Genomic DNA, 56,381 nt, shown 5'->3' on the forward strand with positions numbered 1-56,381 from the left:
TGCGCCACCGCTTCACGGGAACCTTCGCCAGCGTCATAAGCCACAAGTATCCGCTCCCGCAAATCCAACGAAATCGTCTTCACCTCTTCCTCTTACCTTCCACCCTCAGAAAAGGCTACAGTTTTATTTAAAACGCTCTAACGGAAACAAACTCGCTCCACCTCCTCTCCCCACCATTGACCGCCTCCCTCCATTTGCTTCACACTCCTTCGTATGAACTCCCCGTCCTCCGGCATCTCCCGCCGCACCTTCGCCAAGACCACGCTTGCTGCCGCCACCTCCGCCCTCATCGCCGCGCCAGCCTTCGTCCGCGGACAGAATCTCAACAGCAAACTGAACATCGCCATCATCGGCGCGGGTGGACGCGGTCGCGCCAGCATCGCGGGCTGTGCGGGTGAAAACATCGTAGCCTTGTGCGATGTGAACGAGGTGAACTTGGACTCCGCTGCTAAGCAATATCCCAACGCCCGCAAGATCGATGACTTCCGCAAGCTCTTCGATCACGCCAAAGAATTCGATGCCGTGACCGTCGCGACGTGTGAGCACACGCACGCTCTCGCCACGATGATGACATTGAAGGCTGGCAAACATGTCTATTGCGAGAAACCGCTCACGCACAACATCTGGGAAGCACGCTTGGTCCGCGAAACCGCTGCCAAAGCAGGCGTGGCCACGCAGATGGGCAATCAGATGCATTCCTCACCGAATATGCGTCGCGTGGTAGAGCTGATCCATGCGGGCGCCATCGGGCCGGTTACAGAATCGCATACGTGGGTCTCGCGCGCGTGGGGTTTGCAGAGCAAAGAGGCGTCCGAGAAAAATCAGGATCGCGTGTATGTGACCGATCGTCCACGTGAGACGATGGATCTGCCGAAAGGATTGAACTGGGAACTCTGGCTCGGCCCTGCCCAAGATCGCCCTTATCACGAAGTCTATTTCCCGGGGCCGAAGTGGTATCGCTGGTGGGATTTCGGCAATGGCACCATGAGCGATCTCGGCTCGCACTGGAACGACTTCGCCTTCTGGGCGCTGAAACTCCAAGCCCCTCTCACTGTCGAAGCATTCCACCCGGAGACCGCGCATCCCGAGATCGCTCCCGCCTCGCTCACCGTGGCCTATGAATACGGTGCCCGTGGTGGTATGCCACCTGTGAAATGCATGTGGTATCAAGGCGAGGACAAGCCCGCGATCTGGAAGGAGAACAAGATTCCGCAATGGCAGAACGGCGTGCTGTTCATCGGCAGCAAGGGCATGCTGCTGGCGGATTACAGCAAACATGTGCTGTTGCCTGAAAAGGATTTCGAAGGCTTCCAACGTCCGCCGCAAGTGTTCCCCAGTCCCGCCACCCATCACGCCGAGTGGCTCGATGCCTGCAAAGGTGGCCCGAAAGCATTGTCGAATTTCGATTACGCGGGTTGGCTCACCGAGGCGAACCATCTCGGCAATGTCGCCTATCGCGTCGGTCGCAAACTCCACTGGGACGCCGCCGCCATGCGCGACTGGTCCGTGCCCGAAGCCGACAAATTCATCACCCGCGAATACCGCAAAGGCTGGCGCTTGGTTTAACGGTAAGCGCTGGTAAATGTTCGGTGGAGCGCGGCTTTTAAGCCGCCTAAGCATCCTCCAACCCGGGTGCATGAAAACGTTTGTGACTATAGAGATAAGAAACTGTTTTCTATTTCTCAAAAGTATCCATTGCCATGTGATAACTTTCACATTTAGGCGGCTTGAAAGCCGCACTCCACCAGCGTCACCCCATTGACCAAACTCTTCACTCCCGGCACTCTCCGTTCCAACATCCACCGAGCAAACCCATGAGCGAAGTATCCGATCCTTTTCGCGAAGCCCGTCAGAAGGACGGCGTTTTGAAATGCCCCTTCCAAGGCGAGAACCTGCCCATGATCCTGCGCCATGCCGATGTCCGCAGCGCCGCGAAAGACTGGAAGACCTTCAGCTCAGATGCCCCCTTCCGCGTGCCGATCCCATCCGAGGAAGCCGTTCGCAAAGTACGTCAGCTCCCGCTGGAAGTGAACCCGCCGGAACACTCCGATTACCGCGCCATCGCCGAACCATTCTTCCAACGTCCTAAAGACCCCGCCTTCATCGCCCGTGTGGAAGCGATGATGAGCGAGTTGCTCACGCAAGCGCTGCAGAAAGATTCCTTCGAAGTCATCAAAGACTTCGCGCTCCCGCTCCAATCTCGCGCACTCACCTATCTCTTGAACGTGCCCGAATCCGAAGCGGATAAATGGATCGGCTGGGGCGTCCACGTATTCCGCGTGGCCGGTGGTGGCTTGACCAATGAAACCGGTTTGGACAAATACCTGCGCGAACAATTCGAACGCGCCACCGCGAATCCCGGCGACGATTTCTTCAGCGCCTTGACCAAAGCCACCTTCCAAGGCCGCCCGCTCACGCGCGAAGAAATGCTCGGCTTCGCAAACATCGCCTTCGCCGGTGGTCGCGATACCATCATCCACACCATCTCCTGTGCTCTTGGTTATCTTGCCGCCCATCCCGAAGCCCTCGCATACCTGCGCGCCGATCCCAGCCGCGTGACCCACGCGAGCGAGGAGTTCTTCCGTGTCTACATGCCCCTCACACACATCGGCCGCGTTTGCCCTGAGGAAACGAATGTGAAAGGCGTCACCGTGCCTCCGAATGGCCGCGTCGCTCTTTGTTGGGCTTCGGCAAACTTCGATGAAGCCGCCTTTGATAAACCGCATGAGATCCGCTTGGATCGTAAGCCCAACCCACACCTGACCTTCGGCTTCGGTGAACACCTCTGCCTCGGCGCACCGCACGCCCGCTTGATCCTGCGCACACTCCTTCGTCTCTGCGCGCAAAAACTGGACCGCATCACCATCCTCTGCGCCAAAGAACGCGTAGAACACGAACCCGCCTACGACCGCACACTCGGCTACGACTCACTAACCGTAAAATTAACACCGAGAGCAGATGTGTGAAGTTTGAGGCACATGCGAGCCCAGCGTGTTCTTCTCCCTCTCCTCTCAATGAGGAGAGGGCCGGGGTGAGGAGTGAGTCGTATCACGAAACTTTCGAACCATCTTTGGTTCAATAATGCATCATCACCTTCACGCCCGCTTCAAAATCTCCTTCACCACGCGGCACGGCTTGTTATCAGTGATCTTCTGCTCCTGCCCATTGCTGTGGAAGATCATCTTCTGATGATCCAATCCGAAAAGATGGAGCAGGGTGGCGTGATAATCCTGCGGGCTGACCTTATCCACGACCGCCTTGTGCCCAAACTCATCCGTGGCTCCGTAAACAGTACCACCTTTGATGCCACCGCCCGCCAGCCACGTAGAGAATCCTTGGCCGTTGTGATCGCGCCCCGCCTTATCTGCCGCACCGTGATTCTCAGTCACCGGCAGACGCCCGATCTCACCACCCCAATGCACAATGGTCGTGTCGAGCAACCCACGCGCCTTCAAATCCTTCACCAGCGCCACCGATGGCTGGTCCGTCTTCTGGCAGCACGAGACGAGATTCTTCTGGATGCTCTCGTGATTATCCCAGATCTGTCCCGCGATGAAGAGCTGCACAAAACGCACGCCACGTTCGATCAATCGCCGTGCCAGCAAACACCGCGTGCCATACTCCCGCGTCACAGGGTTATCCAGGCCATAAAGCTTTTTGGTTGCCGCACTTTCGCCTGAAAAATCGAGTGCTTCCTTAGCCGCTGTCTGCATCCGCGCCGCCAGTTCATAACTCGCGATACGTGCTTCCAGATCCGCTTCACCCGGATGCTTCTTCAGATGCAACCGGTTGAGGTTCTCGAGGAATGCCAGATTCTGATCCTGCAACGAACCCTTCAACTCCGCTGGTGGATCTAAATTCAAGATGCGCGGCTCCGTCGGACGCACCACCGTGCCTTGATAGATCGGTGGCATCCAGCCATTGGACCAGTTGCGCACGCCATCCACCGGCAAGCCACCCGGATCAGTCAGCACCAGATACGCAGGCAAATCTTGGCTCACCGAGCCCAAACCATACGTGAGCCACGAACCCAACGCCGGCCGCCCCGGCTGCGCACGACCCGTATTCATCGACCAGATGGAAGGCTCGTGCCCATTGATGTCCGTGTGCATGGACCGGATCACGCACGCATCATCCACGATCTCCGAAAAATGCGGCAGCAACTCCGAAACCTCCGTGCCGCTTTGCCCGCATTTCTTGAACTGCCACGGACTGCCCAGCAATTTCTTGCTCGCGCGATTCACGAAGCTGAACGTCACCTCACCCGAATAATCTTCACCGCTGCGCTTCGTCAGTTCCGGCTTCGGATCGAGCAAGTCCATGTGACTTGGCCCTCCATGCATGAACAGCGAGATCATCGCCTTCGCCTGCGGCGGAAAATCTGGCTGACGCGGTTTCAGGTCGAAGCTCGCACGATTGCCGATGACCTTTTCCGGCGCGCCGAGCAGACGTTCCTGCTGCATCATCCACGCCAGCGCGACCCCACCGATGCCCATGGCGTTCCGGGCCAGAAAACGACGGCGGCTGTATTGCTCAAATGGGTTCATGACTTTAGTCGATATACAGGAATTCATTCGCGCTCAGCAACGCCTGGCAAAGACTCGTTAAAGCGCGCCGCTCTGCCTGTGCCGGTTGAAATGGTCCGGCGAAATCCGCCTGCGCTGACCACTCCCGTGCCGCTTTATTTGGATTCAAAAGTTCAATCGTAGGCGCCCAGTTGAACGAATCGGAATTTTCATCCCGCTGACAATCCACACCAAAGTCCAAGACGTCGCCGCGTTTCACCTCGATGCGCGCCACCGTTGTCTCCGTATGACGGTTATGCGCGATCCATTCACCTTGCGGCCCCAGGCGACTGTGCAAGACCCACGCCCGCACACCATCGCCTGCTGCTGAACTATGTCCCAAACCGCCGCTGACCATGATAGTTCCATCCACTGGCGAAACCCACCGCCGCACCGGCGAGAACACAGCCGTCCCCGGATGACCGCCACCTGAGTTCAGAAACGCCCAGCCGATCTTTTCATCCGGCAATTTCTTCCCGCCTTGCCACGCATTTCCAGTCCATTGCGTGAAAGGTGTGAAATTCTTTAACACGCGGTTCGTCGCATCATAAGCACCATACCCATACTGCCACGGATGATCCTCCACATTGCGCCGCTCCACTTCCGCCGCCTGGCCCGTGAGCAAGCCGCTCGCCATCTGCTTCTCCTCCGCCGAGGGACTGCGCCCAAATGCGATCCGCCACGCTTGCTCGATCTGCTTCACCGGATCATTCCCCGCTTCCCGCTTAAGCCGATCGACGAACAAACCCGCCTGCTTGAGAATGAAGTCGCTGTTCATCAGCATCAGCGATTGCGGTGCCACCGTGGAAGAATTACGCCGCTCGCAGTTTACCACCATCACTGGCGCATCGAACACATTCAGCATCGCCAACGGGCGGCTCCGTCGCACCTGGATATACACACTGCGCCGATATTCCTCATCGCCGATGGCGATATCCTTGCCCGGCGTATTCGATTCCGCCTTGCTATCGATACCTACCACGATTTGCCCCACCGCATCTTCTTTCACCGGCACCGGTGCGCCGAACATCTTGGGGTTCAAGACACCGCTCGCAGCCAGCACGCTGTCTCGCAATGCTTCCGCATCCAATCGCATCACCGGCTTGCGCCAATACAGCCGGTTATCCGGATCGATCACCGCCTTCTTCGCATCACGCGCTGAAGATTGCCGATACGCCGTGGAAGTCATGATCGTCCGGTGCAACCACTTCACGCTCCAATTCTGTTTGCGGAACTCCGCCGCCAGCCAATCAAGCAGTTCCGGATGCGATGGCTTCTCGCCTGTGAACCCAAAGTCCGCCGGTGTGTTCACCAGTCCGCGACCGAAGTGATGCAGCCAGACACGATTCACGAATACGCGCGCAACGAGTGGGTGCTGATCACTGGTCAGCCATTGCGCATAAGCGAGCCTTCGGCCTGTCGTCGGTAACGCCGCATTCTTCTCGGGAATTTCCGTGTAGCCAGTTGCAGGACGAAGGATGCCCAGCTCCCCGGGCTTGATCGCCTGCTTCGGCTGCGCGTGTTCTCCGCGATGGAACAGATACGTCACCGGAATCTTTCCCGGCACTTCCGTCATCGGCTGGATGAAATCCTCCACCGGCTTCTTCGCGCGAATCGCTGCGATCTTCGGCTCGTACGCTTTGATCTCATCCGCCGCCTTCTGGTTGTATTGATAGAGTACACCCGGCGAGATATTCACGCTGGGATTGCTCTTGAGCAGTTGCTTCTGCTCCTCCGTGCGCTTGGCCGCAGGCGTATCGATTGCGGCACGCAACTCTTTCCGTTTCTCTTCCGGGAATTTCTCCAACTCTTTTACCAACGCCTCTTCGATATAAGTCTTCTGCTTCGCATCGCGCTCCGTCACAAGTGCCTGCGCCTCTTTCTCCACCTCCGCCGCCTTTGCCTTGTCTTCAGCAGTGTAGAGAGACACGAGACGCTGGTTCGGATTGCGCCACTGCTTCCAATCGTAACCCGGCTCGAAGATTGCCCGCATCCGGTAGTAATCCTCCTGCGTCACCGGATCATAGCGATGATCGTGGCATTGCGCGCATCCCACTGAGAGACCGAGTACAGACGTAGACACAATTTTGATCGTATCCGTGATCACCTGATTCCGTGCCAAGTCCTGATCAATGCCACCTGTCGCCGTGCCGTCCGCACCCATGCGTAGAAAACCAGTAGCGATGAGCTTGTCCAATTTGTCCGGCGCGAAATTCGGATAAGGCGTCCCGGCCAGTTCATCACCTGCCAGTTGCTCCATCAGGAATTGACTGAACGGCTTGTCCTCGTTGAAAGAACGGATGACATAGTCACGATACTTGTAAGCATACGGCCGCACCGTATCCACATCCGTGTAACCATCGGAATCCGCATACCCCGCGATATCCAGCCAGTGCCGTCCCCAACGCTCCCCGTAATGCTTCGATTCAAGCAAGCTCTCGATTAACTTTTCATAAGCATCCGGTGCCGTATCATTCACGAACTTCTCCACCTCTTCCGGCGATGGCGGCAAACCAGTGAGATCCAGATAAGCGCGACGTATCAGCGAAAGCTTGCTGGCATCCGGCGAGAAACTCAGCTTTCGCTCCTTTTGTGCAGCTACCAGAAACGCATCTACCGGCGTCCGAGCACGATCACGCGTTTTGGTTTCAGGTACCGGTGCCTGTTGAATCGGTTTGAAGGACCAGTGTGCACGTTCCCGGTCGGTGATTTCCATCGTGCCAACGGGCAGGGAAGCAGGCTCCTCACGCTCCACCTTGGCACCACTCGCGATCCATTGCTCGATGATCGCGATCTCGGCCGGGGTGAGCTTTTTATCCCGCGGCGGCATCTCACCCGCACGGATCAACTCCACCAGATGACTTTTCGCCGGTTGATTGAGGACGATACCCGGACCCGATTCACCACCTTGCAGTAATGTGCGACGCAAACGCAGATCGATACCACCCTTCAGTTTCTCCCCCTCACCATGACACTCGAAACATTGAGCCTTCAGAATAGGCCGCACGTCCTTCTCAAATGTCAGCGCGCCCTTTGCCGGCTTCTGCGCAGTCGCCGCAGACACATCTGGCACCGCCAAAGCCCATAAAAAGGCGCTGGCAGCCGAGACGCTCAATGCGCGACGCAACAAGACAGGGGACATGGCTGGTAATTTAGCCTTACGTTGCGAGCGTTGGAAAGCGTCAATCATGCTGATTTCGGTCAATTTGGACGAACGCAGTTTCTGCTCTATTCGCCTTCATTGCCGCTTTCCTTTTTCTCTGAATGACGGCACAAAGATTGAAATCCTGTCGCATGAAAAAACTGTTTCTCGCATTGGCGCTATTCTCCTTGGCCTTCCACACTGAGGCTGCGGATAAGAAAATCATCTTCATCGCGGGTAAGATCAGCCACGGTCCGCTCGCTCATGAACATCGCGCTGGCTCCTTGCTCCTGCAAAAATGCCTGGCAAACACGCCCGGCATCACCACCGTGGTTTACAGCAATGGCTGGCCTTCAAAAGTGGAAGGGGACAGGACCGTAGACGACCACTCCGCACTCGAAGGCGCCTCGGGCATCGTGATTTACAGCGATGGCGGTGGTGGTCATCCCGTGATGCCCGGCGACCGCCTGCAAGTCCTCGGCAAACTCATGGATAAGGGCGCGGGGCTAGCCTGCATTCATTACGCCGTGGAACCTACATTGCAGAAAGGTCAAAAGGAATTCCTCGAATGGATCGGTGGCGCGTTCGAGGTCAACTGGTCCGTGAACCCGCACTGGGATGGCGATTTCAAAACCTTTCCAAAGCATTCGATTGCCAACGGTGTGAACCCCTTCAAAACGAATGACGAATGGTATTTTCACATGCGCTTCACGGAAGGCATGAAAGGCGTCACGCCCATCCTCTCCGCCATCCCGCCGGAAAGCACTATGAGCCGTCCCGATGGTCATCACAGCGGTAATCCAGACGTGCGTAAAGCCGTGGCAAACAAAGAACCGCAACACGTCGCTTGGGCTTATGAACGTCCGAATGGTGGACGCGGCTTCGGCTTCACCGGCGGCCACAACCACCTCGGCTGGAAAAACGATGACCAACGCAAGCTCGTGTTGAATGCGATCCTGTGGGTATCCAAAGTGAGCGTGCCGAAAGACGGCGTGGAATCCAAAGTGACAGATGAAGAGCTGATGCAAAACCTCGATCCGAAAACGCCGAAGAAACCTGCTGCGGCACCAGTTGAGAAGAAGTAATTTTTACGCTACAAAACAAAAAGCCCGTTGCTCTCACAAGCAACGGGCTTTTTCGTGGATACTTAAAAACTTACTTCGCCGCCGGAGCCGCCGGTTTCACTAAACCGATCGCACCTTGGCTGATACGCGCACCGGCATTGCCTACCGGCTGGCCGCCATCATCTTCCTTCGCGTGGATGATCACCGCACGCCCCACGATTGGATTCTTCAGACCCGCGATAGAGATGTTGTCCACTTCGAGTTCCAGCGTGGCATTGCCCTTGGCATCCGCCTGCAAGTTACCCAAGTCACCCGCGTGACGTTGTGCTGCGTGCGGATGCGCATGAGGATGACCTTCCGGATTGTAGTGACCGCCCGTTGCCATGCCGTCCTTGGAGCTCACATCCCCCGCTTCATGGATGTGGATGGCGTGCTTTTGATTCGGGTTCAATCCTTCGATCGTCGCCACGATCTTCACCTTGTTGCCCGTCTGGGTAAATTTCACGGTGCCCTTGGCCTTGTTGCCATCGGTCGGATTCATCGTCGCCACCGCTTGCGTGATATTCGCGAAGGCATTGGCATGAGCCGCAGCAGCGCCATGGCCATGATCATCCGTGGTGGAGCAGCCAGTCACAAACGCAGCCAAGGGCAGCGCCAAAAGAGAAACAGCAATTTTCGGAACTTTCATAATTCAGGTATGCGTAAATGGATAACACGCTTTTTGCACGAAGCAAACCCTTTGCCCGAAACAAAATGCGAGTGCGTGCAAACTGCTTCTATTTCTTCTCGCCCATCTTTTTTTCCCACTTCTTCTGCTTCATGCCCGCTTCACGCAGGAAGGGGGCAAGGGAGGCCATGTTCAAGATGCCTTCCAGCATTTTGTTCCACGGCGATTTCAGCGGGCGCGCGAAGTCCACGAAGAGCACCACGCGATAACCATCCGTGTCATTCCACACCTCGTGGTTATACGTGTCGTCAAAGATCAGCGTCTTGCCCTCCGTCCAGTTATAGATGTCATTGCCGATGCGGATACGCACCTGCTCGCGCGGTTCCGGCACTAGCAGGGCGAGGTGCAGGCGCAACACACCATTAAACGCACCACGATGTGCCGGGATATGTTTCTTCGGTGATAGGATGGAGAAGAACGCCGTCTTCACGCCGGGAATCTTCTGCAGCACCTTCATCGTCTCCGGACAACGCTTCGCGTTCTCCGAGCAATCCATGCCGATGCCCATGAGGAAAAACGTCTTCCACTGGTCATCTGTTTGGATGAGCGAGACTTCCTTGAGAATGTCTTGAAAACTCGGCATCTGGTCGCGGAACTTCATCACCTGATCGAGTTCGGCGCGCACCAGTTTCCAATCCGCTTCCACCTCCGCCGCCCACGGGAACGTCTTGCTGTCATAGACATGCAGATCGGGATGGACGGACACACCGGCGACCCGCCGTTCCAACCAGTCAAACACCTTGCGCCCCACCTTGCTGGTCCAATTCTTCGGTGGGTTAAGCCGGATGGTGCGGTCATGAAAATTCATCGCCGTTTTGGCGACAGGTGTGCTGGCAGTCAAAGTCTGGTCCATAGTAGTCGTTCTGTCCCTGTCCAACCCTTTCTTGGGGTGCAAAAGAATACACACCGCACTTGGGCTGCTTTGGCAATCCCAAAGTCATCCGATTGTAACACAGGTTTTCGGTCTTGCCGAAGATTTTTGCTTTTTGCCGACGGATAGGCAGATCAATCAGACCTTGTAAACGGCCCGCGCATTGCCGCCCATGACAGCGGTGAGAGCTTTTTGGCCCTTGGTAATAAAATAATCGTGGACGATTTGTTGCACGGTTGCCAACGAGGCAAACCTCTCGCTCACTGGCCAATTGCTTCCATAGATCAACTTGTCGCTGCCAAACGCCTGCCACATCGCATCAAGTTGCGGCTTGTAAAAGGCGGCATCCGCGGGTGCTTTGCCATCCTTCATGCCGGTGCCTTCCACCAAACCGGAAATCTTTGCATGGATATGCTTCACCTTGCCGCAAGCTTCCATGTTCTTCTGCCATGTCGCATCCACAGTCTTGCCATCGATACGGATGTTCGAGAGGTGATTGATGACGATGCGCAGCGTAGGCAGCTTGCGCGCGATCTCAGCGATCGCTGGCAACGTATCAGGCGGACCATTCACATCCATTTCCAGATCGGCATCCGCCAGTCGTTTCAGATCGGCGATGAAAGCGTCGTTTTGTAGGTTCTCAGCCAAGACGCGTCCGTTCACACGGATGCCGCGAAACTTTTTATCCGCAACAAAACGTTTCAGGTTCTTTGCGAAATCGGGATCAGTGGGTTTCAGATTGCCTGAAAGACCGATGATGAATTTGTCGTCCTTGGCTAAATCCAAAATGAACTGGTTGTCCTCGGCCCAGGCGCTGGCTTCTACCACGACTGTGGCCGTGACAGGCTGCGCGACTTTCTGTGCGCGGTAATCCGCTGGCATCACTTTGCGATATAGCAAGGCATCGTTCTTCGGCGGCCATGGAACGCCTTGCGGGCGTGTGGGGTCATAGAAATGCGTATGGGTATCGATGATCTCCAGCGGCTTATCCGCAGCGAACAGTGGGGAAGCTGTGTTCAGTGCGACAGCGGCAACGGCTGTGCTGGCCAGAAACTCGCGACGATTCATCTGCATGGCATCTAGTGAATAGGGTTTGCTGCGAAGTGTTGTGCCAGTTCACTGGACCGACGGCAACGCCCAATCTATCTGCCTGAATGCGCTGGAGCTAATTTTCTCCGCGAGCCTTTTTCATCATCATAGCGCACGCGCGAGCGATACCACTTCATGAGCGAGGTGACAGAGATGCCATGTACGACGACGGAGGTGGCGATACACCACAACGTCACTGAAAGCAGATTGCTGGCGATCTCTGCCGGGACTTCTTTGCGAATGATGAAGAACAGATAAAACAGCGAACCGATGCCGCGTATGCCGAACCAGGAAAGCATGAGCCGTTGTTCTCTTTCTACACGACAGCCCAATAAGCCCAACCAAACAGACAGCGGACGCACAACGAGCAGCAGAAAGGGAACGAAGAGCAGATGATTCAGATCAAGGAATGCTGGTGCGAGCATCAGACCTACGATGAGTACAAGGGCGACTTCGAGTATGCGCTCGATCTGTTCATTGAATCCCAACACGGCCTCAGCGAGGTAAGCGGCACTTTTCTTTGGATGAGTGGCGATTTCTTCCTTCTTCCCCAGCGCAGCGATAGCGACGACATCTGGCGGCTCATCACCTGTGTGCTTGCGCTCTACGTGACGCAGGGCCAAGCCAGCCGCGAACACAGCAAGGAATCCATACGTATGCGCTAACAACGCCAATCCATAGGAAAGCCCGATCAAGCCCAACGTGAGAAATTCATCCAACCCAAAACTCTCGCGATGCTTTTGGCGGAAATACAGAACAAGCTGGCCAACGCCTGCTCCTAAAATTGCTCCAATGCCCAGCCCCCCGATCACCGACCAAAGCACATCGACGGCTATCCACTTCCAGCCGCCATCGCCGAGTTCATGCAGGCCGAGCAATCCAAGACCAAGCATGACAAAGGGAAACGCAGTGCCGTCATTCAAGCTTGCTTCGCCCGTCAGGCTGAAGCGAAGGCGGTCACGATCGGCGGCGCTCTCCAATTGAACTTCCGAGGCGAGCACAGGATCAGTCGGAGCCAGGATGGCACCGAGCAAGACGGCAGCGCCCAAAGGCAAACCCAACCACCACACGCCCGCCATGGTGACCATGCCTACAGTCAGCACCATGGAGAGGAAGGCGAGGCGGAGAGGGACGCTCCATTCTTTGAAGCGCAATGGCACGCGCAGCTTCAATCCCGCAGTGAAGAGAGAAACAAGGACACCAAACTCGGCCACGCGCTCCAGCCAGCCAACGTCCTCAAAAGGATCGACCTTCGCCACGCCAGCCACCATCGGGCCAAGTAAGATACCCACACCCAGATAGAGCATGGTGGTGGTGAGCGGCAGACGCTTCACCACGGAACTGACCAGAGCGATCGCCACCAGCAGTGCACCCATCACCAGATACCATAGCTCGAATTTCATGCCGCCGGGTCCGGTATGGAACCCGCCATGCTAGGGTAATCCCGGTTTGCTACAGGAGCCAATGGAGTAGAATACTACGCGCCCGTCTGTTTCCGCATGATGAGCAGTTCAGGGCAAGCGCTCCAGCCGAGGTGTTTCCAGAAACTTTGCCCGGCAACATTGTTCGCATAGACGAAGATGCTGCAACGTTTGATGCCCTGTGCCTTTAATGCTTTCAGACAAGTTTCCACCAATTGGCGCCCCAGTCCTTGACCCCGGTAATCTTTCGCCACGGCCAGATGATGCAGGTAACCGCGCCGTCCATCCGTGCCTCCCAGCATCGCACCGATGATATTTCCTGATTCATCGAGGACAACAAAACTCAGACCGTCATTCCGGACAAGAAAGCGTGAAATATTCTCCCGTGAATCCATCTCATTCAACCCCACGCCCTCGGTGCTCTGCCAGAGAGCCAGCACGGCGTCGAAGTCGTCCATGGTCATGACGCGGATGGTGGGTTTCATAAGGGCGGTTATAATTTCAGGCGCGCTTTCCACTAGTGAACATTTCTGTTTCCCAGTAGTCCAATAGTTCGCCAAAACGAAAAAGAGATTAAAGATTTATGAACGCGATGCACGAAATCGATTATCGGATTTACGGAGATGACATGCAGTTTGTGGAGGTGGAGCTGGACCCGCAGGAAGCCGTGGTGGCTGAAGCGGGCGGCATGATGTACATGGAGGACGGCATCGCCATGGAAACCATCTTCGGTGATGGCTCGCAGCAGAATAAAGGGTTCCTGGGCTCCTTGCTGGGCGCAGGCAAGCGTCTGCTCACGGGCGAATCGCTCTTCATGACGGTTTTCCAGAATCAAGGGCAGGGGAAGAAGAAGATGGCCTTCGGTGCGCCTTATCCCGGCAAGATCATGCCGGTGAAGCTGAGCGAAGTGGGTGGTGAACTCATCAGCCAGAAGGATTCCTTTCTCTGTGCGGCGAAGGGCGTGAGCGTGGGCATCGCTTTCAACAAGAAGATCGGCACCGGCCTGTTCGGTGGTGAAGGCTTCATCATGCAGCGCTTGCAGGGTGATGGCTGGGCCTTCATCCATGCGGGTGGCACGCTCTATCAACGTGATCTGAAGCCGGGCGAAACCTTGCGCGTGGACACCGGTTGTGTCGTGGCCTTCCAGCCGACGGTAGATTTCGACATCCAGTTCGTTGGCGGCGTGAAAACGGCGTTCTTCGGCGGGGAAGGGCTGTTCTTTGCCACACTGCAGGGGCCAGGCCGTGTGTGGTTGCAATCGTTGCCGTTCAGCCGCTTGGCGGACCGCATCATCGCCTCGGCACCGCGTGCGGGTGGACGTGGCGTGGGCGAGGGGTCCGTGCTCGGTGGTCTGGGTGGGTTGCTGGATGGGGATAACTAGGTCAATTCAGGAAAGCAAAACGGCCGGTGCGTTTTTCAGCGCACAGGCCGTCTGCTTTTTTAAAAAGCGATGATTGTTACTTCCCTTTCAACTGCGCCGCCTGCCAGCCTTTCTTCCATTGTTCGGTGAGTTCGCCGACGAGTTTGGCGTTCTTCGGTTCGTTGGCGATGTTCACGGTGGCGAGCGGGTCAGTCTGGAGGTCGTAAAGTTCCACGGCATCGAGCTTGGAGTGGTCCTGGCGGCCTACCCAGCGGGTGAAGCGGTAACGGTCCGTGCGCATGGAGTAACCCATGAGCTGCTGGCCGGATACCGCGCGCGGATACTGGCTGAAGGCGGCGGGTTTCCATTTTTGGTTCGGGTCTTTGATGAGCGGGGCGAAGCTGGTGCCTTCGAGATGTTTGGGCAAGGGCAGGCCACACAGCTCGGCGAGCGAGGGATAGATGTCCACGAATTCCACGAGTGCCTTGGTCCTCTGGCCGGCGGATTTCTGGCCGGGGACGGAGATGAGGAGCGGGGCGTTCGTGTCCAGTTCCACGTTGGAGTGTTTGCACCAGGCATCGTATTCGCCCAGTTTCCAGCCGTGATCACCCCAGAGGACGATGATGGTGTCATCACGCAGGCCAAGGCGTTCGAGTTCTGCAATGACTTTGCCCACCTGGGCGTCCATGTAACTGATGGAAGCGTAGTATCCGTGCTTCAACTGGCGGGCGAGGTCATCGGGCACGTGGCCGTTCGGGATGCCGTCGTAAGCGCGCATCTCGCCGCCGGGTTGCACGGCGTAGTCGGGTGCGCCCTTGGGCCTGGTGGTCACCTTGGCCAGCTCGATCTGCTTGGGGTCATACAGGTCCCAATACTTCTTGGGGGCGACGAAGGGGAGGTGCGGACGGATGAAGCCGACGCCGAGCCAGAAGGGTTCTTTCTTGTCCTTCAATTCGCGCAAAGCGGCCACGGCCATGTCGGCGAGCGCGCCATCGTGGAAGGTGTTGTCCGGGACATCGGCGGCTTCAAAGGCCGGACCGCGCGCGGAGCGGCTGGCGGCTTTGCCTTTCTTGCCCGCCTTTTTGGCCTCGGCGGCTTTACGCGCGACCATGTCTATGTTTTCCTGCAAGCCGTAACCTTTGGCTTTTGGGTTCGTCCAGGGTGTGGACCATGAAGGGGCGTCATCGAAGCCCCCGTGGTAGAGCTTGCCCATGCCTTGCACGAAGTAGCCGTTGTTCTTGAAGTGTTGCGGCAGGGTGATGGTATCGGGGATGGCTTTGCGGAAATGGGTCTCGAGGTCCCAGACCTTGGTGGTGTCCGGGCGCGTGCCAGTGAGGAGGCTGGAGCGGGACGGTGAGCAAACGGCTTGCTGGCAGTAGGCGCGTTGGAAGGTAATTCCCTTGGCGGCGAGGGCATCGAGGTTCGGGCTCTTCACGATCTTGCTGTCATACGCGCCGAACTCCGGGCGCAGATCATCGACGGCGAAGAAGAGGACATTGTATTTTTTGGCTTCAGCCCCATGCGTCTGGAGGGAAAAGCTGAAGGCGCAAACGACGGCGATGCCGAGTGCCAGGAGGGATTTCATGCCGGGAGAGTAGCGGAATGGCCGGGCAAGGGGAAGAGTACAGTATGAGGGAGGAGCAAGGAGCGATTTGTGATGTGAACGAGCGGGCCTGGTCCTATTTTCCGAACTCATTGATTATTTGAGGGTTAGTTCCGGTGGGGGAATGGCTGGTTTTTCTTTAAAATTTTCCTGCGCTGGACGTCACGCGTGGGGGTGTTACACTGTTTCCTGATATGTCGACGCAAGCTCCAGCAGCTCCCGCGAAAATAAACCTGCGACGCCCCGATGTGATGGAGGCCGTTCAAGCGCAGGTCATCACGCATTACCGTAGTGAATTGGTGGACCGCATCCGCGCCAATGGCGGCGTGCTGTCCGCTCCCGGCAAGCTGACCATCAAGCTGGCGAAGGAGTTCGGCTTTTGTTACGGCGTGGAGCGCGCGATCGATCTGGCCTATGCGGCGCGCAAGGTTTTCCCGGAGCCGAAGAACATCTATTTGCTGGGCGAGATCATCCATAACCCGGAGGTGAACGACCAGATCCGGAACATGGGCATCAAGTCCATCTCGCCGCATCCGACGGATGAGGATCTGGCCTTACTCTCAGCGGAAGATGTGGTGATCATCCCGGCGTTCGGCACGGAAGTGGTGACACGGAACAAGATCATCGCGAAGGGCTGCCAGATCGTGGACACGACCTGCGGTGACGTGATGAGCGTGTGGAAGCGCGTGCGGCAGTATTCGAAGGAAGCCGTGACGAGCATCATCCATGGCAAGGCGAAGCACGAGGAGACGAAGGCGACGACCTCCCAGGCGACGGCTTACGGCACGGGGCATTACCTAGTGGTGTTCACGCTGGAGGAGACGGATTACGTCTGCAACTACATCCTCAATGGCGGCAGCAAGGAAGAGTTTCTGGAGAAGTTCAAGGGCGCGTATTCACCGGGGTTCAATCCGGAAGAGCATTTGAAGACGGTGGGTGTGGCGAACCAGACGACGATGCTCCGTGGTGAGACGGAAGAGGTGCAGCGTCGCATCCGCGCGGCCATCGAGAAGAAGTATGGCACGAACAATCTCGGCCAGCATTTCCGGTTCTTCGATACCATTTGTGGTGCTACGCAGGATCGCCAAGATGCGTTGCAGCGCATGTTGAAGGAGCAGATGAATTTGCTCATCGTGGTGGGCGGTTACAATTCCTCGAACACGTCGCATCTGGCAGAGATGGGTGAGAAGGTGTTGCCGACGTATTTCATCAAGAATGCGGCGAAGATGGAATCGACTGCGCTCATCAGCCATTGGGACCAGCACATCAACAAGGAAGTGGAGACGAAGAACTGGCTGCCGGATGGCGAGATCACGGTGGGCATCACGGCCGGTGCTTCGTGCCCGAACAACTTGATCGAGGACACGATCCGCCGTCTGTGCGAGTTCAAGGGGGTGTCCGTGCAGCAGTTGTTGGCGCCTTAGGATTCGTTCTGAATTGTCATGAGTATGACTTCAGCAGTTTTCTCCCTCGCCCCTCGCAGGGGAGAGGGCCGGAGTGAGGGGTGCCTGCTTGGTGATGCATTTACTCTCTCGAAGCTGGCACCCCTCATCCTCAATCCTTCTCCCCTCCGAGGGGAGAAGGAGGATTGCGCTTCGGCGGTTTGTGAGCGATGGGTTTTTCAACCGCAGAATAGCATTTAGGGGATATTATGGCTTGCAGCCTTCAGGATCTGGAAAAGCGCGAGAAACTGGTGCTGGCACCTTACGCGCAATTCTCTGCTGACAGCCGCGGGCGCAAGTATAAGGAATCTCCGCCGGAGTATCGCACACAGTATCAGCGGGATCGCGATCGTGTGATCCATTCGCGCGCGTTTCGTCGTCTCGAATACAAGACGCAGGTTTTTCTGAATGGGCAGGGGGATCATTATCGTACGCGGCTGACGCATACGATGGAAGTGGCGGCGATCAGCCGGAACATCGCGCGGGCGTTGCGCATCAATGAAGACCTCGCGGAGACCATCGCGCTGGCGCATGACCTGGGGCATTCACCGTTCGGGCATAAGGGTGAGGATGCGCTGAACCGCTTGATGAAAGATCACGGCGGGTTTGAGCATAATCGGCACAGTTTGCGCATCGTGGAGGAGCTGGAGCAGAAGTATCCGGGTTTTCCAGGGCTGAATCTTTCGTGGGAGGTGCGGGAGGGATTGGTGAAGCACTACACGAGCTACGATCATCCGAGCAAACGCAAGGGGTTCGACGCGAAGTCGTCCTCACTGGAGGCGCAGGTGGCGAATCTGGCGGATGAGATCACGTATTACAGCCATGACCTGGATGACGGGCTGGAGGCGTGTCTGCTGGATGACAAGAAGCTGAAGAAGGAAGTGCGCATCTGGGCGCAAGCCGCGAAGGAAGTGCACAAGCTTTACGGCGATCTGGATGATGAACGGCAGCGCTATTTCACAATCCGTTGCATCATCGATGGGCAGGTGCGGGATGTGGTGACGACGACGGAGAAACTGATCGCGGAAGCGGGTGTGAAGTCAGCGGATGAGGTGCGATTGCAGGAGCACGCGCTGGTGAGTTACAGCGACAAGCGACGGGCGCTGAACATCGAGTTGCGCGAGTATCTTTACGAGAATCTTTATTACAATCCGGTGGTGCATGGACCGAACCTGCGGGCGGTGAAGATGTTGGAGGACATGTTCCATCATTACTTGAAGAACCACGACCAGATCGGTGCGCAGGCGCGCAAGCGGGCACGGAAATTGGGGTGGCACCGGACGGTGTGTGACTACCTGGCGGGGATGACGGATAGGTATGTGCAGATCGAGCACGCGCGGGTGTTTGGATCGCAGGGGGTGTTTGGGGCGATCAAAGGGTGAGTGTGGAAAAAGGGAAATGGCCGCAAAAAAGCGCAAAAGGCGCAAAAAGGGGAGTTTTCAGCCGAATGGGGTCAAACGAATGAAAGAAGGTTTTTGAACAGGGAACAGAGGAAAGCGTCCAGTGTCCGATTATCTCACAGCAGGTAAGATGAACGTCTCGGCGAAAATCCAGATGGAGAGCAGCGAGAGCAGGGCGCAGGTCTGGCTGAACGGATGTCCGGTCTTCACTCCGCTGGTGGCCAGCAGCAGGCCGATACCCAACCAACCGACGAAGTAGAGCAGGAAAATCAGTAGAATAGGGATTTCAAGGAAGTTCACTTTCAGCCGTGCAAGCAAAGTAAGGACGCCGAAGATGCTGTAAAGCCATATGAGGGAGATGAGTCCGTGCCAGGGCTGGTATCTTTTAAGGTGGTTCATGGTTGGCGGATCAGTCACAGATCAACGACTTAGGTTAGCGGATGATGCGTGCGATAGTCGGTGAGGGCAAGTTGCAGCGCTGTGGAAAGATCATCAGTGTCCTGACGCCGTGCATAGTTCGTGCGATGATGAGTGATCAGAACGGTGCATCTCTTGCTCGTGCGTTCACCATCCCATTTGATTATGACCACGGCGCCTTCGGCTGAGATTGCTTCGATAGAGGGAATATGTAGGTCAATCATGGTGTTTGTTTATCTGCGATTCACTCAATGCTTGGGAAAATTGGAGAATGAGCCGCCCCTACAGGGCTTGCTCTTTGAGGGGCAATTACCTGGGGCTGCGCCCGCTGGGGGCGGGCTTACCCCAGGCTGTAATCGGGCGGGCCTTTGGCCCTGAAAATGGATGACAATGGTGTTTTCCAGGTGGCTGCGTTAGATTCAGGTGGTTCTTTCGTTGCTATACCAGTAAACCTGTTTATGACCTTTTGATTCAAAGTCTGCGACTAGTGCTCTAGCCCGGTCTTCGGTGAGGTTGGCTTCGATCAAATATTTGACGCCGGAGTCGTCTTGTCGCCAGACGGCCCAACTTGGAAAGTCATGGCCGCAGACCACTGCCCACCAGCCGAATTCATCGTGGCCCCAACGCACGCCCATTCGGGAAGCGATAGTTCGCAATAATTCCATCTCGGATGCTTCTGGGCCGGCATCAAGCAGTTCGGCGGTAACCAGCTCACCGTGACTGTTCTTGATGGTGATGGGCAAGATTCCCACCGGGCAACTTGGTCCGCCGGGTTCTCCTTTTCGGTGATAGGTCTTTGCGGGGTTCATGGGAGAGGTTGTTAATCGTTACGGTTTAAAAATAGAAGCCAATGTGTTTTGAGTTTCTATCGTCCCTGACGGGACTTGGGCGGTGTTCTTGTTTTTCCCAGCGATGAATCGCTGGGCTATTTTCTTTTGCCCTACGGGCTGGGAGCGAGGGGCTAGTCATAGGGTTGGCGTCCTTCGATGTGGACTTTGTAGTTCTGGGTGGAAGGGGTGGCGCGGAGGTGGAGTATCCACGGGTGTTTTGGGTTGAGAGCTGAATCTGCTTTTACGGAGGTGCCGTTGGTGGAGAGGATGGTTTGCGGGGTGGTGCCGAGAGCGGTGGCGAATTGGTGGAGTTGTGACTCGGTCTGGATAAGTTCGGCAGTGAAGTGATCGCCTTGGATGGCATCGGCGGGTTGAGTGAAGGAGGTCAGGCTTTGGTATTCTGGGATGCCGGTGGAGAGGTCGGTGAACCGGGAGCGGAAGCGGGATTCGGGAGTGGTGGAGCGGAGCAGAGTGAAGGCGATGAAGACGAGCAGTAGCAGCGGAAGGGCGATGAGTGCGGTTTTTTTCACTCGGGTCATGGTTTTGGAAAAAGTCTGCGAATGGGGTGCCTCTACAGGGCTTGGTGTTGAATGTAGGTTTGATGTGTGCGGAAGGATTTCCATGTCACTGCTGCTGATTGGCGAAGGCGCTTAGGTTTAGTTTGGGACGACGTGGAAGTCATCCTTACCATACTGTGTGCGATTATGTTGTATCATAAGGTTCTGCTTTGAAGTGTTTGCTCAGGCAGGGTGATTGTGCTGCGAGGTGTTATCAGGCTGAGGATCAAGGCGTGCTTTACGGTTGAGAAAATTGTCCCGGATAAAGGAGGCGGCAAAGATGCAGGCGAAGGCAATACCAACGGCGAGCAGGCTGCCTACTCGCTTCTCGGGCGGTATGAAGGCGGGTGCCAAAAGAATGCCGATGCCAACGCCGCCCAGCATGCCTGTGTAATATTCTGGAGTCCAAACCAGCTTTCCAATTTCTCGCGAAGCTTTGGGCTGAGAGAAATACGCCAGCACCAAGGCTAAGATTACGGCGATAATGGGAATGAGCAGGCTCCATTCGATATTTTTCATAGGCAGCTCAGATATGGGCGGTAGTTTGGCCGGTGGCTTCGAGGCGGATGAGGCCGTAGCAGAGCCATTGGCGGACGTGGAAGTTGATGCGGGTGGTGCCGTGATAGGTGCGTGGTCCGCAGAGTTGCCAAGGAAAGGCGATGCCTTCGCGTTGGGTGATGAGCTTGCCGGTATCAGCCTCAACGATCTTTTTTGTTTCCCAGCGGAAGAAGGCGCCGAGGATGAGCAGGGTGAGCGTGAGGGCGATGACTTTGCTGCGACGGGAAAGGCGTTTCATGGATGGGTGAATTTTCTCTGGGTGGAAAATAAGGGGTGTGCTTGCTCTTGTGGAAATGAGTGTATTGGAAGGATATGGCAGGTTCAAGCAGGTTGCACCTACAGGCTTATTTTGGAAAACAGAAATAGGCCTTATGGAGTAAACCGGGCTTATTTGTTTACTTAGTAAATTTTTGATGGTGTCGGTGATTTGGTTTTTGGGTGAAAACGGGGAAATCTTCGATTGGATTTTCCTTTCATTGAATGGGTTGGGAGAAATGTCGCTGTGGGATAACAGATTTCGGTGGTTTGAGTGCTGCGTGTGATAGATAGTGGGATGGCTGACAACTCGTTGTCGGTAAAGGAAGGGCCGAAGGCCAAGTTTCTGGTTCCTAGTTTCGAGTTTCGGGTTAGGGACACGGAAGGCTGAAATCCCCGCTGAGTGATTCGTTGGGATCGTTTGGCAATTCCTTATGGGGTCATCATCAGATGATGGGTGCGGGTGAGAACCTTCGGGTGAGCCTTGACGAAAAGAGTTTGGGCTCGAGAGGACTCTCGCCCTACCGGTCTCTGGCAGGATCTGTGGGTGTATCGGGCGTGTGGATTGGGGCTCGTAAGCTGGAGGGGGAAAGGGACGCCGGTCGAGAATGGGGCCGGGGAATCCTGAGGGTCGAAGTTCGACTTCCAAGTTGAAGTTTGATCCATCGTACTCACTGCGGAACCAGCCGGGTTTCAGACGCATGCTTAATTTGAACTCTCAATCGTAGAGGGGGAGAAATCGATAGCTCACAGGGGTCGGGTGGTTTCATTGCTCTTTGACATAGTTCCTAGCCATCCGAAGGATGGAGTTGGAAAGTTTTCAGTGTTCAGTTTTCAGTCTGAATGAAAACGGGGCGCGGAAGCTATTTGCCTCTCCTTTTCTTTGGATATCGTGGGCGTTTTGGCCGTCAGAATCCTGATTTTAAAGAATCGAGGACGACGACGAGGACGAAGGACGAGCACGATTATTGGCGTTGGAGTGGCTGGCGAGGGTTGGGTTTGGGAGGTTGAGGCCGGAGGCTAGAGTGCCGTAGCACAGGATGCCTTGATCGGGTTGCCGGGCGGAGCAAACCAAGCAGAAAGCTACTTCGGGGAATGTATGAATTATGAAGTATGAGTTATGAAGAGGGCGTTTAGCGGAAGCGCTTGGGTTTCCATGTTTGTGCTATTGGCGGGTCTGAGCCTCAAGTTTGGTTAGCGTGGTCTTACGACCACGGCTAGGAGGAAGGATGTTCGGCCTCCCAATCACGCCGGGGTAAAACGCGCCGCGTTACCTTGGAGAGTTAGCGCCGACTAATGTCGGCGGCTATAGGGTGGGGGCGTTTCGGCGTTGCAAGTTGGAGCGGGGTGCGGTTGGCTGGGGGTGGATATCCAATGGGTTATGGCATTCATCTTTGAGACAGCGTTTGTAGGGTTGGGTGGCGCTCTGTTCTTCATCTTTTGGCTGGTGATGATGGTGGATGCCGTTGAGCGGAAGGAGTGGATGTGGGTGGTGTTTCTTTTCCTTTTTCCGCCGATCAATACGGTCCTCTACTTCTTCATGGTGTATCGGGATGGGAACAGCAGCTTGAGCAAGGGCTTTGAGTTTCCGGGGGCTTACAATCGGAAGCATATCAAGGAACTGCAGGCGAAGATCCATCATCTGGATAACGCATCGCATCACTCGCAACTGGGTGACATCTATTTCCAGCAAGGCAAACTGGACAAGGCCGAGGCGTGTTACAAGGCGGCGATGGAGCGGGATGCGACGGATGTGGATACGCGGGCGCATTATGGGCAGTGTTTGTTGCGATTGAAACGTCCTGCAGAGGCGTTGCCGCTGTTAGAGGGGGTTTGTCGAGAGGTGCCGAAGCATGACTTCTCGCATACGCGGATGGCGCTGGCGGAGACGTATGTGGGGCTTGGTCGAGTGACGGAGGCGGTAAGGGAGTTCGAGCAGGTGTTGCAGCAGAATGGCTACGCACGGGCGAAGGTGCAGCTCGCGGAGCTCTACATCCAAACGAACCGGGCGACGGATGCGCGGAATCTGCTGCGCGAGGCGCTGGATGAGGATGTGCATGCGCCGAGTTTCCAAAGGAAGCGTGACAAGGTGTGGATGCGGCAGGCGAAGAAACTGCTGGCGAAGGTTTGAATCTTCCACGAATCGCGGGCACATTGCAGCGAATCCATTACGCATGAGGACAATGAACTTGCTCAAGGTCGCCTGTCTCACGGGGTTGTTGGCGGTGCTGTCATCGGTGAGCGCCAGTGCGCAGACGGTGATCGAATCCGCGCCGGGGCGTTACTTCATATCGCCCACGGGGAATGATCAGTGGAGCGGGAAATTGCTGGGGCCGAATCCCACAAGGACGGATGGGCCATTTGCCACGATCGGTCGTGCGCTGGAGGAGATGCGCAAGCAGCCGCTGAAGTGCACGACGTATGTGCGCGGCGCGGTGTATCTGCTGCCGCAGCCGATCGAGATCAAGCCGGAGGATTCGGGTCACGCGCTGGTGGCGTATCCGGGCGAGAAACCGATCCTGAGCGGTGCGATGGCGGTGAAGGGATGGAACAAGGCGACGAACGAGATCTGGGTGGCGAAGATCCCGGAGGTGCAGACGAAGCGACTGTTCTTTGGGCAAGTCTGGTTAAACACAGAACTCCAGACGCGCGCGCGGTATCCGAACATCGATCCTGCGAAGCCTTACACGAGCGGTTGGAACTTCACGGTGAGTGACGGACCGGGCATCGGTGCGACGGGGGCCTTCATCTCGCGGATCAATAATGCGGGGGATTGGGTGGAGTGGGCGGTGGAGGCGCCGGTGGCGGGTAATTATCGCATCGCGTTTCTTTATGCGGCGCAGAATGCGCAGGCAGGGTTCAACAACATGGCGGGACGTTGCTCGATACAGGTGGGCTCCGAACCGCCGGTGATGGTGCAGAATCTGCCGGACAGTGCGGTGGCGCGCTGGAGTGTGGTGGCGACATTACCACTGGCGCAAGGGCCGCAGATCATCCGCTGGAACAACGTGCAGGGCGGTATACTGAATCTGGATGCAATCGCGCTGAGCGATGATCCCGCATGGAATGCCGCGATGAGTGCCACGGGCCCGGCACTGCAAAGACCGGTGGCAGGACGGCAATTGCTGGTGGTGCAAGCGGAGGCTATGGCGGGCGCAAATGCGAAGGACATGGTGAAGCCGGCCTTGGCGACGGGATCGACACGGGGGAAATTCCAATTCCGCGCCGGTGATCTGAAGGAGTATGTGAAGTCCCCGGAGACAGAGATCCACATGTTCCCCGGAGCAGGACAGGCGAACACGATCATGCAGGTGCGCCTCTATGATCACGACAAGCGCACGGTGATATTGCAGCCGAACAGCAACTCGGGCTTCGACATCCTGCCGGGCAATCGTTACTTCGTGGCGAATGCGTTCGAGGAACTGGATGCGCCGGGCGAGTGGTATCTGGATCGCACGTCAGGGAATCTGTATTACTGGCCGCCGCGTCCGACCTTCCAAGATCAGACATTGTATGCGCCGGTGCTGGACCGCTTGATCGAGTTCAAGGGCGATCCGGCGAAGGGCAAGTGGGTGGAGGGTTTCACCATGAAGGGCTTCGAGTTCCGTCACACGACTTATTCGCGCCTGACGCAAGTCACAGCCCCAAATGATGCAGCGATCTGGCTCAGCGGTGCCAAGCAATGTGTGATCGAGAGCAATCGCTTCCTGAACCTTGGCGGATATGCGGTGCGTCTGGAGAACAAGTCCACGGCGAATGAGATCGTGGGCAATGAGATGATGAACTTGGGGCAGGGCGGCGTCCTGTTCTTCGGCCCCGCGACATCACAGGCCACGAGTAATCTGGTGGCAGGAAATTGGATCCATCACATCGGTGAAGTCTACAAACATGTGGCAGGTGTGTTTGCTCAATCGGGTGGCGGCAATCGCATCGCGAACAACTTGTTCGAGCATCTGCCTCGTGCGGCGATTTCCCTAAAGAGTGTGGATGCGACGACTTACTCGCATACGAACATCGTGGAGTATAATGACATCCAATTCACGAATCTGGAAACGGCGGACAGTGGAGCGATCGATGTCACGGGGCGGCATCGCAAAGACACGGGCAACGTGATCCAATACAATCGCATCCGTGATACAGGCGGCCTGAACACGGACACGGAAGGCAAGTTTCGTACGCCTTATTTCACATGGGGTATCCAACTGGATGAATACGCCAGCGGCACGACGGTGAAAGGAAACGTGGTCATCCGCAGCGCATTCGGCGGTGTAGGTGTGCTGGGTGGAAAAAATAACCTGATCGATAATAACATCTTCGTGGATGGCAGCGAGCATCAGGTCTTTTTTCAGGCGGCGGATGCTTCCAGCGTGAGCAACCGTTTCACGCGAAACATCGTCTCCTACAAGGAAGGCCAGGCGAACCTCATCCAGCACGCAGGTAATTGGTCGAACACGATGCTGGGGCAATCTGATCGCAACCTTTACTGGCAGGTGCAAGGGCCCAATGCTTTTGTCGGGAACAAGACGACGCCACGCGGTCCTTTGAAGACATGGCAGGCGGCGGGCTTTGACAAGAATTCCATGGTGGCCGATCCGCAGTTCATGAATCCGACGCAAGATGTTTACCAGCCGGCAAATGCTTCACCGGCCAGGCAGCTTGGCTTCGAGAGCATTCCGTTGGAGAAGATCGGCTTGCAGGGTTATTCGCGTTCATGGAAAAAGAAGTGAGCATGAAGCGACTTCTTCATCCTTGGCGATGCCTTCTCTTGTTTGTTTGTGTGTCCGCGCAAATGGTCTGTTCAGGCGCTGAATACAAGGTGGCGAATGTGGTTGAGTTTCCTAAGATCCAGAAAGCGCTGAAACCGGGGGACACGCTGGTGTTGCAGAATGGAACTTGGGCGGATGCCAACTTGCTCTTCGATGCGCAAGGCACAGCGGAGAAACCGATCACGCTGAAAGCGGAGACGCCGGGACAGGTGATGCTCACGGGCAAGTCGCGATTGCGAGTTGGTGGACAACATCTGGTGGTGGAGGGGCTGTGGTTCAAGGATGCGGGTGATCGCAAGGATGATGTGATCGAGTTCCGGGCGAATTCGAATAAGCCGGCAGTGAACTGCCGTGTCACGGCTTGCGCCATCACGGACTACAACCCGCCGAACAAAAAGCAGGATTACAAATGGGTCTCCATGTATGGCACAAGCAATCGGGTGGATCACTGCTACTTCTCCGGCAAGCTGCATGCGGGCACTACGCTGGTGGTGTGGGTGGGAGAGCAACCGAATTATCACCGTATCGACCATAACCATTTCGGGCCGCGTCCGCGACTGGGGCAGAATGGTGGCGAGACGATCCGCGTCGGCACCAGCGATGTCTCCATGAACAACTCGCGCACAGTGGTGGAGTTCAACCTGTTCCAGGAATGTAACGGCGAGGTGGAGATCGTCTCGAACAAATCGTGTGAGAACATCTATCGGCACAACACGTTTCTGCATTGCGAGGGGGCGATGACCTTGCGCCATGGCAACCGCTGCGTGGTGGAGGCGAATTACTTTCTCGGTGGAAATCGCAAGAACACGGGTGGCGTGCGGATCATTGGGGAAGATCATCGCGTGGTGAATAACCTGTTCTCGGAGTTGGGTGGTGAGGAGGCGAGGTCGGCACTGACGTTGATGAACGGACTGAAGGATTCGCCGCTGCACGGATATTTCCAGGTGAAGCGGGCTGTGATCGCGTTCAATACGTTCACGAATTGCAAATCGTCGGTGCTGATCGGGTATGTGAGCGATAATCCGAAGGGGGCGGATCTGCCGCCGGTGGATTGTGTGTTTGCGGGTAATCTGATGGAGGCGACACAAGCTGCTTTGATTAAGGCTGACACTGCGCCGCTTAATTGGAAATGGGAGGAGAATGTGGCGGTCGGTAAGTTAGGTGTTCCAGCGGTCGAGGGCATCAGCGAGACGAAAGGCAAAACAGTCTCTGGTTTTCCGGAGATCACAGAAGACATCGAAGGTCAGCGGCGTGGGGGAAAGAAAGATGTAGGTTGCGATCAGAAGTCCGATGCGGCAGTGAAGTATAAGATTTTGACGAAGGAGACGACGGGGCCGGGGTGGATGGGGGAGAGGTGAGCTTCGTTAAAACGTTTGCTTGTGTTTTTGCGTGTTAGACGTTAATGTCTAACAGTATGAAAAGCGTAACTACGCGCGAGTTTTATCATAATGCTGGCTTGGTGGACGGGCTCCTTGCAGGGGAGCAATTGGTGGTTACATCCAATGGGAAACCAAAATTTTCGGTTACCCGCATAGCTGACCAGCGTCCCCGTATGACGACGAAGAAGGCGAGAGAATCAGCTTTCGGCAATCCGGCTGCGTCAAAGTTTGACGGAGTTGGGTTTCTAAAAACGCTTAAGAAATGAAGGTGTACGCTGACACATCGTGGTGGCTGGCATATAAGTGCCGGTTGGATGCGCATCACGAACTGGCCACCTCAATTTTTGATTCATATCAAGATGCGGAAATCGTATGGACACCCTGGCAGCGGGTGGAGGTGTTTAACAGTTTCCGTCAAGCTGAACGGTTTGGTCTGCTTGGGAAAGGCGACTCGCAACCGTTGATAAGTGCCCTGCAACAAGAGGTAAAGCTGGGCTATTGGCCGCATGTTGAATTCGATTGGACTAATGCCATCCGGTTGGCAGGGGAAATCAGCGCCAAGCATTCAGCTTCGATGGTCATCCGGGGTATGGACCTGTTTCATGTGGCGATAGCCCGCGAGCTTTCGGTAGATGCGTTCCTTTCATTTGATGAGGAGCAGATTGCTTTGGCCAAGGCCAGTGGTTTGAAATTGCTTAAGCTTACTAAAACAAAACGCTGAAGCGCGGCTCTCCTTTGACAATCCGCCCGGCCTTGTTAGGTTGCTCGGCATGGAAGCGTTGCACGCACCTTGGCGGATTGAATACATCCTGGGCCCGAAAGGCCCGAAGGATGGACGCTCCATTTTCACACAGATCGGTGAGTCCAGCGATGATGTGGGGAACTACGTCATCGCCCGCGGCAAGACGTGCTACGCGGTGCTGAACCGTTATCCGTATAACGGCGGACACATCATGACGGTGCCTTACAAGCAAGTGCCGGATTTTAATGATCTCACGGATGCGGAGATGCTGGAATTAATGCAGCTCACGCGGCGTTGCCAGGCGGCGCTCACGCAAGTGATGAAACCGCATGGATTCAATATCGGCGTGAATCTTGGGCAGGTCGCAGGTGCGGGTATCGTCGAACACTTGCACATCCACATCGTGCCGCGCTGGAACGGAGATGTGAACTTCATGCCGGTCACGGGCAGCACATCTATCATTCCGGAAGCGCTGGCAGATACCGCTGCGAAACTTCGCGCAGCATTGTTGAACCTCTGATATCTTTCTTTGTTTATGGCAGAAGAAACCATTCATTTTGAGAACCCTCGTCTTGTGCAGCAGTTGTTCGGGAACGACACGCAGAATCTGAAATCGCTCGAAGAGCAATTGAAGGTTAAGGCGACGACACGCGACGGCTGGGTGAAGCTGGAGGGCGAGGCGGAAAGCATCGAGAAGGCAAAGGAGATGTTCGCCATTCTCGATGAATCGATGAAGGCAGGCTCGCAAGTGCGCAGCCGTGAGTTCAATGCCGCGCTCGGTGTCGTGAAGGCAGAAGGCGTCGCCGCTCTGCGCAGCCTGATGAATGAACGCATCCACACGTCTCCGGCGAAAGGCTCGATCACGCCGAAGACCGTGGGACAAAAGATGTATGTGGAAGCCATCCGCAATCACGACGTGACATTCGGCGTTGGGCCCGCAGGCACAGGCAAGACTTACCTTGCGATGGCCATGGCTACGTCTGCTCTGCGTGCTGGCAAGGTGAGCCGCATCATTCTGACGCGTCCTGCAGTGGAAGCCGGTGAGGCGCTTGGCTTCCTCCCTGGTGATCTGCACGAGAAGCTCACACCGTATCTGCGGCCGCTTTACGATGCGTTGCATGATATGCTGCCGCCGGAGGAATTGGAGAAGCATCGGGAGCGCGGTGTCATCGAGATCGCGCCGCTGGCCTACATGCGTGGTCGCACGTTGAACCACGCATTCATCGTGTTGGATGAGGCACAGAACGCGACTGCGGAGCAGATGTTCATGTTCCTCACACGCTTGGGGCATAATTCCAAGGCTGTCATCACGGGTGATCCGACGCAGATCGATTTGCCAAACCAGAAGAAGTCCGGACTGGTGGAGGCTGTGCATGCGCTGAAGAAGGTGCCGGGCATCGGCTTTCAAGAATTTACGAAGCAGGACGTGGTGCGGCATCCGCTGGTGCAACGCATCATCGCGGCTTACGAGAAACATCGCGGCAGTGCGCGCAACGAATGAGCAACGAGCTGCAACTCCGCAATCGCCAGAAGACCAAAGCAATCGACGCCAAGTTGCTGAAGATGGTGACGCGTGCATTGCTGGTGGAGGAACTGGCGCTGAAGACATATCAACTCGGCATCCATCTAGTGGAGCCAGAAGAGATGGCTCAAGTGAATTGGGATTATCTCCAGCACGAAGGCTCCACCGATGTCATCACCTTCGATTACCGCGATGAAGTTCCGCCGGGCGAAGTCGCACCAGAACTGTATGGTGAACTCTACATCTGCGTGGACGATGCACTGAAACAGGCGAAGGAATTCAAACAGCACTGGACGGAAGAACTCGCACGCTACGTGGTGCATGGAGTGTTGCATCTGCGCGGTTACGACGATCTGGAGCCCGCAAAGCGCAAGGTGATGAAAAAAGAAGAGAACCGGCTGGTGAAAGCGCTGGCGGAAAAGTTCGCGCTGAAGAAGCTGGCTAAGAAATGAGCGCTACGATTCATCGCCATGGATGAGCGAGCATCAGGCATCATCTTGCGCACACGCCCGCTCACAGAGACGAGCCTCATCGTGCATTGGCTGACGCATGGACATGGTCGTGTGGCGACGGTGGCGAAAGGCGCACGCCGTCCGAAGTCCGCTTTCCGCGGCAAGCTCGATATCTTTTACCAGGCGGACTTTTCTTTCCAACGCAGCCGCCGTTCCGAGCTGCATAATCTTCATGAAGTGAGCCTGCGTGAAACGCATGCCGCGTTACGCTCAGATATCGGACGCGTGCAACAGGCCGCCTATGCCGTGGCACTGATCGAGCAAACGACTGAGACGGAGACGCCGCTTGATGAAGTCTATGATCTCATGCTTGGCTTTGTGCAGCATCTGGCGATGAATGGTGCCAAACCGGCGAATGTGTTGGCCTTTGAATTGAAACTGCTGGAATTGCTTGGGCAAAGTCCGCAGCCGGAAGAGATCAAAATGGGTAGGAGCGCTCAGGCTTTGATGGCTGCCTTGCAAGATTGTGAATGGGCGCAACTAGCAGAGGCGGAACTAACTGTGCAACACATCTCCGAATTGCGGCAGTTTCTCCACGGATTCCTGATCTATCACCTGGACCGGATTCCTCGGGGGCGCAATGCGGCGATCGAGGCCTAAGTAGGAAGGTGCACGCCTTACTTGTTGGCCGGCGAAGCGATCGAATTGGACGTTGAAGTCACTTCCTGCTGCAACGCATAGCGCAAGGCGGATAATTGGCTAAGCTCGGCTTCCAGTGCTTTTTGCTGGTTCGCCAGTTTGGTGATGTCTTCCTCGAAATTCTTCATCTTGCCGCGATCTGGCGCACCTTTCTTGCCACGCAGCACACGGCGTTTTTCGCGGATGACATCTTCTTCGGTTGCAAGCTGTTTGAGGGTGGCCCGCAACTGGCGTTCGCGCAAAGCTACGGCATCGATGCGTTTTGAAGTGGAGTTTAGCCGGGCATAGTCATCCGCTTTTTGAGCGTTGTACGGATACTTGCTCTTCAGCGGCTCGGGCAGATCTTGCAGCTTCACCCGGAGATGTCCCTTGTCGTGTTTGAGAAGCAGGTCCACAGGAGAATTCAACAGTACGGAAACATTGGTCAATTTGTTCGTGCCAATCTGCAAACTGGGCAAAACCTCATCTGCACCTAAGGACGATAGAGAAGTCATCAACCATGCGGCAAACGCTATGGCGAGCAGGGATAAGTGTCGTCCTTCTTTCATACGAGTCACTGACCTTTCTACTCCGATGCGGAAGGAATGCAACGAGGTTTGTGAGGAGTCTTAGAACGGATTGCTCTTCCCACCCTTGCCGAACTTCTTCCCGCTCTTCTTGCCTTTGCCGTAGCTGGTTGATTTGCCGGCATTGGAGCGGCCACCGCCTTTATCACCACCAAGGAATGTACGTTTCAATTCGTTGATCTGGTCGCGCAGCAGGGCGGCTTTCTCGAATTCCAAATTGTTCGCAGCTTCGAGCATTTCGCCTTCGAGTTGGCGGACAGTCTCTGTGACATCGAACTCCGGCTGCTTGTCGCGCAGGAAAGCAGTGGCCTTGGCGGTGACTTCCTTCTGTGAGGACAGGCTTTCCTCCACAGCCCGGCTGACACCCTTGGGCGTAATGTTGTGTTCCTTGTTGTATTCGAGCTGCCGCTTGCGGCGATACTCGGATACGGCGAGGAACTTCTGGATGCTCTGCGTCATCACATCCGCGTAAAGGATGACGCTGCCATTCAAGTGACGTGCTGCGCGGCCTGCTGTCTGGATGAGACTAGTAGCTGAGCGCAGATAACCTTCCTTATCTGCATCAAGAATGGCTACGAGCGAGACTTCCGGGAGATCGAGACCTTCACGCAAGAGGTTGATGCCGACTAACACGTCGAAATCACCTTTGCGCAAAGAGCGCAAGATTTCCACGCGCTCAATCGCATCGATCTCGCTGTGCAGATAGCGGACGTTGATGCTGATCTCCCGCAAGTAATCGGTGAGTTGCTCCGCGCTGCGTTTGGTAAGCGTGGTAACGAGGACACGCTCTTTCGCTTCTACGCGCTTACGCACTTCTTCGATGAGATCATCGATCTGGCCTTTAAGCGGCTTGATGGTGACGGGCGGATCGACAAGGCCCGTTGGGCGCACGATGAGTTCCACGACGCGTTGGCCGGACCATTGCAATTCCTGCGCGGCAGGTGTGGCGCTGACGTAAACCACCTGGTCGTGCAACTTCTGAAACTCATCGAAGTTCAGCGGGCGGTTGTCGAGTGCGCTCGGCAGGCGGAAACCATGTTCCACCAGCACGCCTTTGCGAGATTTGTCACCCGCATACATGCCGCCGATCTGCGGGACGGTGGCGTGGGATTCATCGATGACGAGCAGGAAATCGCGCGGAAAGAAATCGATGATCGTCGCCGGGCGTGAGCCGGGCGGGCGTTTTGCGATGTGGCGTGAGTAATTCTCGATGCCGGAGCAGAAGCCCATTTCCTCCATCATCTCCAGATCGTATTCTGTGCGCATCTTGATGCGCTGGGCCTCGAGCAGCTTGCCTTCCTTCTCAAACCACGCGATGCGTTCGCCCAACTCTTCGCGGATGCTGAGGATGGCGCGTTTCAATTTCTCTGCAGGCGTGACGAATTGTTTGCCGGGATAAACGGTGATGGCGTCAAACTGTTCCAAGGTGTCGCCGAGCAATGGATCGAAGCGCGTGATGCGATCGATCTGATCACCGAAGAATTCAATGCGCAAACCGTCTTCGGTATAGCCGGGGCGAAGCTCCACGGTGTCACCTCGCACGCGGAATTCGCCGCGTTCAAAGGCGATATCGTTGCGGCGATACTGGATGTCCACGAGGCGGCTGAGGAATTGGTCGCGCGAGATTTCCTGCCCCACTTTGATGGGGATGACCATCGCTTCGTAGTCTTCCCGGCTGCCGATGCCGTAGATGCAGGACACGCTGGCGACGACTACCACATCGCGCCGGGCAAAGAGCGAGCTCATGGTGGAGAGGCGCATGCGCTCGATCTCCTCATTGATGCTCGAATCCTTCTCGATGAACGTGTCCGTGCGCGGGATGTAAGCCTCTGGTTGATAATAATCGAAGTAGCTGACGAAATATTCGACGGCGTTATCCGGGAAGAAGCCCTTGAACTCCGCGTAGAGCTGCGCGGCGAGCGTCTTGTTATGCGAGATGACGAGCGTGGGGCGGTTGATCTCCTTGATGACGTTCGCCATGGTGAACGTCTTGCCGGAACCGGTCACGCCGAGCAGCGTCTGGTGCTTCGCGCCCGCCTGCAGCCCTTGAGTCAGCTTCGCGATGGCTTGCGGCTGATCTCCGGCAGGTTCGTAGGGCGCGACGAGTTTGAACATGTGAGCCGGAAAACTACGGCGCGAGCGGGGGAGTGTCAAACGGTGGAAAGTGGCTGAAATCGTGTTCAACCTGTTGATGATCAATCCCAAGGGGAGTTCTTAGCTGTTCTTGGAACTACGGGTTTTCCCCTATTTTCGTAGCACGCTTGTCACAATAATTTCGCTGGCGGTGTGTCAAAAATGGAGCAATATGCTCACCAACTGATGTTGACGAGTCTGAAAGTGGCACGCCTGTTGGTCCACCAGCAAGGTGATTATGGTTTGCGTCTGGCCCGCACCGACGAAGAAGTCGCGGCGGCCCAAGCGCTGCGTTTTGCTGTCTTTAATCTGGAGTTAAACGAAGGTCTCGAAACCTCCTATCAGACCGGTCGTGATTCCGATCCTTTTGATGCCGTCTGCCATCACCTCCTCGTCGAGCATCTGGAGACGAAGCAGATCGTCGGCACCTATCGCCTGCAGATGGGCAACACGGCGGCTCAGAACCTTGGCTACTACAGCGAGCAAGAATTTGATTTCGGCCCTTACGAAGTAAATCGCGCCCAGATCGTGGAACTCGGTCGCGCATGTGTGCACAAGAATCACCGGAACCTCGCTGTGCTTGGGCTGCTCTGGAAAGGCATCGCGGATTACGCACGTGAGTTTGGTGGACGTTATTTGATCGGTTGCAGCTCACTCACCTCGCAAGACCCTGCGGATGGCGCGAGCATGTACACCCAGCTTGTCCGCTCACATCTGGCTCCCTTGGAATGGCGCACACTGCCGAAGCCAGCGTATGATTGTCCCATGGACAACCTCGCGGCAGACGCCCCCAAGGTCCCGAAGCTCCTGCGTGCTTACCTGACCATCGGCGCGAAGATCTGCGGACCACCCGCGTTGGATCGCCAGTTCAAGACCATCGATTTCCTCACGCTGCTTGACCTTGAAGCGCTTCCGGCGGATGTGAAACGACGCTTTTTGTCTTAATCGTCTTTAAGCTTGGTTCTGCTTTCGATGCTCCCCTCTGTTTGGCCTGTCCGTGCAACGGACTTGCTTTCCCGGCCTGCTCCAGCCAAGTCTTTTAACCGTTGATTGATGAAAGGCTTTTACAAACATCCTTTGCGCGGACTTTGGCGGGGAGCGACGTTCTTGTTCTCCCTGCTGCTCATCGCGTGGGATTTCCGTAGAACGGCAAAGGCTAAAGGCAAAGATCTCACCGTGATGGATCGGGCGCTCTGGTTGCATCGCAGTTGCCGTCGCTATGTCGAGCTGTTGCGCATCGATCTCGAAATCATCGGCCAGCCACCGAAGGACGGTCTCATGGTCAGTAATCACATGGGCTATGTGGACATCATTGTTCTCTGTGCGGTGACCCCGTGCGTTTTTATCTCGAAGAGTGATGTGAAGCGGTGGCCTATCTTTGGCTACTTTGCCGGTGTGGGTGGTACACTCTTCGTGAATCGCGAGAAACGCTCGGACGTTGGCCGCTTGGCCGAGGAGATGCGTGCGATCTTGGATACCGGAGCGCATCTGGCGCTGTTTCCCGAAGGCACAAGTTCTGGCGGGGATACCGTATTGCCGTTCAAGTCCGCGCTGCTCGAACCCATCACCCAGATTGACCTGCCGGTGACGCCTGCGTGTGTCGTCTATTCGCTGCCACCTGGTCACGGGAAGGTGTCTGAGGAAGTTGCCTATTGGGCGGACATGACACTCGTGCCGCATCTGCTAAACATCTTCTCGCTGGAACGTATCGGTGCGAAAGTCGTCTTCGGCGAACCGCGTGTGCACAAGGCGGATCGCAAGCAGTTGGCTAAAGAACTTCATGCTGAAGTGCTCGCCTTGCAGCAAAGCGTGCAAGGTCAGCCAGCCAAGGAGCCTGCATGCGCATCGTGATCACGTGCGGGCCGAGCTACGAGCCGGTGGATGAAGTCCGCCGCCTCACGAATTTTTCCACGGGTGAACTCGGTGTGTTGCTAGCGAACCGGCTCACAGCCGATGGCCATGAAGTCTTCTGCCTGAAAGGCGAAGCGGCTACTTACGCGGGTGCCTGCCGCGCTCATCATCTCATTTCGTTCAGCACGAATGACAATTTGCTCGCCAATCTTCAGGCTATCTCGAAACAAGGTGAGATTGGTGCCGTCCTGCATTGCGCGGCGCTATGTGACTTCAAGGTGAAGCAAGTGCAGAATGCCACCGGTGAAAAACTCACCGAACGCAAAGTCTCCAGCCGGGCAGGGGACCTCACGATCGTTTTGGAACCAGCCAGCAAGGTGATCAGTCACCTGCGCCGTCTGTTTCCCGAGGCCCGTATCATTGGCTGGAAATACGAGCTGGATGGCACGCGTGAAGATGCTTTAGCCAAAGGCCGCAAGCAGATCGAGGAAAACGCGACGGATCTCAGTGTGGTGAATGGGCGTGCGTTCGGCAAAGGTTTTGAAGTGGTTGATGTCAAAACAAGCGTGGCATCCTTGGCGTGCAAGGATGCCATCGTAGATTGGCTTTCAGTGTCTCTGAAGTGATCAAAAGGCAGCAGGCTTACTTGTCATTTGCCCTGATACTCCACATGCCGAGTTGCTTGCTCTGGTCAGAGGAGGTTTTTGCGGGCGGCAGCAGCTCCACATGGCCATCCACGAAGCCATATTGCCACGCTCCATCATGATGCCATTGGGTATATACGGCAGAACTGGAGGCGATCTGTGTTCCGACCTGTGCTTGATAGCGTCCGCCAGCGGAACTCCAACTTGCCTGGTCTACCCATGCAGTGACCGCGCCCACCTTCTGCTCCGTTGAGGTGTTGTTGTTCGAGTAGTTCACTCTTTCTGTCAGAAAGATCGTGCCTTCCGGTTCCAGCACGATGCTGGTATTGACTGCAGGCAGGTTGCTGAGCTTGGTTGCGGTCCAGGCAGAGTTCGTCGTGGTGCTGTTTGGTTTCCACCAACTGCCGACCTGCATGTCCCGTTCGAAATACATGACGATGCCGATGCCCGTTTGGGCGGAAGGATTTGGGGCTTCGTAAAGCGTGCCTCCGTCATTGATGTTCGGCCCGTTGTTGAATTTGTAACGCGGCATGGCATAGGTGCGGAGTGCCCGTCCAACATTATTGTTATTCTCAGGAGCGATCACGAGGCTGGGTACGTATTTATCTCCCGGACAACGCAGCATTTTAGGCGCCCATTTCACATCCGTGGTCCAGTTCATGTTGCCGTCCGTTTTCGGCTGGGCGCTGCCGATGTAGGAGAAGAGCAGTTTGTCCCATGAACCAGCTCCCGCGCCTCCGCCCATCTGCATCCCGGCGTAGGGCAATTTCTCGGCATTGTCGGTGGTGTACATGCCGTTTCCGAGGGCGATCTGTTTGACGTTGCTGGTGCAATTGTTCGCCAATGCACGGGCCTTTGCCTTGGCAAGGGCAGGTAACAGCATGCCGGCAAGAATCGCGATGATGGCGATGACGACCAGCAGTTCGATAAGGGTAAAGGCCAGGCGAAACCGTCCGGCGATGATGTTAGGCAAGGCTGATTTGGGCATAGGTTTATTTGTTGGTTTTAGGGTATTGGGAATCATTGGAGGACGACTTTGCCGGTAGTGGCATCCAGCGTGTAACGTTGACCGGCTGGGGCAGCGGGAAGTGCCTTGATGACACCGCTGGAAACCAGTTCATTCAGATCTTTGACCGGGCCTTGGTTGAGGAGTGCTTGTTGGGCTTCTTCGTAGGCCAGTTGCTCAGCTTCTGTTTTAAAGGCTTTTTGATTGATCTCCCTCGGGGTAGCTCGGAATTCGTTTACCTGTTGCACCAGATGGTTGAGGTATTCCAAATCATTCATGGCATCGCCTTGGCTGTTGATGGGACGCTCCGCTTTGGCGACGTCCAAAGGCAACGGGGTGGCGGCTGCCGCAGGAATTCCTGGAGCCGGAGCCGGGGGGGTGTTTGCTATGGAAGCATCGATGGAAACTGTTTGAGGAGAAGGGCTTGTAGTTTGTTTTTGAGATTCATCGGCGTCCTTGGGAGTGCAAGCGGCAAGGATGAAAAGCACTAACAGCCACAAGGTTTGGAAGTAGCGGTTGGGCAGTGGTTTCATAGGTTTACAACATGGATTTATGTTATATGTAAACCTGTTTAATTGATTAGTTAATAGGCATTTTGTGCTATGTCATTTAATGCAAATAACATTTTCTAATTTGTAAAAGATGTTAGCTCGCTGTTTTTAATCCTCAAAGGATGGTCGAGAAAGCCCGATCTGCGCCTGTTTCTATAGGATTTATTAGTTTTCCTGGTAAATAAAGGAAATGCTATTGAAAGAATAGTTTAACAAATGCTGAAATTGTTAATTTGAAACAGCTTTTCTAATTGAAATTAGGGGGCGGGATTTTACTCCTCAATCCATCCCTAAACTTTCGAGCTTTTCAGCCGCCTGTTCCCAGTTCTTCTGGGCTTGTTCAACTTCGGCCGTTACGTCGGATAGCTCGCGATTGATCGTCATTGCTGCGCCGCTCTTCTCGTAGGTCTCCGGCTTCTCCAGTTCCGCCGCCAGTTCCTTTTGGCGCGCTTCGAGCTTGGTGATCTTCTGCTCCAGATCGTTTACCAGCTTTTGCTGCTTCTTGCGCGCATCGGAACGCGCCTGCCGGTCTTGCGCTTCCACCTTTTTCTGGTCTTTACGTTGATCTTCTTGCTTCTCGGCGGCCTTGGCTTTGGCAGCGGCGGCTTTTGCTGCCGCACCGCTGGCGCCACCCGCTGTCAGACCGGAACGGGCTGAATCCGCCTTCGACTTCTCCAAGTAGTAATCGTAGTTGCCCGAGTAATGCGTCAGCACACCCGCATTCACATGCACCACATGATTCGAGAGCGCCTTGATGAAATACACATCGTGACTGATGAAGATGAGCGTGCCTTCGAATTGCTGCAGCGCGTAGATGAGCGCATCGATGCTCGCCATGTCCAAGTGCGTCGTCGGCTCATCCATCAGCAACAGGTTCGGCGGATCGAGCAGCAATTTTACGAGCGCCAGACGGCTCTTTTCACCGCCGCTCAAGACCTTCACCGGCTTGAACACATCATCACCGCGGAAGAGGAAGCTGCCCAGCAGAGTGCGGATGAATTGCTCCGTCACCTTCTGCGGCGTATCCAGCGCTTCTTCCAGCACCGTGCGATCCGGCTGCAACATCTCAATACGATATTGCGAGTAATAACCGGACTTTACGTTATGGCCCAGCTCGCGCTCGCCTTGTTGCAGAGGCATCGCGGCACCGAGAATCTTCAGGAGCGTTGATTTACCCGCGCCGTTCGGTCCCACCAGCACCACGCGTTGCCCGCGCGTCGCCTCGAAATCTACTCCGCGATAAATGACGTTCTGACCGTAAGCATGATGCACGTCCTTCAACGTGATCACGCGATGTCCGCTCCGCTGCGGCTGCGGGAAGGTGAAGCCGATCTCTGCCGTCGGATCATCCGGCAGCTCGATTTTCTCCATGCGATCGATCTGCTTGAGCTTCGATTGTGCCTGCGCCGCTTTGCTCGCCTTCGCGCGGAAACGATCGGCGAAGAGTTGTAAACGCTCGATCTCCTTCTGCTGATTCTTGTAAGCGGCGATCAATTGCGCTTCGTTCGCCTCGCGCTGCACGAGAAACTGATCGTAATTGCCGCGATACTTGTAAGCCTTACCACCGCGCAGTTCGATGATGTGCCCGATGAGTTGATTCAGGAACTCGCGATCATGCGAGATCATGAGGATCGCGCCATCGTAACCCTTCAGATATTCTTGGAACCAGATGAGCGATTCGAGGTCCAAGTGGTTCGTCGGCTCGTCCAGGATCAACAGATCCGGTTGTTGCACGAGGAGACGGGCGAGATGCGCACGCATCACCCAGCCACCGCTCAGTTCCTTGGCTGGCCGGTCGAAATCTTTTTCCCGGAAGCTCAGGCCCGCGAGGATCTTCTTGGCCTTGGGTTCCAGTTGGTAACCGCCCAATTCCTCATACTGCGCGTGCAGATCGTCTTCGTGTTCGAACTCGCCCAGGTGATCCGCCTCCCACGCCTTCAGCGCCTTTTGCAGGCGCACGATTTCAGGTGAGATGGCCGTGGCGATCTCCAGGACTGTTTCATCCGCCACCGGAGCGCTCTCCTGCGGGAGGTAACCGATCTTGGTGTTGCGCTGGAACTCGATGGTTCCTTCATCCGGCGATTCCTCGCCCAGGATGAGTTTCAAGAATGTGGACTTTCCCGCGCCGTTAGGACCCACGAGGCCCATGCGGTTGTCACGGTTCACCTGCAACGTCACGTCTTCAAACAACGTTCGTCCGCCAAAACTCTTCGATACACCAGAAATCGTCAGCATGACACAAAGCCGAGGATGCTGCTTGCATGAGGGCAGCAGGGCAAGGGGAAAGGTGGGAAATTTACGGACCTGAGGCAGCCTATTTCTTGGCCGATCCGGCCAAATCTTCTTCGATCGCCTTTTCCATCCTGCGGCCCATGCCCTCGATCTTCTTCGTCTCGTACTGAACGGGCGGTTGTGCCGCGATGAGCCAATGGCCGAGATAGGTTTTCAGAACGGGCCCACTGTTGGACACCTTGAATACCCCGCGTTGGATGCTGGCAGGGGAGAATTTCTGGGCCAAAGTAGTTTGCGTCCCGGCGACCGGTTCCGCCAGTTCCGCTTCCGTCACATAAGCTGAGCACAACAGTGCCAGCCCGGCGAAGATGACACAGGTGAACTGCACCGCGCCCGCCACTGCACCCAAGGGAAACTCCGCCTTGCCGAACATCGCTGCGCCCACGAGTTTTTCGCCCAAGGCATTTTTTACGGCGGTGAACGCACCGATCACGATGCCGCCCAGCACCAGATAAACCACCACATATGCCAAGTTCGGCTGGATCTGCATGGAGCTCGCCATAAAGGAGCCCAGATCTTTATAGAAGGTCCCGCAGATGATGACGACTGCGAGCCATTTCAACATCGGCAGCAGCATCGTTGAAAGGCCGCCTTTACGCCCGTAAATCAGGCCGCCGATCAATGCGAACACCATGACCGCGTCAAACCAATACTTGTTGTATGTTCCCATACGTGTTCCTTGTGTGTCTCTGGCGGCAGGATGAAAACCCATTCACCACCGCGCCGCAAGACGAGACACTGCACGTATTTTGCGCTTCAGAACCCGTCTGGGAAATCCAGCTTAAGCCCTTTACGGCTGCCGAATACCTGGCGTCTGCCGCTCTGGTATGAACTCCTTCACATCCAGCGTCCCCTCATGCACCACGCGGATGCGATGCTCTCTTCCTCCCACCTCGCAATACAACAGGCTGTCTGCCTTGCTGTTCACCCGTTGATTCTCGATCACCGGCTTCACCTTGCGCGCCATCGTGATGTTGCTCAGATGCACCGTGACCTCTTGCGTCACCGAACTGAGTCGCGGCACCTCGATGCTTTCGCCGCTCATCCCTTTGCCGATCATCGCGCCCTCGATATAGAACTTATGCACGCCACCCGTGATGCGCAGCGCCTCCGGGCTTTCATTCTCGATACGGATTGTGAACACCGCATCCGTCTCCAACACGCGCGATTGTGTGAAGCGCAGATTCACCAGCTTCACATCCAGCAGCTCCTGGTCAGGCGCCGTCGCACAACCGGAGATCATCAGGCCAGTGACCAGTGCGATTAACGCTGTCAAACAACGGCGTAGGGCGGGCATGATACGATTCAATCCTGTCATATTTCAGTATAGGTTAGAAATGTCCGCATCTTCATTGCCCTTGCCCCTGGTGAGAAGCCGAACTTCGGCCGGGGCAGGGGAATCATAAGTGTTTCAAGGTTGTTCCAAAGTTTTGATGAACTCATCCGCCTTCGCGATGGACGCGTTCATGTCATTGATCAAGCGCGATATCTCCGTCTGGATGCTCGCCGCCTCGCCCTTCAGCGAAGCGATCGCTTGCGCATTCAGATTATGCTTCAGGAACAGCACATGATCTTTGAGCTGCGTCAACACCGGGTCCATGGATTGCTCCGCCTTCTTCAGCGCCGCTGCCATGCTGTCATACCGCGTCCGCGTCTCGATCAACTGCCTGCGACTCGCCGATTGCAGCGACACCGTCGTGATCTCTGCGATCTCAGCCTCCCACTCGCGGAAAAGATCATTCGCCACCGTCTCCATATCCTTCACGCGTTTGTGCACTGAATCCGCCAGTGCCACCGATTTCTTATAATCACCCTCCAACTCGCGATAAGCCGCCTCCAGTTTCCCGCCGTCGTAGCGATACATCTCCTGCAACCGCGTCAACGCATCCTTGAACTGCTCACCCGCCTCCTTCTGCTCATCCCGCGCCGCGATCACCCGTTTCTTCAAGAGATCCCGCTTCGCCACCCCGAACTTCTCCATCGTGGCATAATACGCCGTCTTACAACCGAACGAACCAGACATCACCAGCCCAAGCATCAACCCGCAAAGCCAGATGCCTTTGAGCAAGTTCAACCGGCGAATCGACGCGATGTGCATAAGTGAAGCCATCCCGCACAATCCCCCGAAAGTCAAACCGTTTCACGCCACTCAAGACGGTAGCGCCGAGGTCAGGAGGCGGAACTGATCAGAGGTAGTGCTGGCTGTCCTCAGATGGCCCTTCCCGACTTAGCCACGACACGAGGCTCTAACCAACCCGGTAAGGACCGGCCTGCTTGCCGCCCCCGCCCACTCCACCAGGAACGCAGTCACCCCAATAATGGTAGGGCGAAACTCCGTCGCGGGTTGACCTTTTGCGTCAAGGCACAATGAAAGTTCTCACCTGCTAACGTCGAAGCCCAACGCCTCCTAGCTCTCTTCCATAAGGCTTGCCGAAACGAATCCATCGAATCCCCCAGTAGGGATTCAGCCGTTCATGGTTCTTTTTCCAGGCGCGAAACTCTGAGCTGGAAACCCGAAACCACTTTAACCGGCGGTCATCCCCCTGAAAACCGAACATTGAAAAACTTGAAACTCCTTATCCCGCCCCGCAGCATCTGCCTACCAATGTCGGAAGAACGTGGACCGCGAAAGATCGAATGGGCGCTGCTTGCCGTGATGGCTGCCATGGCCTCGACGGCTGTACTGGCCACCGGCGGTTTTCGGATCGTGGATTTCGCCATCATTGAATACTTCATGGCTGCCGCCTTGGGCATTTCCATCCTGCGGGTATGGTTTCATCAGGAGCCGGTTTTCCATCTCAGCCCGGTATTCTGGGCCATGGCGGTCTTTGTGCTCTACGTTACCATCCGGTTCGCCCTGGCTGACATCCATTATGTGGCTGAGGAGGAGTGGACGCGAATGATGCTGTATGTGGCATTTTTCATCCTCTTCACTTTTCATCTCTTCCGCCCGCAATACACACACGCGTTGCTGCTGACTGTAGCGGTGGTGGCTGTGGGGAGCAGCCTTTACGCGGCTTATCAGTATTTCACGAACTCGAACAAGGTCTGGCATTTCATCCGCCCGGAGATGTTCAACCGGCGTGGTTCCGGCACATTCATCAATCCCAACAATCTCGCCGGCTATGTGGCGGTGTTGTTGCCGATGATGATCGCAGTGGTGATGGTCGCCCGGGTGAACATCATCACCCGGTGTCTTGCGGCTTACGCTGGTTTCATGTTTCTCGTCGGACTGGGGGCTACGGCATCACGCGGCGGCATTTTTGCGGCGGGTATAGGCATGATCGCCCTGGTAGTGATGCTGGTGCGGTTGCCTGCCTTCCGGATGTCAGCCCTGATCATGTTGGCGGTGTTGTTGTTGGGCGGGTTCGCGGTTCTTAGCCGGGCGGATGTAGCCCAGGCGCGTCTGCAAAAGATGCAGAGCACCAACTTGGAGCAGGATGGCCGTTTCCTGGTCTGGCAATCCGCCGAGGAGATGTGGCGCGATCATCTGTGGCTGGGGGTTGGCCCCGGGCATTACGATTCGGTCTTTCCCCAATACCGTCCTGAAATACTTCAGCAGCGCAAGCCGCTCTTTGCGCACAATGAGTATCTCAATACGCTGGCGGATTACGGCATTGTCGGCGCATTGCTGGTGCTGGCTGCCGTTGTGGCGGCAGAGCTGGCATTCCGTTACGGCTGGCGGAATTTGAAGCGGGAATCGACCAGCCGGGATGGTGCCCGCAGCAACCGGCTGGCTTTGCTGATGGGAGGGGCAGCAGGAATCACTGCTGCACTTGCCCATGCCCTGTTCGATTATAATTTTCACATCCCGGCCTATGCATTGCTGCTGATGTTTTTCACCGGTATTTTGGCGGTCGCGTGGCGGACGGATAACACACGGTGGTGGTGGCGTCCCCAACTGTCAGGCAAGGCCGTTCTGACCGCATTGAGCCTCGCCTTGGCGGTCTGGTTCGGGATGCATGCGCACAAGCGGACGAAGGAGGCGGCTTTGCTGGCTGGCGCAGAAAGGACAAAACCCGGTTCGCCGGAACATCTCCAGTTTCTGGAGGCGGCCTTCAAGGTTGAGCCACGGAACGGTTTCACCGCCCATGCCATCGGCGTCCATTACATGACCTTGGCTGCCCTCAACAAGCCCACAGAGAAGGATGCGCTGGAATGGTTCGCAAAGGCGGGGCAGCTCGATCCGCATGATTCCTATGTGCCGCTGCATCAGGCCGTGACGCATATCCTCATCAATGAGACCAAGGATGTGAAATCGTATCTGGACGATGCTGACAGGCTGAATCCCAAGGACTACTATACTCTGGCACAGATCGGGTGGTGCTATTTCCGGCTGATGAATTACGAGGAGGCGATCCGTTACTTTGAACGTTCCTTGCGTTTGCGCGATTATGCCAATCCCACTGCCACCGAGCTGCTTCCGCTGAGCCGCGAGCTTCTGGAGCAGCAACGCCGGTTGAAGCAGCCGTAGCGCTCTAATCTGCCTGGGGCAAGGTCAGGGCATCGATCATCGTCTTGAGGTAGAGCAGTTCCATGCCCACCTGGTCGGGAGCCAGTTCTGGCGTTTCCTCGTTGCCTTCCATCAGGCGTTCCATGATGAAGGCGATCATCGGTGCCTGCGGGTATTCGTTGATCATCTTTTCCACTACGGCATGGTGTTCCGCTTCGGAAGCGTCATCCAGGCTTTGGAGGAGGGCGATGTTGGCATCCTCAGCGTCTTCGATGACTTCGGGTTCGATGGCTGGCAAGGTCGAGCGGGCGCGCAACGAATCGTAGATCAAAGCCGCCAGCAGCATGAGTTCGCTGTTGCCATCCTCGGAATCCCGAACGGTCTGGTCAGCCGCGCCCAGGTAAACCAGCAATGCTGGCTGCTCCTGGGCGAATTGATCCACCCATTGGCTCCAGTCGTCGTCTGAGAAATCAGATTGCTTCTCCCAGACGGCTTCGATCGTTTCGCGTGGCACTTGATTCATCGTACGGCGGACTGAGCTTGCCATTTATTGCTCTGAAAGGAAACGATATAAGGTGAGAATTTAAACCCCGTATCACTGCTTGCGGGCAGTGATGATGCTACGATCTGCCGCTGTCGGAAGATAGTGCATCCCGCTGAACCCTGCTTCCCTCAGCAGGTCGCGCATCTCGCTGAGGGAGTAGCATTTGCCCTCGGTGGAGTGCATCAGGAGCGCGGAGTATTGCGCCACGGGCAGGGGACCTGTCTTGTCTTCGTTGATATGTGCGTCATGCACGATGAGCATGCCGCCGGGCTTGAGTGCGGCATAGGAGTTGGCCAGCAACTGGCGCACTTCAGGGAAATCCCAGTCGTGAAGCACGTTGGAATAGAGGTGCAGGTCGTAGCCGGTGGGCAGATCGCCGGGGATGAACATGTCACCAGCCACGACATCCACGTGGTCGCTGTAGCCGCGGTCCGCCACATTCTTGCGTGCCAGTTTGTCCACGGGTGATTTGTCCAGCACGGTGGCATGGAGGTGCGGATGATGGGCGGTGATGGCGCAGGAGTAGATGCCGGAACCGCCGCCGATATCGAGCAGCCGGGTCAGGCCGGTGGTATCGAGCGCCTTGGCCATGGCGGGGCCGAGATAGAAACCGCGGCAATCCATCGCCGCGGTGAACTGGCTGGCGAAGGGTTCCGTCTCCATCGCCTGCGCCCAGGCTTTTTCATCCTTCAGACCGGACCAATTGGCGGTGCGGCCGGTACGGAGCACACTCTCGTAGTCCTTGGCGATAGGCCGTTCCTTCAGTGAAGCGTAGTAAGGGCCGAGATTGAAATGTGAGCTGCTGACCAGATGCTCAGCCGCAGCAGGTGTCACATGGAATTTACCACCCCGGTTCTCCACCAGGCCCATGGCGCTGAAGAGCGTGAGCATCACATCGGTGGGGCGTAGTTGAAAACCGCATCCGTTACAGATGCCTGCGAGGTCAGCCGGGTTCTTGGAGAGCCAGGTGAAGAAATCCAGCCGGGCAACTGCAGCCGTGAGCAAGTCCACGCCATATAGACCATCGCGTTGACGGTAGATGAAGGTCGGATCAGTTTCCGGTATACGGGTCAGGTCCAGTCGAGACATGCTGTTAAGTGAAGCGGAAAGAGTTCTCTGAGAAAATAGATAATTCGCCGGGGGACGGGGGCAAAGTGTCATTTAACATGCCGGAAAATGACTACTGGCGAGGATTCCTTACGCCATGATTCGAATATTGTCTTGGGGATGAAACCTGGGCCTTGTGGGTAGGATCCGGTCGCCAGTTCAGGGCGGCCATCACCATCCAGATCGCCGGCATCCATCACAAACCAGCGGCCCCACTGGCTTTCCGGCATGGTGACGGGTTTCCAATCGCCGTTGCCTTCATTGTAGAGATAGACGAGCGATTTTGCAGCAGCCTTTTGGAAGTCTGGAAAGAATGAACTGACTACGATATCCAGCCTGCCGGTGGTCCTGAAGTCCGCAGCGATGGCTTTATAGGCGCCGTTCAGTGGCAGAAAATATTTCAAGGCGAAACGATTTTGCCCGTCGTTAAGGTAGATGCGGACGCCGTGATATGGTTTCAGCGGGGCTATGCCACTGAAGTCACCATTATCGCCGTTGGTAGTGAGAACATCCGGATGACCGTCGCCGTTGAAGTCGGCCATTTGAAAGGAGGAGCTTCCCCAAGTTGGCGGCCATTGCAGCAAAGGAATCTCTTTGAAGACGCCGTTCCCTTGGTTTTGCAACCAGTAAAGACCTTCCCAAGCCTGGGCCATGAGGACTACCAGATCTTCCCGGCCATCCTTATCCAAGTCTATGGCCTGTGTCATGGTGGCCCCTGGACGGTCAATAAGGATATGTTCCGCATAGCTGCCGTCACCACGGTTTTCAAACCATGCCAGGTTGCCGAGATTGTTGCCGAAGGAGCATACTACGAGATCTTCACGGTGGTCCCGGTTGATGTCAGTGACCAAGGTGTGGACGGGGCGGTGAAGATTTTTCAGGAGGGATTTTTTTTCAACAGGACCGGCTTTGGGACTGCCAAAGAACACTACTTCACCTTTTGCTTCATCAGAAGGATAAAGGCTGCCAATCGAAGTAAGAAAAAAACCATTGGTGCTGAGCGCCATATGCACCACAGGTTGGTTCAGTTGAATGCCTCCTCCAAGGCGGCCACGGTCATCAAAGAAGAGCAAGTTCCCGGATAATGCGTCAGCCACATAAAGGCGACGGTTGGACGGGTCGATCTTGATCAGGGAGACAGCCGGGGAATCTGCCCGCCAGGCGGAATATTCCCCGCGCAGAGGCGGGCGGGGGGCGGCGGGAAGGGCAGTCGGAGCAGCCTCCATGGCTGCGGGCGCTTCTGATAAATAATAGCGAACCAAGTTTTGCCATTCCTTTTCTGACATTGCGGGGGCGGCAGGAAAAGGGCGTTTCTGTTTTAGCAAGGAACCGCCAGGAGCGATTTCGTAATCAAAGGGTTCCATCCCCATCATCTTCCGCATCTTGGGGAGTATTTCATGCTTCCATGAACTTTGATCCAAGGTGGAAGGCTCCGGGAAGAGGTGGCAGGTGGAGCAGGCGGATTGAGCCAGTGTGCGGGCTTCAAGGGCCGGAGATTTCGAGGCTGTTTCCAACGGGCCGGGAACTTGGCCCTGAACATGACCGATGCAAGCCAAGCATGCCCACAAGATTTTCCATGCCATGCCTCGGATCATAACTATCCGAACGTTTGGAAGCCATAGCATAAATATGGTAGAGGGGGACTCAGTTCGTTGATGAGGATCACTACTGGAGATTCTTTTTCCGCTCGTTTCTTCGTCACATAAAATCCCGGGTGACGGGCTTTGGGGTGGAGCCTTGGACTTGATATTTAAAGACGATACGGAAGGGAAATTTTAAAGCCCTTTCACCCAAAAGGGCTATGGCGGCATCGGGAGCGGCAGTGTCATGCTAAGGTGTAAAGTTCACCTTAATAGACGTATTGCTTATGGAGTTTTTCGCTCAAGTTAGGGAAGCTAAAGTTTCCAAGGTTTGGTTGGCCAGCCTATCCGCGCTGATATTGGCAGTGACAACCGGTTGTGAGAAAACGCCGCCAGAGGCACCGCAAGCCGAAGAGCAGGCAGGGCCGAAACTCTCTGATGAAGTGATGCCAGCCATGAGTGTGGTGGGAGAGCCGTCCAGTGCGCCTCCTCCGGCAACTCCTTCATTTCCAGGGGCTCCGACGGTGGCTGGGGCGGCTCAACCGCAAGAGAAAGCGGGCAGTTTCGATTCTTCTGCGGTGGCTACCAAGGAAGAGGCGGAAGAGTGGATCAACCAGCTCAATTTTATGGTGAGCGAGTATCGGGGTACCTATGACAAGATGCCGCCCGATTTGGAGGAGTTCATCCGTAAAGGATATTTCAAGAATCTTCCGCCTGCTCCTGCCGGGAAGAAATACTTTTTAGACCCTCAATCCAAACAAGTCGTTCTGCAAGACAAGTAATGCCGTAAAACATTCACCAAATCACCGAATCGCCATTTTATGAACAATCTAATCAATCTGCAAAGCGGGACACACCGGCAAAGGGGGTTCACGCTCATCGAATTGCTAGTGGTGATCGCCATCATCGCCATCTTGGCTGGCATGTTGCTGCCCGCATTGGCCAAGGCCAAGGTAAAGGCCATGACGACCAGTTGCCTCAACAACTTGAAGCAATATGGGACGGTGCAAGCGATGTATCGGGATGATACCAGCGGTGAATTGCCATATGCCGGCATTCGCGGGGTGGGTGGCAACGGTTCCTGGGGATGGGATGATGTGGTAGCCAACTATTATGGCGTCACCGTTTCTTCCAACCAGATGCGTGGTTCGATGCCGGCGGTGTGCGATATCAAGAGTTTGCGGTGTCCATCGGATAAAATCCGCAATGAGGCGGATTCGATCACATCGTATCCTTTGCGCCGCAGCTATGCTCCGACTGCCTATGGCGATCCGGAGACTTTATGGCCACCATCACCCGCCAGCCGTCGCGGCTTGGGGCTGATTTGGAACCACGATGCTGCCTATCCGGTCAGTTGGAACACCAAGGATTCGGTGACGTCTCCCATGCCCATGCCGTTTAACCAGCGGGCCATCAATACTGATTTTATTCTTGAGCCTGAGTCTCAGATCAGTCTGACGGAATTCATCCGGAATAACAGCTATATGGGGCATGGCAACTGGGGAAATGTCATTGCCAACGCCAATTCCCACATGAGCACTGGAGCGCCTTCCATCAATGATTTCCACAACAAGTTCATCAACTATGTGTTCATTGATGGGCACGCGGAAAGCCTTGAACCAATTAAAACTCTGGGATCCACCAACCGGACGCTCACAGTGTTAAGCGGTGGCTGGACGATTTTAGCCAAAGACTAACAACTGCCTTTTGCGAAACCCGCCAGCCGAGGGGCTGGCGGGTTTATCTTTTGTCAGCGGGAGGTTTTTAGCAGCCCGGCGATCCGCTCCACATCAAAGACACATCCGCCCCAAGTCCCGCCGCTCACGCCTTGCAATGCTGCCCAGAGTTTGGTGTCTTCCGGCAAGGCTGGGTTCGGGGCCATGTCTGACCGGGAAGCCCTTGCTGCCAGAACCTTGGCTCCTTCTTCCGGTGTGAAGCGTAGGCCTGCTTCTCCGATCAGGTCCAAACTGCCTGTAAGGGTGTTGCGGTCCACGATGATGCGGATCAAATCACCATCGAGCAGTTTGCCAATGGGACCGCCCGCCAGGCCTTCCGGCCCGACATGGCCGATACAAGCTCCTGTTGAGACGCCGCTGAACCGCGCATCTGTGATGAGTGCCACCTGTTTGCCGAAAGGCAGGAATTTCAGCGCGGAGGTTACTTGGTAGGTCTCTTCCATGCCGGTGCCCATTGGGCCGATACCCACCAGCACCATGATGTCACCGGCCTGGATGCGCTTTTCCTTGATGGCCGTGATGGCCGCCCGTTCGCTGGTGAAAATCCGTGCCGGACCTTCCTTGCGATAAACATTGTCCGCATCCACCACGGAAGGATCAATGGCCGTGCTCTTGATGACCGCGCCCTCAGGAGCCAGATTGCCCGTAGGGAAGGTGACCGTGCTGGTCAGTCCGCGTGCTTTCGCTTGGGCAGGGGACATGATGACGTCATCGGGATTGATGCCGTCCTGTTGCTGCAAGATATCGCGGAACTTCTTCCGTCGTTCCGAACCTTCCCACCAGTTCAGCACTTCATCCAAGGTGCAACCCGCCACCGTCATTACCTTAGTATCCAGTAAGCCCAGTGTGCGCAGATGCAACATCACTTCCGGCACACCGCCCGCGAGAAATGCCCGCACCGTGGGATGATGCACCGGCCCATTCGGCAACACGCTAACCAAGCGGGGAACCGCACGATTCACCTCGATCCAGTCATTAACCGTGGGCCGCTTCAAACCAGCGGCATAAGCGATCGCCGGGATGTGCAGCAATAGATTCGTGGAACCACCAAACGCTGCATGTACCGCCATGGCATTGCGCACCGCTGCATCCGTCAAAATATCCTTCAACTTCAGGCCGCGTTTTTCCAGCTCCATCACGGCACGAGCCGAACGCACTGCGATGTCTGTCCATACAGGTTCACCTGAGGGCGCGAGTGCTGAATGAGGAACGGACATACCGAGCGCTTCCCCAACCACTTGAGAAGTCGCCGCTGTACCGAGGAACTGGCACCCACCACCGGGCGAGCCGCAAGCACGGCACCCGAGATCCGCCGCTTCTGAAAGGCTCACGATGCCATGTGAGAAACGCGCCCCTAGAGTCTGCACCGCACCCGCATCCTCACCATTCGTCGGCGGCAAGGTCACGCCGCCGGGAACGAGCACGCAGGGAAGTTCTTTCGCGCCCGCCAGAGCCATCATCATCGCGGGCAAGCCTTTATCACATGTCGCTACGCCGATGACGCCCGAGCGCGTGGGCAGCGAGCGGATGAGACGGCGCATCACTTGCGCGGCATCATTGCGATAGGGCAAACTATCGAACATGCCCGTCGTGCCTTGCGTGCGGCCATCGCAGGGATCAGAGCAATACGCAGCGAAGGGCAGTCCCTTCTGATCGCGCAATTCATTCGCTGCCGCTTGCACCAAGAGGCTGATCTCCCAATGTCCCGTGTGATAACCGAGCGCGATGGGTTTGCCATCCGGCGCACGCATACCACCCTGTGTGCTGAGGATGAGATATTGTTTACGACCGAGTTCCGAGGGATTCCAGCCCATGCCCGCATTCTGCGTAAGGCCGAAGAGATCGCCGCTGGGGCGATTCAGGAGCATGTCGGCATCGATGGGCAGGCTGCCTTCGGGGCCGGCAGCTTTGGTGCGCACTTCGTAAAGGTTGGGCAGCACACCATCCAAGAGAGGCTGGAGATTCATTCCTTCTTTTTCTTTTTGATTTCCACTGGCGCGGGCGGATTCGTCGGCACCAGGGTCATCGTGTAACCGGACTTCCAGATATACTGCTGGCGGTTCACCGTCATCACGCGCGGCAAAAGTTCGATCTCATTGCCGTAGCACAACAAAACGACTGTTCCAGGTTGGAACGTAAGGTCTTCGAAAATGACTTCACCAAAACCGGCGGCAAACGGCCATTGCTTTGGTTGTTCGAACTTGATGGTTTGAGGAAGCTGGTTGGTGCCGATGGGCGCACCTTTGAACTCGAACTTCACGTCATGAATCTTCAAGGCGGGCTGATTCACCACCATGAGCGGATGTCCATTCGTGCTTTGCTCAAAGCGCACTTCCCATGGTCCTTTCGCATAGCGCTGATGCTCGATGAACCAGTACGCGACGATATACACGCCCAAGGCAATGCCAAAGGAGATGGCGAGATGTTTCCACAAACCTTCAAACCGCATAGAACCGCCAGACAGTCGGCAAGCGGGCGGGATGTGTCAAGCGCCCCCGAAAAGGGGCTGCCGGTAGCACCGGGCGTTTGGATTCGTCCCCATTGCTCCACCCGCGCTTGGTGCTTGCCTGCGGTTCACACTTTGCCAGAGTTCCGTCAGATACGTTTGCAAACCTGCGATTCTTATGCCTTTTAGCATCACTGAAGAGCCGGGCCATTTTTTTGTGAAGCTTTTCGGTGTGCTCACCGCCCGTGATCTCGGCGATTTTGGCGCGGCAGCCTGGGAATTGGAGAAAGCGCAGGCCACGGTCCTGCCGCGCGTCACCGACCTGAGCGAGGTGGAGAACCTGACTGTGGATTTCAGCGCCGTCTGGCAATTGGCCGAGAACCGAAGGAGCCGGACATTTCCCAATAGCTTCAAATCTGCCATCGTCGCCCCCAAGGACCATTTGCTTGGTTACGCGCGAATGTTCCAGACATTGAATGATCACCCGCAGATCACGATAAGGATATTTCGAGATATGGCATCAGCGCGGGAGTGGATCTTGGAAAAGTGAGGGAGCGTGCCCGCCGTCACCGGCCCTCTCCTCGGTGTGTTTGAGGAGAGAGCCAGCGCTGGGCGTTCCCCAATACGTGCGATAGTCCCCACCGTCGCACGCTTCCCATTGCCTCCCTGGCAAATCAACGGACGTGCTGCGTCCCCACAGCCGCCCACGTCCGTATCATTTACCGGCCTATGCCACCTGCGCACCCATCCGCACGAGGCGACACGCTACCGGCAAAAGAACTTCCGTTGACGTGTGACATCATGTGGATGCGCCTGCACAGGTGCATCTATAATTGAAGGGGAGATTTATAAACGGCAGCTTAGGAGCGCGACTCTCCGAGTCGCAGCAACTTACCTAAGCGATAAGCGGCATAATATTTTTGGAGTGTTCAAGCAGGGGTGCTCGTTGCTTCAGATAGTTTGCTCACCGTAAGTCATTTGGACGTTGCTGCGACTCGGAGAGTCGCGCTCCACAAACTCACTCGTGCACCCAGCCACGATCGACCAGCAATTCCTGTCCCGTCACCGCGCGGCTCAAATCACTCGCCAGAAAGAGGGCCACATCCGCCACTTCCTCCGGCTGGTTCAGCGCCGGGATGCATTGGGACTGTCGGATGAGTTTCTTCGCCGCGGGTGTGACGTATTCCTTGAGCTGCCGTTCCGTCATGATCCAACCCGGTGAAATGATGTTCACACGGATGCCACGTGGTCCCAACTCACGCGCGAGCGAACGGCTGAAGCCGATGATGCCTGCCTTTGTGGACACATACGCGCTCATCACCGGCGGACCATTGTGCACCGTGATGGAGGAAAAGTTGATGATAGACGAGCCCGCCTTGAGATGCGGAGCCGCTTCCCGGCACACGAGGAAATAGGCTCGCAAATTCCGCGCGTGCAAGGTATCCCAAGCCTCCGCCGTGGTATCCGCCAAAGCGATGCGCGGATCAGACGCCGCGTTATTGATGACCGCGCGGATGCTGCCAAGCCGTTTTGCCACGCCCTGAATCCACTTGGTGATCTGCTTTTCTTTCATCAGATCCACCTTTGTGAACTGGGCCGCTCCATTCAGCTCTTTCACCAGTGTTTCCGCTGCTTTCACATCTACATCACAGAACTCCACGTGCGCACCTTGCTGGGCAAAGGCACGGACCATCGCGGCACCAATGCCATTGGCGCCGCCGGTGATGAGGACGGTTTGACCCTGCAATTCCGTGAATGAAGCCATGTGGGGAATTTACGATTTTGGATGGACGATTTACGAGCGCAATGTGCTGCCGGATTCCAGCGGGCAGTCAAGGGTGCATAGTAGCCAAGGCGGGTTAAAGGCATCGCCGTTACCCAAAAGGTTGTCAGGTAGAGGTGTGTTTCGGCGGACGTTCTCTTACTGCCGGCTGGAATCCGGCAGCACGGGATCGCGTGCTTCGGCGGTTAAAACTAGCCCGATTTGCACTTCCCCTGCCGCCATGATAGGTTGTTTCAATCCAAGCGAGTTCTTAAACCTCCAAGTCGTTTCAAGGTTATGAATGCTTCCTTCAAAAACACACTCAAGGTGTCGGTCGTCATCGTCTTGTTGCTGGCTGTCGCCCTCGGTTTTTGGTTGCCCCGGGCGTTTCGTCCGGACCCGAAAGCCATTGCTGCTGCTGAAACGCGGATGTGGCAGGCGTATTATGCGGCTGATCCCATCCGTCTGCATACGGAACTGGTCACGCTCATGCAATCCCAGTTCAAAGCCTCGCCCTCTGAAGCCAATGCCATCGCCCAGCGATTGGTCATGGCGGCGTGGAAGTTTGAGACCAGTTCGGAGAACTATGAGGCAGTGGTGTTGCCGGATTTGGAAGTGGCCTTTGACCAGATACGCAAGTTGTCCCATCGCACCTTTGATTCCAAAGAAGCGGCCAGGGCGGAACTGGCGTGGTGGGTGGCTCGTCGAACTCCCGGACAGGACAGTGCCCAGCAAGTGGGGCAAAAGATAGGGGCGGTCTATGCCATCCTTTACGGCTCAGATGAACCTGGCTTCACCGAAGCAGGCGTCTTACGCGCCCAAGCCGGTAAACTGCGGGATGATAGCGGGGCAGGGTGTGATTGGCGGCAGGTGGAGGCGCTTTTACAGAGGTCTTATCAGGCGTTGGTTGAGGCGATTTAGTTTGGCTGCTTGGCCCAAAGGGTCAAAAGATCCAGCCCAAGGCAGACCACTCAAGGTCTGCCTTGGGTAAAATGTTGGCAAATGAGTGCGGCCTGAAAGTCGCCAGAGCATTCTGGTGTCCCTACAGGGCACACTATTTCACCTCACTAAACCTAGGGCAGCCGCCGCATAAAAAGCGGCGGCTGCCCTAGGCTGGACTCTCTTGGCCCTTTGGGCCAAAGCGATACGGCGGTCGTTTTCCTTAAAATTACCATTTGCCATGGCGCGGGGGAGTTAGTATATGTTTCGGCCCCTTGCCTTAGGGCGGGGTAGAAACAGCTAAATTTTACGATTTTATGTCACAGCACAGAAGTCTCCGTGCCTCGAGCACCTTGGGCGCCAAGCGCAACGTGTTGAAGCGCTTTGAACGTGTGGAATTGATGCGCAAGCGCAGCCAGTGGACGGAAGGCCGTCGCGTCACCGGTCTGCCGAAGACCAAGCCTGAGGAATAGTCTTCCTCGCGCTGGTAAATATCCTTTTCGCGGGGCGGGAGTCCGGTAAATGCCGGTTTCCCGCCCAGCCTTTTTTCCCGGAATGAACGTCCGTCTCCAAAAATTCCTCGCCGATGCCGGTGTGGCCTCCCGCCGCGCTGGCGAGCAGATCATTCTGGATGGCCGGGTGGATGTGAACGGCAAGGTCATCACCGAGCTGGGCACCAAGGTGGACCCGGCGCGCGACGTAGTGAAGGTGGATGGGGCTCAAGTCCGGGCGAGAAAGAAGCTCTACATCGCCGTCAATAAACCGCGTGGTTACATCTGCACCAAGATGGACCCGGAACGGCGCAAATGCATCGGTGAATTGCTTCCTGCAGAGTGGGATAATTTGAACACTGTGGGCCGCTTGGACCGTGAGAGCGAAGGCCTGATCTTCATGACGAATGACGGGGATTTCAGCCTGCATCTGACGCATCCGCGCTACGGGATTTTGAAGCGCTATTGGGCTGCGGTGCCGGGCAAGCTGGAGATGAAGCAGATCGAGCCTTTCCTGAAAGGCGTCCAGCATGAAGGCGAACGCCTGCGGGCGGAAGCCGTGCGCATCCTCGAAGCCAGCAACCGTGAGACGACCGTGGAGCTGGATTTGCGTGAAGGGAAGAACCGCGAGGTGCGTCGGATGTTCGAGACGATCAATTTGGAAGTCCTCCGTTTGCGCCGGGTGCAGATCGGCAAGATCAAGCTGGGCGATCTGCCGGAAGGCAAATGGCGGACATTGACAGAACCGGAGATAAAATCTCTACTGACTGCTTCATGAAGATGCCGCAAAAACTGGTGACTCTGGTGATGTGCCTCACGACAGGCGCGGTCATGGCACAGGAGTCTGCCACGGTGAAGGCCACCCGCGTGAATGTGCGCGGCCAGGCGACGTTGAACAGCGAGGTCGTTACCCAGCTCAACCAGGGTGAACCCATCAAGGTGCTTGAGCAGATCACGCTGGAGAAGCCCGGTCCGGGCGAACCTGCCAAGTGGGCCAAGATCGCTCTTCCCGCCAACACCCCTGTGTGGGTGAACGCTTCCTTCATCAAAGATGGCGAAGTGGCGAGTAACCGCCTGAACGTCCGCTCCGGTCCCGGTGAGAATTACAGCGTCCTCGGCCGTCTGGAAAAAGGTGCCAAGGTGCAGGCCATCCGCACGGTAGAAGAGTGGACGGAGATCGTCGCACCGGAAGGAACTTACGCTTTTGTGTCCGTTGATTTCCTCGAGATCAAGGGCGCACCGGAAATCGCCAAGACGGAGGCCAAACCCGCAGAACCGGCCGGAAAACCGGCGGTGAAGGTCAGCAAGACGGAATCTGTCGAGCCGCTGCCTACGGTGAAAGTGGAGAGCGGTGTGCAGCCGGTGACACGGCCTACGGCGGTTGTCGATGCGTCTCCGGTCAAGGTGATGAATGATGCC

The 56,381-nt window shown here is 56.0% G+C and carries 53 protein-coding genes (1 of these 53 running past the window's edge); 25 read left to right on the plus strand and 28 right to left on the minus strand.

Features of this window, described 5'->3' with window-relative positions; genetic code table 11:
• Window positions 1-213: 213 nt before the first annotated feature.
• Window positions 214-1,566 (plus strand): Gfo/Idh/MocA family oxidoreductase, encoded by a 1,353-nt coding sequence (locus VGH19_08255; protein ID HEY1171343.1) that lies wholly within the window; start codon window positions 214-216, stop codon window positions 1,564-1,566.
• A gap of 248 nt (window positions 1,567-1,814) precedes the next feature.
• Window positions 1,815-2,966 (plus strand): cytochrome P450, encoded by a 1,152-nt coding sequence (locus tag VGH19_08260; GenBank protein ID HEY1171344.1) that lies wholly within the window; start codon window positions 1,815-1,817, stop codon window positions 2,964-2,966.
• A 129-nt stretch (window positions 2,967-3,095) separates the two neighbouring features.
• Here VGH19_08260 and VGH19_08265 read toward each other — a convergent pair whose 3' ends face one another.
• Entirely contained in the window at window positions 3,096-4,547 is a 1,452-nt protein-coding gene (locus tag VGH19_08265) for a DUF1501 domain-containing protein (protein HEY1171345.1), read from the minus strand.
• Between the two features lie 4 nt (window positions 4,548-4,551).
• A complete protein-coding gene (locus VGH19_08270) occupies window positions 4,552-7,707 on the minus strand; it encodes a PSD1 and planctomycete cytochrome C domain-containing protein (protein ID HEY1171346.1) in 3,156 nt (1,051 codons plus the stop codon).
• A gap of 152 nt (window positions 7,708-7,859) precedes the next feature.
• On the opposite strand from VGH19_08270, the gene VGH19_08275 reads away from it, so the two are divergent.
• Window positions 7,860-8,792, plus strand: a complete 933-nt coding sequence (locus VGH19_08275) for a ThuA domain-containing protein (GenBank protein HEY1171347.1) — start codon at window positions 7,860-7,862, stop codon at window positions 8,790-8,792.
• 70 nt (window positions 8,793-8,862) lie between these two features.
• On the opposite strand, the gene VGH19_08280 is transcribed toward VGH19_08275, so the two are convergent.
• From VGH19_08280 to VGH19_08300, 5 genes are all read right to left on the minus strand, one after another.
• Entirely contained in the window at window positions 8,863-9,459 is a 597-nt protein-coding gene (locus VGH19_08280) for a superoxide dismutase family protein (protein ID HEY1171348.1), read from the minus strand.
• An 88-nt stretch (window positions 9,460-9,547) separates the two neighbouring features.
• A complete protein-coding gene (locus VGH19_08285) occupies window positions 9,548-10,351 on the minus strand; it encodes an aspartyl/asparaginyl beta-hydroxylase domain-containing protein (GenBank protein HEY1171349.1) in 804 nt (267 codons plus the stop codon).
• A gap of 156 nt (window positions 10,352-10,507) precedes the next feature.
• Entirely contained in the window at window positions 10,508-11,443 is a 936-nt protein-coding gene (locus VGH19_08290) for an amidohydrolase family protein (protein HEY1171350.1), read from the minus strand.
• Between the two features lie 68 nt (window positions 11,444-11,511).
• Entirely contained in the window at window positions 11,512-12,861 is a 1,350-nt protein-coding gene (locus VGH19_08295) for a cation:proton antiporter (GenBank protein ID HEY1171351.1), read from the minus strand.
• A 74-nt stretch (window positions 12,862-12,935) separates the two neighbouring features.
• Window positions 12,936-13,364: a GNAT family N-acetyltransferase gene (locus VGH19_08300; protein ID HEY1171352.1), complete on the minus strand. Its 429-nt coding sequence runs from the start codon at window positions 13,362-13,364 to the stop codon at window positions 12,936-12,938.
• Between the two features lie 98 nt (window positions 13,365-13,462).
• On the opposite strand from VGH19_08300, the gene VGH19_08305 reads away from it, so the two are divergent.
• Complete coding sequence (locus VGH19_08305) at window positions 13,463-14,260, plus strand: TIGR00266 family protein (GenBank protein ID HEY1171353.1); 798 nt, start codon at window positions 13,463-13,465, stop codon at window positions 14,258-14,260.
• A 76-nt stretch (window positions 14,261-14,336) separates the two neighbouring features.
• Here VGH19_08305 and VGH19_08310 read toward each other — a convergent pair whose 3' ends face one another.
• Entirely contained in the window at window positions 14,337-15,824 is a 1,488-nt protein-coding gene (locus VGH19_08310) for a sulfatase (GenBank protein ID HEY1171354.1), read from the minus strand.
• 212 nt (window positions 15,825-16,036) lie between these two features.
• On the opposite strand from VGH19_08310, the gene VGH19_08315 reads away from it, so the two are divergent.
• Complete coding sequence (locus VGH19_08315) at window positions 16,037-17,266, plus strand: 4-hydroxy-3-methylbut-2-enyl diphosphate reductase (GenBank protein HEY1171355.1); 1,230 nt, start codon at window positions 16,037-16,039, stop codon at window positions 17,264-17,266.
• Between the two features lie 227 nt (window positions 17,267-17,493).
• Window positions 17,494-18,666: a deoxyguanosinetriphosphate triphosphohydrolase gene (locus tag VGH19_08320; GenBank protein ID HEY1171356.1), complete on the plus strand. Its 1,173-nt coding sequence runs from the start codon at window positions 17,494-17,496 to the stop codon at window positions 18,664-18,666.
• Between the two features lie 129 nt (window positions 18,667-18,795).
• On the opposite strand, the gene VGH19_08325 is transcribed toward VGH19_08320, so the two are convergent.
• The 6 genes from VGH19_08325 to VGH19_08350 form a co-directional block, all read right to left on the minus strand.
• Window positions 18,796-19,083: a hypothetical protein gene (locus tag VGH19_08325; protein ID HEY1171357.1), complete on the minus strand. Its 288-nt coding sequence runs from the start codon at window positions 19,081-19,083 to the stop codon at window positions 18,796-18,798.
• A gap of 29 nt (window positions 19,084-19,112) precedes the next feature.
• Window positions 19,113-19,325: a hypothetical protein gene (locus VGH19_08330; protein ID HEY1171358.1), complete on the minus strand. Its 213-nt coding sequence runs from the start codon at window positions 19,323-19,325 to the stop codon at window positions 19,113-19,115.
• 195 nt (window positions 19,326-19,520) lie between these two features.
• Window positions 19,521-19,910, minus strand: coding sequence for a hypothetical protein (locus VGH19_08335; GenBank protein HEY1171359.1), 390 nt, complete (start codon window positions 19,908-19,910; stop codon window positions 19,521-19,523).
• 152 nt (window positions 19,911-20,062) lie between these two features.
• Window positions 20,063-20,470, minus strand: coding sequence for a hypothetical protein (locus VGH19_08340; protein HEY1171360.1), 408 nt, complete (start codon window positions 20,468-20,470; stop codon window positions 20,063-20,065).
• A 201-nt stretch (window positions 20,471-20,671) separates the two neighbouring features.
• On the minus strand, window positions 20,672-21,007 hold the full coding sequence (locus tag VGH19_08345) for a hypothetical protein (GenBank protein ID HEY1171361.1): 336 nt from the start codon (window positions 21,005-21,007) through the stop codon (window positions 20,672-20,674).
• Window positions 21,008-21,014: 7 nt separating this feature from the next.
• Window positions 21,015-21,284 (minus strand): hypothetical protein, encoded by a 270-nt coding sequence (locus tag VGH19_08350; GenBank protein ID HEY1171362.1) that lies wholly within the window; start codon window positions 21,282-21,284, stop codon window positions 21,015-21,017.
• A 1,398-nt stretch (window positions 21,285-22,682) separates the two neighbouring features.
• On the opposite strand from VGH19_08350, the gene VGH19_08355 reads away from it, so the two are divergent.
• From VGH19_08355 to recO, 8 genes are all read left to right on the plus strand, one after another.
• The gene (locus VGH19_08355) at window positions 22,683-23,432 is read left to right on the plus strand and encodes a tetratricopeptide repeat protein (GenBank protein HEY1171363.1); all 750 of its coding nucleotides are present in this window, start codon (window positions 22,683-22,685) and stop codon (window positions 23,430-23,432) included.
• 43 nt (window positions 23,433-23,475) lie between these two features.
• Entirely contained in the window at window positions 23,476-26,028 is a 2,553-nt protein-coding gene (locus VGH19_08360; protein ID HEY1171364.1) for a right-handed parallel beta-helix repeat-containing protein, read from the plus strand.
• Between the two features lie 62 nt (window positions 26,029-26,090).
• Window positions 26,091-27,425 (plus strand): polysaccharide lyase 6 family protein, encoded by a 1,335-nt coding sequence (locus VGH19_08365; protein ID HEY1171365.1) that lies wholly within the window; start codon window positions 26,091-26,093, stop codon window positions 27,423-27,425.
• A gap of 283 nt (window positions 27,426-27,708) precedes the next feature.
• Window positions 27,709-28,167 (plus strand): hypothetical protein, encoded by a 459-nt coding sequence (locus VGH19_08370; GenBank protein HEY1171366.1) that lies wholly within the window; start codon window positions 27,709-27,711, stop codon window positions 28,165-28,167.
• A gap of 49 nt (window positions 28,168-28,216) precedes the next feature.
• Entirely contained in the window at window positions 28,217-28,708 is a 492-nt protein-coding gene (locus tag VGH19_08375; GenBank protein ID HEY1171367.1) for an HIT domain-containing protein, read from the plus strand.
• A gap of 15 nt (window positions 28,709-28,723) precedes the next feature.
• Window positions 28,724-29,689: a PhoH family protein gene (locus VGH19_08380; protein HEY1171368.1), complete on the plus strand. Its 966-nt coding sequence runs from the start codon at window positions 28,724-28,726 to the stop codon at window positions 29,687-29,689.
• Window positions 29,686-30,162 (plus strand): rRNA maturation RNase YbeY, encoded by a 477-nt coding sequence (gene ybeY / locus VGH19_08385; protein ID HEY1171369.1) that lies wholly within the window; start codon window positions 29,686-29,688, stop codon window positions 30,160-30,162. Before VGH19_08380 ends, ybeY begins: the two co-directional genes overlap by 4 nt.
• An 18-nt stretch (window positions 30,163-30,180) precedes the next feature.
• Window positions 30,181-30,822 (plus strand): DNA repair protein RecO, encoded by a 642-nt coding sequence (gene recO, locus VGH19_08390; GenBank protein HEY1171370.1) that lies wholly within the window; start codon window positions 30,181-30,183, stop codon window positions 30,820-30,822.
• 17 nt (window positions 30,823-30,839) lie between these two features.
• Here recO and VGH19_08395 read toward each other — a convergent pair whose 3' ends face one another.
• Window positions 30,840-31,409: a hypothetical protein gene (locus tag VGH19_08395; protein HEY1171371.1), complete on the minus strand. Its 570-nt coding sequence runs from the start codon at window positions 31,407-31,409 to the stop codon at window positions 30,840-30,842.
• A 60-nt stretch (window positions 31,410-31,469) separates the two neighbouring features.
• A complete protein-coding gene (uvrB, locus tag VGH19_08400; GenBank protein ID HEY1171372.1) occupies window positions 31,470-33,542 on the minus strand; it encodes an excinuclease ABC subunit UvrB in 2,073 nt (690 codons plus the stop codon).
• Between the two features lie 204 nt (window positions 33,543-33,746).
• Here uvrB and VGH19_08405 point away from each other — a divergent pair, with 204 nt between their 5' ends.
• The 3 genes from VGH19_08405 (at window position 33,747) to VGH19_08415 (ending at window position 36,037) form a co-directional block, all read left to right on the plus strand.
• Window positions 33,747-34,505 (plus strand): GNAT family N-acyltransferase, encoded by a 759-nt coding sequence (locus VGH19_08405; GenBank protein HEY1171373.1) that lies wholly within the window; start codon window positions 33,747-33,749, stop codon window positions 34,503-34,505.
• A gap of 108 nt (window positions 34,506-34,613) precedes the next feature.
• A complete protein-coding gene (locus tag VGH19_08410; protein ID HEY1171374.1) occupies window positions 34,614-35,411 on the plus strand; it encodes a lysophospholipid acyltransferase family protein in 798 nt (265 codons plus the stop codon).
• Window positions 35,399-36,037: a phosphopantothenoylcysteine decarboxylase gene (locus tag VGH19_08415; protein HEY1171375.1), complete on the plus strand. Its 639-nt coding sequence runs from the start codon at window positions 35,399-35,401 to the stop codon at window positions 36,035-36,037. The genes VGH19_08410 and VGH19_08415 overlap by 13 nt, the downstream gene beginning before the upstream one ends.
• A 16-nt stretch (window positions 36,038-36,053) precedes the next feature.
• On the opposite strand, the gene VGH19_08420 is transcribed toward VGH19_08415, so the two are convergent.
• From VGH19_08420 to VGH19_08445, 6 genes are all read right to left on the minus strand, one after another.
• A complete protein-coding gene (locus VGH19_08420; GenBank protein HEY1171376.1) occupies window positions 36,054-37,043 on the minus strand; it encodes a prepilin-type N-terminal cleavage/methylation domain-containing protein in 990 nt (329 codons plus the stop codon).
• Between the two features lie 32 nt (window positions 37,044-37,075).
• On the minus strand, window positions 37,076-37,594 hold the full coding sequence (locus VGH19_08425; protein ID HEY1171377.1) for a hypothetical protein: 519 nt from the start codon (window positions 37,592-37,594) through the stop codon (window positions 37,076-37,078).
• Window positions 37,595-37,891: 297 nt separating this feature from the next.
• Complete coding sequence (locus tag VGH19_08430) at window positions 37,892-39,847, minus strand: ABC-F family ATP-binding cassette domain-containing protein (GenBank protein HEY1171378.1); 1,956 nt, start codon at window positions 39,845-39,847, stop codon at window positions 37,892-37,894.
• Between the two features lie 79 nt (window positions 39,848-39,926).
• The gene (locus VGH19_08435) at window positions 39,927-40,574 is read right to left on the minus strand and encodes a CvpA family protein (GenBank protein HEY1171379.1); all 648 of its coding nucleotides are present in this window, start codon (window positions 40,572-40,574) and stop codon (window positions 39,927-39,929) included.
• A gap of 120 nt (window positions 40,575-40,694) precedes the next feature.
• Window positions 40,695-41,222 (minus strand): hypothetical protein, encoded by a 528-nt coding sequence (locus VGH19_08440; GenBank protein ID HEY1171380.1) that lies wholly within the window; start codon window positions 41,220-41,222, stop codon window positions 40,695-40,697.
• 93 nt (window positions 41,223-41,315) lie between these two features.
• A complete protein-coding gene (locus VGH19_08445) occupies window positions 41,316-42,002 on the minus strand; it encodes a DUF2959 domain-containing protein (protein HEY1171381.1) in 687 nt (228 codons plus the stop codon).
• Window positions 42,003-42,509: 507 nt separating this feature from the next.
• Between VGH19_08445 and VGH19_08450 the strand changes: the two genes are divergently transcribed.
• A complete protein-coding gene (locus tag VGH19_08450) occupies window positions 42,510-44,378 on the plus strand; it encodes an O-antigen ligase family protein (protein HEY1171382.1) in 1,869 nt (622 codons plus the stop codon).
• Window positions 44,379-44,382: 4 nt separating this feature from the next.
• Here VGH19_08450 and VGH19_08455 read toward each other — a convergent pair whose 3' ends face one another.
• From VGH19_08455 to VGH19_08465, 3 genes are all read right to left on the minus strand, one after another.
• Window positions 44,383-44,880, minus strand: coding sequence for a hypothetical protein (locus tag VGH19_08455; GenBank protein ID HEY1171383.1), 498 nt, complete (start codon window positions 44,878-44,880; stop codon window positions 44,383-44,385).
• A 72-nt stretch (window positions 44,881-44,952) separates the two neighbouring features.
• Complete coding sequence (locus VGH19_08460; protein HEY1171384.1) at window positions 44,953-45,990, minus strand: methyltransferase; 1,038 nt, start codon at window positions 45,988-45,990, stop codon at window positions 44,953-44,955.
• Between the two features lie 68 nt (window positions 45,991-46,058).
• A complete protein-coding gene (locus VGH19_08465) occupies window positions 46,059-47,591 on the minus strand; it encodes an FG-GAP-like repeat-containing protein (GenBank protein ID HEY1171385.1) in 1,533 nt (510 codons plus the stop codon).
• A gap of 362 nt (window positions 47,592-47,953) precedes the next feature.
• On the opposite strand from VGH19_08465, the gene VGH19_08470 reads away from it, so the two are divergent.
• Both VGH19_08470 and VGH19_08475 read left to right on the plus strand, forming a co-directional pair.
• Entirely contained in the window at window positions 47,954-48,370 is a 417-nt protein-coding gene (locus VGH19_08470) for a hypothetical protein (protein HEY1171386.1), read from the plus strand.
• Window positions 48,371-48,409: 39 nt separating this feature from the next.
• A complete protein-coding gene (locus tag VGH19_08475) occupies window positions 48,410-49,285 on the plus strand; it encodes a type II secretion system protein (protein HEY1171387.1) in 876 nt (291 codons plus the stop codon).
• Window positions 49,286-49,338: 53 nt separating this feature from the next.
• Here the strand turns inward: VGH19_08475 and VGH19_08480 are convergent, their stop codons facing one another.
• Together VGH19_08480 and VGH19_08485 are read right to left on the minus strand one after the other, a co-directional pair.
• Window positions 49,339-51,291, minus strand: coding sequence for a YjhG/YagF family D-xylonate dehydratase (locus tag VGH19_08480; GenBank protein HEY1171388.1), 1,953 nt, complete (start codon window positions 51,289-51,291; stop codon window positions 49,339-49,341).
• Window positions 51,288-51,773, minus strand: a complete 486-nt coding sequence (locus VGH19_08485; protein HEY1171389.1) for a hypothetical protein — start codon at window positions 51,771-51,773, stop codon at window positions 51,288-51,290. Before VGH19_08485 ends, VGH19_08480 begins: the two co-directional genes overlap by 4 nt.
• A 175-nt stretch (window positions 51,774-51,948) precedes the next feature.
• Between VGH19_08485 and VGH19_08490 the strand changes: the two genes are divergently transcribed.
• Window positions 51,949-52,320 carry a hypothetical protein gene (locus tag VGH19_08490; protein HEY1171390.1) on the plus strand — a complete coding sequence of 124 codons (372 nt, stop codon included), beginning with the start codon at window positions 51,949-51,951 and terminating at the stop codon, window positions 52,318-52,320.
• Between the two features lie 468 nt (window positions 52,321-52,788).
• Here the strand turns inward: VGH19_08490 and VGH19_08495 are convergent, their stop codons facing one another.
• Window positions 52,789-53,535 (minus strand): SDR family oxidoreductase, encoded by a 747-nt coding sequence (locus VGH19_08495; GenBank protein HEY1171391.1) that lies wholly within the window; start codon window positions 53,533-53,535, stop codon window positions 52,789-52,791.
• Between the two features lie 294 nt (window positions 53,536-53,829).
• Between VGH19_08495 and VGH19_08500 the strand changes: the two genes are divergently transcribed.
• The 4 genes from VGH19_08500 to VGH19_08515 all read left to right on the plus strand — a co-directional run.
• On the plus strand, window positions 53,830-54,453 hold the full coding sequence (locus tag VGH19_08500; protein ID HEY1171392.1) for a hypothetical protein: 624 nt from the start codon (window positions 53,830-53,832) through the stop codon (window positions 54,451-54,453).
• Window positions 54,454-54,788: 335 nt separating this feature from the next.
• Complete coding sequence (locus tag VGH19_08505) at window positions 54,789-54,944, plus strand: small basic protein (GenBank protein ID HEY1171393.1); 156 nt, start codon at window positions 54,789-54,791, stop codon at window positions 54,942-54,944.
• A gap of 82 nt (window positions 54,945-55,026) precedes the next feature.
• Window positions 55,027-55,740 carry a pseudouridine synthase gene (locus tag VGH19_08510; GenBank protein ID HEY1171394.1) on the plus strand — a complete coding sequence of 238 codons (714 nt, stop codon included), beginning with the start codon at window positions 55,027-55,029 and terminating at the stop codon, window positions 55,738-55,740.
• Window positions 55,737-56,381, plus strand: partial view of an SH3 domain-containing protein gene (locus VGH19_08515; GenBank protein ID HEY1171395.1) — the 5' portion only. It continues 390 nt past the right edge of the window; 645 of the gene's 1,035 nt are visible here — the first part of the coding sequence; the start codon lies at window positions 55,737-55,739; its stop codon lies off the right edge, out of view. The genes VGH19_08510 and VGH19_08515 overlap by 4 nt, the downstream gene beginning before the upstream one ends.

The organism is Verrucomicrobiia bacterium (assembly GCA_036405135.1).
Taxonomy (GTDB): Bacteria; Verrucomicrobiota; Verrucomicrobiia; order Limisphaerales; family JAEYXS01; genus JAEYXS01.

What these genes read in the sequence shown, in the direction of transcription:
- VGH19_08435 (HEY1171379.1), bottom strand. Translation starts at nt 40,574, where the DNA reads ATGGGAACATACAACAAGTATTGGTTTGACGCGGTCATGGTGTTCGCA.
- VGH19_08270 (HEY1171346.1), bottom strand. Translation starts at nt 7,707, where the DNA reads ATGTCCCCTGTCTTGTTGCGTCGCGCATTGAGCGTCTCGGCTGCCAGC.
- VGH19_08295 (HEY1171351.1), bottom strand. Translation starts at nt 12,861, where the DNA reads ATGAAATTCGAGCTATGGTATCTGGTGATGGGTGCACTGCTGGTGGCG.
- VGH19_08340 (HEY1171360.1), bottom strand. Translation starts at nt 20,470, where the DNA reads ATGACCCGAGTGAAAAAAACCGCACTCATCGCCCTTCCGCTGCTACTG.
- VGH19_08345 (HEY1171361.1), bottom strand. Translation starts at nt 21,007, where the DNA reads ATGAAAAATATCGAATGGAGCCTGCTCATTCCCATTATCGCCGTAATC.
- VGH19_08320 (HEY1171356.1), top strand. Translation starts at nt 17,494, where the DNA reads ATGGCTTGCAGCCTTCAGGATCTGGAAAAGCGCGAGAAACTGGTGCTG.
- VGH19_08275 (HEY1171347.1), top strand. Translation starts at nt 7,860, where the DNA reads ATGAAAAAACTGTTTCTCGCATTGGCGCTATTCTCCTTGGCCTTCCAC.
- recO (HEY1171370.1), top strand. Translation starts at nt 30,181, where the DNA reads ATGGATGAGCGAGCATCAGGCATCATCTTGCGCACACGCCCGCTCACA.
- VGH19_08485 (HEY1171389.1), bottom strand. Translation starts at nt 51,773, where the DNA reads ATGCGGTTTGAAGGTTTGTGGAAACATCTCGCCATCTCCTTTGGCATT.
- VGH19_08255 (HEY1171343.1), top strand. Translation starts at nt 214, where the DNA reads ATGAACTCCCCGTCCTCCGGCATCTCCCGCCGCACCTTCGCCAAGACC.
- VGH19_08415 (HEY1171375.1), top strand. Translation starts at nt 35,399, where the DNA reads ATGCGCATCGTGATCACGTGCGGGCCGAGCTACGAGCCGGTGGATGAA.
- VGH19_08445 (HEY1171381.1), bottom strand. Translation starts at nt 42,002, where the DNA reads ATGCACATCGCGTCGATTCGCCGGTTGAACTTGCTCAAAGGCATCTGG.
- VGH19_08455 (HEY1171383.1), bottom strand. Translation starts at nt 44,880, where the DNA reads ATGAATCAAGTGCCACGCGAAACGATCGAAGCCGTCTGGGAGAAGCAA.
- VGH19_08500 (HEY1171392.1), top strand. Translation starts at nt 53,830, where the DNA reads ATGAATGCTTCCTTCAAAAACACACTCAAGGTGTCGGTCGTCATCGTC.
- VGH19_08365 (HEY1171365.1), top strand. Translation starts at nt 26,091, where the DNA reads ATGGTCTGTTCAGGCGCTGAATACAAGGTGGCGAATGTGGTTGAGTTT.
- VGH19_08325 (HEY1171357.1), bottom strand. Translation starts at nt 19,083, where the DNA reads ATGAACCACCTTAAAAGATACCAGCCCTGGCACGGACTCATCTCCCTC.
- VGH19_08360 (HEY1171364.1), top strand. Translation starts at nt 23,476, where the DNA reads ATGAGGACAATGAACTTGCTCAAGGTCGCCTGTCTCACGGGGTTGTTG.
- VGH19_08425 (HEY1171377.1), bottom strand. Translation starts at nt 37,594, where the DNA reads ATGAAACCACTGCCCAACCGCTACTTCCAAACCTTGTGGCTGTTAGTG.
- VGH19_08430 (HEY1171378.1), bottom strand. Translation starts at nt 39,847, where the DNA reads ATGCTGACGATTTCTGGTGTATCGAAGAGTTTTGGCGGACGAACGTTG.
- VGH19_08310 (HEY1171354.1), bottom strand. Translation starts at nt 15,824, where the DNA reads ATGAAATCCCTCCTGGCACTCGGCATCGCCGTCGTTTGCGCCTTCAGC.
- VGH19_08450 (HEY1171382.1), top strand. Translation starts at nt 42,510, where the DNA reads ATGTCGGAAGAACGTGGACCGCGAAAGATCGAATGGGCGCTGCTTGCC.
- VGH19_08350 (HEY1171362.1), bottom strand. Translation starts at nt 21,284, where the DNA reads ATGAAACGCCTTTCCCGTCGCAGCAAAGTCATCGCCCTCACGCTCACC.
- VGH19_08305 (HEY1171353.1), top strand. Translation starts at nt 13,463, where the DNA reads ATGAACGCGATGCACGAAATCGATTATCGGATTTACGGAGATGACATG.
- VGH19_08315 (HEY1171355.1), top strand. Translation starts at nt 16,037, where the DNA reads ATGTCGACGCAAGCTCCAGCAGCTCCCGCGAAAATAAACCTGCGACGC.
- VGH19_08260 (HEY1171344.1), top strand. Translation starts at nt 1,815, where the DNA reads ATGAGCGAAGTATCCGATCCTTTTCGCGAAGCCCGTCAGAAGGACGGC.
- VGH19_08380 (HEY1171368.1), top strand. Translation starts at nt 28,724, where the DNA reads ATGGCAGAAGAAACCATTCATTTTGAGAACCCTCGTCTTGTGCAGCAG.
- uvrB (HEY1171372.1), bottom strand. Translation starts at nt 33,542, where the DNA reads ATGTTCAAACTCGTCGCGCCCTACGAACCTGCCGGAGATCAGCCGCAA.
- VGH19_08375 (HEY1171367.1), top strand. Translation starts at nt 28,217, where the DNA reads ATGGAAGCGTTGCACGCACCTTGGCGGATTGAATACATCCTGGGCCCG.
- VGH19_08410 (HEY1171374.1), top strand. Translation starts at nt 34,614, where the DNA reads ATGAAAGGCTTTTACAAACATCCTTTGCGCGGACTTTGGCGGGGAGCG.
- VGH19_08475 (HEY1171387.1), top strand. Translation starts at nt 48,410, where the DNA reads ATGAACAATCTAATCAATCTGCAAAGCGGGACACACCGGCAAAGGGGG.
- VGH19_08405 (HEY1171373.1), top strand. Translation starts at nt 33,747, where the DNA reads ATGTTGACGAGTCTGAAAGTGGCACGCCTGTTGGTCCACCAGCAAGGT.
- VGH19_08480 (HEY1171388.1), bottom strand. Translation starts at nt 51,291, where the DNA reads ATGAATCTCCAGCCTCTCTTGGATGGTGTGCTGCCCAACCTTTACGAA.
- VGH19_08510 (HEY1171394.1), top strand. Translation starts at nt 55,027, where the DNA reads ATGAACGTCCGTCTCCAAAAATTCCTCGCCGATGCCGGTGTGGCCTCC.
- VGH19_08395 (HEY1171371.1), bottom strand. Translation starts at nt 31,409, where the DNA reads ATGAAAGAAGGACGACACTTATCCCTGCTCGCCATAGCGTTTGCCGCA.
- VGH19_08285 (HEY1171349.1), bottom strand. Translation starts at nt 10,351, where the DNA reads ATGGACCAGACTTTGACTGCCAGCACACCTGTCGCCAAAACGGCGATG.
- VGH19_08490 (HEY1171390.1), top strand. Translation starts at nt 51,949, where the DNA reads ATGCCTTTTAGCATCACTGAAGAGCCGGGCCATTTTTTTGTGAAGCTT.
- VGH19_08460 (HEY1171384.1), bottom strand. Translation starts at nt 45,990, where the DNA reads ATGTCTCGACTGGACCTGACCCGTATACCGGAAACTGATCCGACCTTC.
- VGH19_08355 (HEY1171363.1), top strand. Translation starts at nt 22,683, where the DNA reads ATGGCATTCATCTTTGAGACAGCGTTTGTAGGGTTGGGTGGCGCTCTG.
- VGH19_08280 (HEY1171348.1), bottom strand. Translation starts at nt 9,459, where the DNA reads ATGAAAGTTCCGAAAATTGCTGTTTCTCTTTTGGCGCTGCCCTTGGCT.
- VGH19_08290 (HEY1171350.1), bottom strand. Translation starts at nt 11,443, where the DNA reads ATGCAGATGAATCGTCGCGAGTTTCTGGCCAGCACAGCCGTTGCCGCT.
- VGH19_08495 (HEY1171391.1), bottom strand. Translation starts at nt 53,535, where the DNA reads ATGGCTTCATTCACGGAATTGCAGGGTCAAACCGTCCTCATCACCGGC.
- VGH19_08420 (HEY1171376.1), bottom strand. Translation starts at nt 37,043, where the DNA reads ATGCCCAAATCAGCCTTGCCTAACATCATCGCCGGACGGTTTCGCCTG.
- VGH19_08330 (HEY1171358.1), bottom strand. Translation starts at nt 19,325, where the DNA reads ATGATTGACCTACATATTCCCTCTATCGAAGCAATCTCAGCCGAAGGC.
- VGH19_08265 (HEY1171345.1), bottom strand. Translation starts at nt 4,547, where the DNA reads ATGAACCCATTTGAGCAATACAGCCGCCGTCGTTTTCTGGCCCGGAAC.
- VGH19_08335 (HEY1171359.1), bottom strand. Translation starts at nt 19,910, where the DNA reads ATGAACCCCGCAAAGACCTATCACCGAAAAGGAGAACCCGGCGGACCA.
- VGH19_08300 (HEY1171352.1), bottom strand. Translation starts at nt 13,364, where the DNA reads ATGAAACCCACCATCCGCGTCATGACCATGGACGACTTCGACGCCGTG.
- VGH19_08370 (HEY1171366.1), top strand. Translation starts at nt 27,709, where the DNA reads ATGAAGGTGTACGCTGACACATCGTGGTGGCTGGCATATAAGTGCCGG.
- VGH19_08465 (HEY1171385.1), bottom strand. Translation starts at nt 47,591, where the DNA reads ATGGCATGGAAAATCTTGTGGGCATGCTTGGCTTGCATCGGTCATGTT.
- ybeY (HEY1171369.1), top strand. Translation starts at nt 29,686, where the DNA reads ATGAGCAACGAGCTGCAACTCCGCAATCGCCAGAAGACCAAAGCAATC.
- VGH19_08440 (HEY1171380.1), bottom strand. Translation starts at nt 41,222, where the DNA reads ATGACAGGATTGAATCGTATCATGCCCGCCCTACGCCGTTGTTTGACA.
- VGH19_08505 (HEY1171393.1), top strand. Translation starts at nt 54,789, where the DNA reads ATGTCACAGCACAGAAGTCTCCGTGCCTCGAGCACCTTGGGCGCCAAG.